This window comes from Paracoccus sp. (in: a-proteobacteria) (assembly GCF_030538655.1).
Taxonomy (GTDB): domain Bacteria; phylum Pseudomonadota; class Alphaproteobacteria; order Rhodobacterales; family Rhodobacteraceae; genus Paracoccus.
The window spans coordinates 1-55,684 of the sequence record NZ_JAUNTO010000013.1; the positions used below are offsets into that span (position 1 = coordinate 1).

The following is a 55,684-nucleotide window of genomic DNA, read 5'->3' on the forward strand; positions in this document are numbered from 1 at the left end:
TGCTGGAAAAGGAACGGCGCGGCGAATATCTGGGCAAGACCATTCAGGTCATCCCGCATGTGACCAATGAAATCAAAGACTTTCTTGCCGTGGGCGAGGATGAGGTCGATTTCATGCTGTGCGAAATCGGCGGCACCGTCGGCGATATCGAGGGCCTGCCGTTTTTCGAGGCGATCCGTCAGTTCGCACAGGACCGCCCGCGCGGGCAGTGCATCTTTATGCACTTGACTTTGCTGCCTTATCTGGCCGCGTCCGGCGAATTGAAAACCAAACCCACGCAGCACAGCGTCAAGGAATTGCGTACCATCGGCCTGTTCCCCGATGTGCTGGTCTGCCGCAGCGAACAGCCGATCCCCGAAAAGGAACGCGCCAAGATCGCGCTGTTTTGTAACGTGCGCCCGGATGCGGTCATCCCGGCTTATGACCTGTCCTCGATCTACGAGGCGCCCCTGGCCTATCACCGCGCCGGGCTGGATCAGGCGGTGCTGGACGCATTCGGCATCAGCCCCGCCCCGCGCCCCGATCTGACGCGGTGGGAAGATGTGATGGACCGTCTGACCAATGCCGAAGGCGAGGTGCGCATTGCCGTGGTGGGTAAATACACCCAGCTTGAGGATGCATATAAATCCATTTCCGAGGCGATGACCCATGGCGGTATGGCCAATCGGGTCCGGGTGCGCGCCGAATGGGTCGCGGCCGAGGACATCGAGGCCGAAAATGGCAAGCATCTGCTGGATGGCTATCACGGGATCATCGTGCCCGGTGGCTTTGGCGAACGCGGCACCGAAGGCATGATCGAGGCGGCGCGATATGCCCGTGAAAAGAAGGTGCCCTATCTGGGCATCTGTCTGGGGATGCAGATGGCGGTGATCGAGGCCGCGCGCAATCTGGCCGACATGCCCGACGCCGGTTCCGAGGAATTCGACCACGAGGCAGGGAAAACCCGTTTTACGCCCGTGGTTTACCACCTGAAAGAATGGGTGCAGGGCAATTACACCGTGCAGCGCAAGGTTGGCGATGACAAGGGCGGCACCATGCGTCTTGGTGCCTATACCGCCGTGCTGACGCCCGGTTCGCGGATCAGTCAGGTCTATGACGGCGCGCTGGAAATCGAGGATCGCCACCGCCACCGATACGAGGTGGACGCAACCTATCGCGATCAGCTTGAATCAGCGGGGCTGGTGTTTTCGGGGATGTCGCCCGATGGCAAGCTGCCCGAGGTGATCGAATATCCCGACCATCCGTGGTTCATCGGCGTTCAGTCGCACCCGGAACTCAAGTCCAAGCCCTTTGATCCGGCACCTTTGTTTGCCGATTTCATCCGCGCGGCCAAGGAAGGCGCGCGGCTGGTCTAAGGGGGCTGTGATGCCGCAGTTTACCCGCAGGATGGTCCTGTCGCCGCAGGGGCAGCCCTATCAGATGGCCGGGGCACGGTCGTTTGCGCTGGCCCCGGATGCCGAGGTGATCGAAACTGCTTTGGGCGAACACCATTCGCTGCATCATATTGATCTGGACCGGGCGCGGGTGTGCTGGGTGGATGCGGGCCGCAAGATTTCCGACCGCGAAGGCGCGTTCTTTTATCAGGAACAGCGCCGCAATGCGCAATCGGTGCTGTTCGCGCCTTTCGACGATGCGGTGCAACTGGATGCGCCGCTGGCTCGGCGGCCGGTTCTGTTCTTTTCCATCGGGCGCTGCGGCTCGACCCTGATTTCCAAGATCGCGCATACCTGCGGCCTGACCACCTGGTCCGAACCCGACAGCTTTACCAACCTGACCCGCGCCCGTGATCTGCGCCTCAGCCAGCCGCAGACGGTGGCGCGGCTGACGCATCTGGCGCTGTCCGATCTGGACCGGCTAAGCGAGGGCACCGCATTTGGCATCAAGTTCCGCGCCGAGGTGACGGGCAGCATGGCCAGCATCATCGACGTTGCCGAAGATGCGATCAGCTTTTTCGTGGTGCGCGATGCGGTGGAATGGGCGCGCTCCAGCCGCCGGGTATTCGGAGTGGACGAACAGAAATCCGCCCGTCGTCTGGCAAGGATGGTGCAGGCGGCGCGGCAGGCGATTGCCGCAGGGCGCGATGTGCGGATTCTGGATTACCGGCTGATGGTATCGCAGCCCGAGATGGTGGCGGCGATGATCTGCGATGCGACGGGTTTGCCTTATCCTGATGCGGCGCGCCTGCAACAGACCATGCAGACCGATTCTCAGCAGGGCACGACGATCAACCGCGAGGCCAGCCGCTTTGATCTGACCGAGGGTTTCGACGACCGTTTTCGCAAGGAACTGGCCGCCATTGCCCCGGCCATGGACCCGCACGACAGCGCAAGCTGGTTCGGCTAAGCATTCGGCGCTTTCCAACCTGCCGGCCCTGCTGCGCCCTTGGGCGACTGCGGCCGCCCCTTTGCAATCAGGGCGACTGTTTGCGCTAATATTTTGATCTGACAGTAATTTTTTTCGCCTGTCGCGCGGCGCGGCAGCGGATTTGCCATATTCCTGACATATGGGGTGGTTAACGACCGTGCCGTTATCAGCGGTTTTCGCCGCTGCCCCAGACTGACGGAAAAAACATGAAGATGATCCTTGGCCTTGCGGCCACCTCGACCCTTACGATTCTGGCGACAGACGCCTCTGCTGCGACGTGTGCTTCTTTACCGATGTTGATGCTGTGCGATAACAGCGCAAGCGCGCCGGTTGTGTCCGCCAACCGTGGCACGCTGATCGACGTGACGGGCGGTATCGCCAGTAACGACCGTGGCACGGCGGCGGTTGCCGTCGATTACGATACGGTAACGATCCTGAACAAAGGCAGTATTGCCCAGACCGATGCGCGCAACAACGGCTATGCCATTGCTGTGCGCGGTGCCGATACCCGCATTTTTAACGCCGACGGCGCGACGATCCATGGCGGCGACCGCGCGATCGAGGTGCTGGCCGGTCCGGGTGGGCTGACGCTGACCAACGCGGGCACGATTACGTCGCGCCGTCAGGCCGTCCGCTCGCTGGAAGGGTTCCAGAACGCGACGGTCATCAACACCGGCACCATTGCTGCCGAGACCGGGCGTGCGCTGCAACTGCGCGGCAATGGCGCGACCGTGTTCAACTATGGCACGCTGACCGGCGGCGAGGAGGTGATCGAGGGGCGCGGTGATTTCTATCTGGAAAACTATGGCCAGATCTTCATCAACAATCCCGCCATCGTGGACGAGGACGGCGTGCAGTTCGCGTCGGGCCGGGTTGTGAACCACGGGCTGATCCGGGGCAGCGATGACGGCATTGACGTGGACGAAGGTCATATTATCAACGCGGCGGGCGGTCGCATCATCTCGACCGGGCCGCTGGATCTGCGCGATGCGGCCGGGATCGACGTAGATGAAGTCTTTGATGATGGCGTGAACCCGATCCGCCCCGCAGGCGACCTGCTGATCGAAAACGCCGGTTTGATCGAGGGGCCGCGCGCGATTACCACCTCTCTGGGCAGCACGTCCAGCATCACCATTCTGAATACCGGCAAATTGCATGGCCGCAGTGGCGTTGCCGTCGATTTCGCGCCGACGCAGGGTGACAGCCTGATCCAGATTTCGGGCGACAGCCGGATCATCGGCAATGTGCTGTTCGGCGCGGGCGATGATGTGTTTGCCTTTGGCGCATTGGGCCATTCGGCGTTGCTGAGCGGGCTGATCGACGGCGGGGCGGGCGACAACATGGTTGATTTCGGCACTTATACGCTGGCCGATCTGACCGGCTTTGTGGTGACGGGCGATCTGATCGACACGGTTCTGAACATTGGTGGCACCAGCCTGACCGCGCGGTTCCGCAACTTTGGCCTTTGGAGCATCGGCGGCCACACATGGACCGCCGCCGATTTGTCGGCGCAGATCGCGCCGGTGCCGCTGCCCGCCGGGTTGCCACTGGCCCTGGCGGCCTTTGGCGGGCTGGCGCTGCTGCGCCGCCGACAGGCCGCGCGGATCTGATAACAAAAGGGGGCGCGTCTGCTGTGCCCCCTACACTTTTTCCCGGTATCGGGGCAGATTGACCGTATCCCGCGACGGAGCCTGTGATGCGCCTTGCCCTGATCCTGTCCCTGCTGGCCGCACCTGCCATGGCGGATGCCCCCCTGTTCATTCTGGACCGCACGCAGATGGCATTCGATCTTGGCCCCGGCCATCCGGCGAACAGCCCGGCGCGGGCATCGAATTCGCCGAATGCGGCATGGAACTCGGCGGCCAATTCGGCCAACAGCAGTGCGGCCTATGAAAACCGGCCCGATAATCCGGCGAACCAGAACCGGCTGATCTTTACTGCCGATGGAAATGTGCTGGGCTATTACGCCGTGAATGCGGGCGGGGTGCTGAATCTGTTCGATCTGCGCGGGCGGCGGATCGCCTATCGCCCGGCGCGCGGCACCCGCAGCCTGTTCACCACCGGCGGCGAATGGTGCGGCACCGTGGATGGCACGATGGGGGGCGGCTTTGCCCTGGGCGTGACACGGCAATGCGCGGCGCGGTTCGGCCCATAGGCTGTCCCTTGCGCAACTGTCACAATGCCGGTCTATGACGAGGAAAATTTTCGGGAGGATGGGATGACCGACGCACCCAGAGACTGGCTTGACGCCGAGCTTCAGGATACGCTGGACGAAGATTACGAGATCGAACTGGAAGACGCCGTTCTATCGGCGGAAATCAAGAAGATCTATCGGGATACACACCCTAATGAGCTGGACCGAAAGATCTATTTCAACGAATTGCTGCGGCTTCAGTCTGAACTGATCAAGTTGCAGGACTGGGTTGCCCACCACAAGGAAAAAGTCGTCGTCATTTTCGAGGGCCGCGATTCCGCAGGTAAGGGCGGTGCCATCAAGCGGATCTCGCAGCGTCTGAACCCGCGCGTCTGCCGCGTCGTCGCGCTGCCTGCGCCGTCGGACCGGGAAAAGACCCAGTGGTATTTTCAGCGTTACGTGCCGCATCTGCCTGCGGGCGGGGAAATCGTGCTGTTCGACCGCAGTTGGTATAACCGCGCCGGTGTCGAGCGGGTGATGGGTTTTGCCAGCGAAGATCAGGTGCAGCAGTTTTTTGACGATGTGCCGGAATTCGAACGGATGCTGGTTCGCTCGGGTATTCGGGTGGTGAAATACTGGTTCTCGATCACCGACGAGGAACAGCAGATGCGGTTCCTGATCCGCATCCACGATCCGCTGAAGCAGTGGAAACTGTCGCCGATGGACCTGCAATCCCGCGTCCGCTGGGAAGCCTATACCAAGGCGAAAGAGGAAATGCTGGAACGCACCAACATTCCCGAAGCGCCGTGGTATGTCGTGCCTGGCAATGACAAGAAACGCGCTCGCCTGAACGTGATGAGCCATCTGCTGAGCCTGATCCCCTATACCGAGGTTCAGCACGAAGAGGTGCATTTGCCTGACCGCGTGTTCAACGTCGATTACGAACGCGAAATTCTGCCGCCTGACCTGTATGTGCCCCAAAAGTATTGATGCCTCAGGCGGAGATATTTGCGGACCAAAGATGCTGGATTTCGTGATCTGTGACGTGTTCACCGATCAGCCGTTTTCCGGGAATCCTTTGGCGATTGTCATGGGTGCGGGCGGGTTGAGCGTGACGCAGATGCAGATCATCGCGCGGCAGTTCAATTTGTCCGAGACGATTTTCGTCATGGCGCCGTGTGATCCGGTGAATACGGCGCGGGTGCGGATTTTCTTTCCGACAGCCGAGATTCCCTTTGCCGGGCATCCGACTATCGGCTGCGCCCTGCATCTGGCCGGGGGTGCCGACGGGCGGATCGTTCTGGAGGAGGGGGCGGGTCTGGTGCCTGTCACCATCAGCGGCGGCGTGGCGGAATTTGTGGCACCCCGGCTGCCGGTGGCGCATGGGGTGATCCCCGATGCCGGGCTGATCGCGGCGGCGCTGGATCTGTCGCCGGGGGATCTGGGCTTTGGCGGCCATCGGGTTGGCTGCTGGCAGGGTGGTCCGGCGTTTCTGTTTGTGCCGCTGGCCAGCCTTGACACAGTTGCACAGGCCCGACCGATTGAACCGCATTGGTCGCGGTTGATGGCAGTGGCGGATGTGGACAGCGCCTATCTGTATGCCCCGGATGGCGATGGGTTCCGTGCCCGAATGTTTTCGCCAGGGGCCGGGATTCCTGAAGACCCTGCAACCGGGTCCGCTTCGGCTCTGTTGGCGGCGCAGTTTCTGGCGGCGGGGGATCTGGTCGAGGGGGAAACCCGTATCCCGCTGCGGCAAGGGGTCGAGATGGGGCGGCCTTCGGGCATCAGCTTGACGGTGGTGGTTCGGGGTGGTTCGCTGGCGGAAATCCGTATTGCGGGCCGTGCCGTTCCCATCGCGCAGGGCCGTATTCGTATCCCGGAGGATGTATGACCAAAGCCTATTGGGTCGGGCTGGTGACGGTTGATGATCCGGCGGCCTATGAAGCCTATCGCCAGGCCAATGCCGCCGCGTTCGACAAATACGGCGCGCGGTTTCTGGTGCGCGGTGGTGCCGCCGAGGTGGTCGAGGGCGTGGCCCGTCCGCGCGTGGTGGTGATCGAATTTCCCGATCTTCAGGCCGCGCGTGATTGCTGGCACAGCCCGGAGTATCAGGCGGCGCGGGCGCTGCGTTTGCCGGTCAGCGATGCCGATCTGGTGATCGTCGAAGGGTGGGTTGGATGATAATATGCCCTTTGCCGCCGCGCGGTGTCGGATTATATCGGGTGAATGTTTCGTAATCTCCTTTCCCGTCTGTTTTCCGATGAACCGCTGCCGCGTCCGCTTGCCTCTGAGGATGCCGAGGTCGCGGTGGCTGCGCTGCTGGTTCGTGTGGCGCGGGCTGACGATCATTATACCGCAGCCGAACGCGAGCGGATTGACCGCGTGCTGGCCCGGCGCAGGGGGCTGAATCCCGAGGAGGCCACCGCCCGGCGCCTTGCCGCCGAGATGATCGAGGCCGAGGCCCCGGATACCGTGCGCTTTACCCGACTGGTCAAGGAACGCATTGCGCTGGATGATCGGATCGGCGTTATCGCCGCCATGTGGGAGGTGGCCTATGCCGATAACCAGCGTAGCGCGGGAGAAGAAAGCCTGATCCGTCTGGTGGCTGGTCTGCTGGGCGTGACAGACCGTGAATCAGCGGTTGCGCGGCAGCAGGTGATGGCGCGGATAGGGGTGCCCGAGGGATAATCCGTTCATCGTCGGTCAAGCGGGGTCAGCCATCGCATCCTGTGGCGTATTTTTCACAAACAGTGAACACCGGGCGTTGCGGCGGTTTATCCCAGTTCGGCCAGAAAGATATATCCGGCGCCATAGATGGTTTTGATAAGGCGCGGGTTTTTCGGGTCTTCGCCCAGCTTGGCCCGCAGCCGCGAGATACGCACATCCATCGCCCGGTCAAAGCTGTCGCCTGCCGTGCCGCCCAGTGATTCCAGCATTTGTGCGCGGGTAATCAGGCGGCGCGGGCTGTCGAGGAACAGGCGCAGCAGTTCGGCTTCGGCATGGCTGATCGGGGATTCGCCGCCGTCCGGGGCGGTCAGCATGTAGCGGTCGAAATCGGCGGTCCAGCCGGCGAATTGTTGAATCTGGCCGCTGCGGCCAGCGGTCTGGGACGGGCGGCGCAGGCGGGCGCGGATGCGCGCGACGACCTCGGCGGTTTCGAATGGCTTGATGATGTAATCATCGGCGCCCAGTTCCAGCCCTGTCACCCGGTCCTGCACCTGTGCGCGGCCTGATATGATAATGATTACCGCGCCGGATTCGGCAGCCAGCCGGTGCACCAGCGCCAGCCCGTCGCGATCGGGCAGGCCAAGGTCGATCAGGCAGGCGTCAGGGGTGATGCGGCGCAAAGCAGCCTCGAATTCCGTGGCGCGAGAAAAGGCAGCGGTGCGAAACCCGGCCTCTTCAAGCGCGTTGGCCAGCAGGCGGCGGATTTCCGGTTCGTCGTCCAGAATGGCGATCAGCGGGACATCAGACATCGGGCATGGTTCCAGAGATTGCCTTGGCCAGCGCGGCGGCCAGCCGGGCGGCGTCGAAAGGTTTGGTCAGCACCGGGCAATTGGCCGCCAGCCGGGCAGGGTCAGAGGGCGGCAGCGAGGTCATCAGCACGCAAGGCAGCGGGCCGCCGGTCAGATCAAGGCCAGAGCCGTCGCCCAGTTGCAGGTCTGACAGGATCAGCGTCAGCCCCGGCAGATCGGCGATGGCCCGCGCCTCGGCCAGCGAGGCGGCCTCGATCACGGCATGGCCAAGACTGGTCAGCATATCGCGGACACTGGTGCGGATCGTATTATCGTCCTCGGCCAGCAGCACCATTTGCGGGGTGGCGCGACGCAACGGCAGGCGGATGCTGATGCATGCGCCGCTGTCGGTATTTCTCAGCCGCAGGGTGCCGCCGGCCAGTTTGGTCTGGTCATAGACCATCGACAGGCCAAGACCGGAACCCTGCCCCTGTTTGGTAGAAAAGAACGGCTCGGTTCCGCGTCGCAGGGCTTCGGGGGAAAAGCCGGGGCCGGTATCGGTGACGGTCAGCAGCAGCCAGTCGTCGCCCTCGCGGCGCGATTCCAGCGTGATGCGACCCGGCCCGGCCATCGCGGCATTGGCGTTCAGGATCAGGTTCAGCAGCGAATCCTGCAAGAATCCGGGGTCAAGGATCAGCCGTCCTTCGGGCAACGCGCAATCCACTGTCAGATCGGTGCCATCGTGCAGCGATGGCCGCGCGAGTGCTGCCGTTTCCGCCAGCAGCGCCGGCAGATCAACGGGCTGCGGCGACAGGTGCCGTGGCCCGGAAATTCGCGCCAACCGTTCCAGCAGAGCGACTCCGCGACGGGCTGCGGCCAGCGTGCCCTGAACATCGGCGGCGGACCCCGGCGGCAGATCGGCCCCGGCCAGCCGCCCCTGAAGGCCCAGGATGATTGTCAGCAGATTGCCGAAATCATGCGCCAGCCCGGATGTCAGCCGCGCGGCCAGTTGCCGTTTTGAGGCATGGCTTAACGCCTCGCGCGCCTGAACCTCGGCGGTGACATCTGTGGACAGGATATAGACGCCATGCCCGGCGCGGTCGGGCGTCAGGGCGATACGGATGCGGCGGCCCGAACCGGGATGCGTCATCTCGAACACCTGCGGATCACCGGCAAGGGCGTTTTCCATCGGTGGAACCAGCGTTCTGGCCGCGTCGGGACCATGCGCCTCTTGCAGTGTCAGACCGACAATTTCGGCGCTGGTGCCGGGAAAGACCAGAGGCAGGCGCCGGTTGGAAAAGGTATAGCGGAACTGGTCGTCCATATGTGCGATATGGGCCGGGATCATTTCGATCACCTGCCGGGTATGCGCCTCGGTCTGGGTCAGGATCGCCTGCGCCTCTTGCAAGGCGGCGTTGGTGGCGGCCAGTTCGCGGTTGGCGGCGGCCAGTTGTTCGGCATGGGCCAGCACCTGTTCCGACAGTTCCTCGGACCGCGCGCGCAGCAGGGCCTCTTGCCGTTTGGTGGCGGTGATGTCGGTATAGACGGCGATCCAGCCGCCCTGCGCCAGCGGCGCGCCTTCGACCGCGATCCAGCGGCCGTTGGGGCGCTGACGTTCCAGATAATGCGCCTGAAAGGTCCGCGCCTGTTCGACCCGCATGGCCACTGCGGCATCGGGATCGTCCTGCGGACCGTATTCACCGCGTTCAACCATAAAGCGGATCGTGTCTTCGAAGGTGGTGCCGGGCTGGATCAGCGATTCGGGCAGTTCGAACATGTCCTGAAACGGACGGTTCGCCACCGCCAGCCGCAGATCGGCGTCAAAAATCGTCAACGCCTGCCCGATCAAATTCAGCGCCGAGCGGGTCAGATCGTTCAATTGCGCCGTGGTTTCCATCCTGCCCCCTCTTGGCGGTCAGCGTTAGCATCGCCCCCCGCGATGGGAAAGCTGTAACATTTTGTTGGATTCGGGAAAAACTGCGGCAAAGATTGCCGCCGACAACAAACCGCGCACCCCGGAGGAGAGGCCGGGTGCGCAGGCAGCACCGGCGGACAGTCCGGGCAGGGGGAGGGAACATGACCACACCAGCCGCGCCCACGGGCGATTTGCAATCTATTCCGGCGCTGCTGGCGCGCAATGCTGTGCAAATCGGCAGCCGTCCCGCCTATCGGGAAAAGGAATTCGGCATCTGGCAAAGCTGGACCTGGGCCGAGGCCGCCGAAGAAATCCGCGCATTGGCGCTGGGCTTTTTGGCGCTGGGTCTGAACCGGGGCGATCATGTGGCCATCGTCGGGCGCAATCGGCCGATGCATTATTGGTCGATGGTGGCGGCGCAGATGTGCGGTGCGGTGCCGGTGCCGCTGTATCAGGACGCGGTGGCCGACGAGATGGCCTATGTTCTGGGGCACTGCAACGCGCGCTTTGTCGTCTGCGGCGATCAGGAGCAGGTGGACAAGATCATCGAGGCCGAACAAAAGGCCCATACCGTCGATCAGGTCGTCTATGCCGACAAGCGCGGGATGCGCAAATACGACCACACCCGTCTGAATGCTTTGGCCGATGTGCAGGCCGAAGGCCGCGCCGCCGCGCAGCGTCTTGGCCCGGAACTGGATGCCCGCATTGCGGAGCTGACCTATGACCATACCTGCGTCATGCTGTATACCTCGGGGACGACGGGCAAGCCCAAGGGCGTGGTGCTGTCGAACCGCAACGTGATCGAAACGGCCAGGAATTCGGCTTCGTTCGATCATCTGGGCGTTGATGAGGACGTTCTGGCCTATCTGCCGATGGCGTGGGTCGGCGATTTCGTGTTTTCCATCGCGCAATCGACCTGCGTCGGCTTTACCGTGAACTGCCCCGAGGGGGCGCATACGATGATGACCGACCTGCGCGAAATCGGCCCGACCTATTTCTTTGCTCCGCCGCGTATCTTTGAAACCATGCTGACCAATGTGATGATCCGCATGGAGGACGCTGGCGATCTGAAGCGCGGTATCTTCAATTACTTCATGGATTTCGCCAAGGTTCGCGGCGAAGAGTTCGGGATGCCCAAATACCGCAAGCAGCAATCGAAACCGACGCTGCGGCGGCGGCTGCGGTGGGGCTGGCGCTATGCGATGGGCATCGGCTTTGCCTTTGAAACTATCGTGGAAAATGCCATCCGGCTGTCGCTGGTCAAGCTGCGCCATGGCAAGAATGCGCGCGACCATTTCAAGGCGCGTGGCCCGCTGCTGAACCTGTATCCGCAGCCTTTGCGCGATTATTTCACCTATCGCACCGGCGAAGTGCTGGTCTATTCGCCGCTGAAAAACTCGCTGGGGCTGTCGCGTATTCGCGTGGCCTATACTGCGGGCGAGGCGATCGGGCCGGAGATTTTCGAATTCTATCGCAGTTTGGGGATCAACCTGAAACAGCTTTACGGCCAGACCGAAGCGACGGTGTTCATCACCCAGCAGCCCGACGGTCAGGTGCGCGCTGATACGGTTGGCGTGCCCTCGCCTGGGGTCGAGGTCAAAATCGCTGCAAATGGCGAGGTATTCTATCGCGGCCCCGGCACCTTTGTCGAGTATCTGAACAACCCTGACAGCACCGCCTCGACCAAGGATGCCGAAGGCTGGGTCGCCACCGGCGACGCCGGTTTCTTTGAACCGGGCAGCGGCCATCTGCGCATCATCGACCGTGCCAAGGATGTGGGCAAGATGGCGGATGGCAGCATGTTCGCGCCCAAATATGTGGAAAACAAGCTTAAGTTCTATCCCAACATCCTTGAAGCGGTGGTGGTCGGGAACGGGCGCGATCACTGCACCGCCATCATCAACATCGACCTGACCGCCGTCGGCAACTGGGCCGAGCGTAATAACGTGGCTTATGCCAGCTATCAGGAACTGGCCGCGAACCCGCGCGTCTATGAAACCATCCGCAAGCATATCGAAGAGGTGAACGTTTCGGTCGCCAAGGATGCGATGTTGTCGGGGTGCCAGATCCACCGTTTCCTTGTGCTACACAAGGAACTGGATGCGGACGATGGCGAAATGACCCGCACCCGCAAGGTCAAGCGCGGCGTGATTTCCGAAAAATTCGCCGATCTGATCGACGCGATGTATGGCGGCAAGGACAGCATCTATACCGAAACCGAAGTCACCTACGAAGACGGTCGCAAGGGCAAGCTCAAGGCCACGGTGCGGATCGAGGATGCCAAGGTTTTCCCGACCGCCAGCCATCAGGTCGCTGCGGAATGATCGCCCGCATCGCAAACCGCCCCGCCCAGAAAGGTGACGCATGACCCAGATGACCGCAGCCGCCGCCCCAGAGGGCTATACCACCGCGGATGGCCGTCAGATCGGCCCGGTGCTGATGGAGATGAAGAACATCACCCTTCGCTTTGGTGGTGTGAAGGCCATCACCGACATCAGCTTTGACATCCGCGAAGGCGAAATCCGCGCCATCATCGGTCCGAACGGGGCCGGGAAATCCTCGATGATGAACGTCATGTCCGGGTTTTACGTGCCGCAGGAAGGCGAGGTCTGGTTTCGCGGCAGCCGCCGCCCGCCGATGAAACCCTACGAGGTGGCGCGGCAGGGCATTGCCCGGACGTTCCAGAACATCGCGCTGTTTGATGGCATGTCGGTGCTGGACAACATCATGACCGGGCGCCTGAACCAGATGAACGCCAACATATTCCAGCAGGCCCTGTGGTGGGGCGCGGCCGAGCGCGAGGAAATCGCCCATCGCGAAAAGGTGGAAAAGGTCATCGACTTTCTGGAAATCCAGAACATCCGCAAAACCCCGGTCGGGCGCTTGCCCTATGGTCTGAAAAAGCGGGTCGAGCTGGCCCGCGCGCTGGCCGCCGAACCCAAGCTGCTGATGCTGGACGAACCGATGGCCGGCATGAACGTCGAGGAAAAAGAGGACATGTCCCGCTTTATCCTGGATGTGAACGACGAATTCGGCACCACGATTGCGCTGATCGAACATGATATGGGCGTGGTCATGGATCTGTCCGACCGCGTGGTCGTGATGGATTACGGCAAAAAGATCGGCGACGGCACCCCCGACGAGGTGCGCAACAACCCCGAGGTCATCAGCGCCTATCTGGGGGTGTCTCATGACTAAGACAGAATTCGCCGCAACCGGACGGGAGGCCGTGTGACATGGGTTTCTTTATTGCCACCGAGGTCTTTATCAACGGTCTGATGACCGGCGTGATGTATGCGCTTGTCGCGCTTGGCTTTGTGCTGATCTACAAGGCATCGGGCGTATTCAACTATGCGCAGGGTGTGCTGGCGCTGTTTGCCGCGATGACTCTGGTCGGCATTCAACAGGGGCAGGTGCCCTTTGCACATCTTATCAACGCGACCTTTGGCACCAACCTGCATCATTTTGGCTGGACCATCCCGTCGCTGCTGGCGATCCTGCTGACGGCGGGCGTCATGGTGGTGCTGGCCATTCTGATCGAAAAGCTGGTGTTGCGCCATCTGGTCGGGCAGGAACCGATCATCCTGTTCATGGCGACCATCGGTCTTGCCTATTTCCTGGAAGGTCTGGGCGACGTGATGTGGGGTGCCGACATCAAATCGCTGGATGTGGGCCTGCCGCAGGGCGTGTCGGAAAGCTTTGAGGAAATGACCGACGCGATGTTCGGCTATGGCCTGTTCATCGACAAGCTGGACATCTGGGCCGCCATCATTGCGGCGGCGCTGGTCGCGGCGCTGGTCGTGTTCAGCCAATACACCAAACAAGGCCGCGCCATGCGCGCCGTGGCCGACGACCATCAGGCGGCGCTGTCGGTTGGCATCAATCTGCAATTCATCTGGATCATGGTCTGGTCGATTGCCGGTTTCGTCGCGCTGGTCGCGGGGATCATGTGGGGCACGAAATCGGGGGTGCAGTTCAGCCTGTCGCTGATCGCGCTCAAGGCGCTGCCGGTGCTGATGCTGGGCGGCTTTACCTCGATCCCCGGTGCGATTGTCGGGGGGCTGATTATCGGCGTGGGCGAAAAGCTGTTCGAGCTGTGGGTCGGCCCACTGGTCGGCGGCGCAACCGAAAACTGGTTCGCCTATGTGCTGGCGCTGCTGTTCCTGGTGTTCCGTCCGCAGGGCCTGTTCGGCGAAAAAATCATCGAGAGGGTGTAAGGATGCAAGGTTGCAGCGCCTCCGGCGGGGAGAATGGGACAAGCAAGAAGCCAGCTTCCTGTTTGCCTGAATACGCAGTCCACCGCGCAAATCCGAATGCCATGTTTCACCATCAAGAGGGGGTCAACTGATGCTTTACCGTGAGGCCGGTGATTTCAAGACCAGCTACCGTGATGACGGGCAGACCTTCCCGATCGGCTTCGACCGCTGGCGCTATTACTTCGTGCTGTTCGTCGCCTTTCTGGTGATCCCGCTGTGGATCGACGATTACTGGGCGAACGCCGTGTTTGTGCCCTTTCTGATCTATGCCATCGCGGCCATCGGGCTGAACATCCTTACCGGCTATGCCGGGCAGGTCAGCCTGGGGACCGGCGGGTTCATGGCGGTGGGGGCCTATGCGGTTTACAAGCTGATGACCGCCTTTCCCGACATCAATATCGTGATCCACATCGTTCTGGCGGGCGGGATCACGGCGGCGGTTGGTGTGCTGTTCGGCCTGCCTTCGCTGCGGATCAAGGGGTTCTATCTGGCCGTGGCCACGCTGGCGGCGCAGTTCTTTCTGGTCTGGCTGTTCAACAAGGTGCCGTGGTTCTACAACTACTCGGCCTCGGGGCAGATCAACGCGCCGACCCGCACCGTTCTGGGCTGGGATGTGACCGGCCCGGCCACAAGCGCCCCGGCGAAATACCTGATCTGTCTGGTCTTTGCCTTTGTGCTGGCATGGATGGCGCGCAACCTGACGCGCGGCATGATGGGCCGCAAGTGGATGGCGATCCGCGACATGGACATCGCCGCCGAAATCATCGGGGTGAACCCGCTGACGGCGAAACTGACCGCTTTTGCTGTCTCGTCCTTCTTTGTCGGCATCGCGGGCGCGCTGTTCTTTGCCGTCTATCTGGGCGCGGCCGAAGTGGGCGAGGCGTTCGGGATCAACAAGTCGTTCCTGATCCTGTTCATGATTATCATCGGTGGGCTGGGGTCTATCTTTGGCGCGTTTGCAGGGGCAGCCTTTCTTGTGCTGCTGCCGGTGCTGCTGAAAAACGTGTTGGTTGGCGGCATGGGCTGGCCGACCGATCTGGCGGCACATATCGAACTGATGATCGTGGGCGCGCTGATCGTCGTGTTCCTGATCGCCGAGCCGCACGGGCTGAACCGCCTGTGGGAGCTGGCCAAGGAAAAGCTGCGGCTGTGGCCGTTCCCGCACTGACGTTCCAATACCAGAACCGGGCAATCCGGCAGACTTAACCCTTTTGGGAGGAAACCCGAATGAAACTGACTTTCCCCGCAATCGTTGCTGCTGCCGTGATGGCTGCCGCCCCCGCGATGGCCGATCTGGTGGTGCCGAACCTGTCGTATCGCACCGGCCCTTATGGTGCGAACGGCACTCAATATGCCGATGGCTTCAATGATTATTTTACCCTGCTGAACGAACGCGACGGCGGCATTGGCGGTGAACGTGTGCGGGTGCCCGAATGCGAAACCGCCTATAACACCGAGAAAGGTGTTGAATGCTATGAGGCGACCAAGGGGCAGGGCGCGCTGGTGTATAACCCGCTGTCCACCGGCATCACCTATCAGCTGATCCCCAAGGTGACGGTTGACCATATCCCGCTGTATACGCCGGGCTATGGCCGCACCTCGGCCAAGGACGGCACGGTGTTCGAATGGGTGTTCAATGCGCCCGCCAACTATTGGGACGGCGCTTCAATCGCGGTCAAACATCTGCTGGACGTGAACGACGGTAGCCTTGATGGCAAGTCGATTGCGCTGGTCTATCACAACTCGGCCTATGGCAAGGAACCGATCCGCACGCTGGAGGAGTTGTCGAAAAAGCATGGCTTCAAGCTGACACTCATCCCCGTTGATGCGCCCGGCCAGGAACAGAAAAGCCAGTGGCTGCAAATCCGGCGCGAACGTCCTGACCATGTGATCCTGTATGGCTGGGGCGTGATGAACCAGGCTGCAATTCAGGAAGCCGCGAATATCCGCTTTCCGATGGAAAACATGATCGGGATCTGGTGGTCGGGTTCGGAACTGGATGTGCGTCCGGTCGGGGCGGGGGCCAATGGTTATAAATCCATGACCTTCCACGGCGTCGGCACCGATTACCCGATGTATGATGATATGAAGCAATACGTCATCGACCCCGGCAAGGCTTCGCAGGGCGGGGCGCATGTCGGTTCGGTGCTGTATTCGCGCGGCATGTATGCGGCGCTGGTCATATCCGAGGCGATCCGGAAGGCGCAGGAACTGGCCGGCACGTCGGCGGTGAACGCCGAACAGGTCCGTCAGGGCTTTGAGGCGCTGGATATCACGCCCGAACGTCTGGTCGAACTGGGGCTGCCCGATTTTGGCCCGGAACTGGCGATCACCTGCGACAACCACGGCGGCAGCGGCATGGCCCGTGTGCAGCAGTGGGACGCCGCCGCAGGCCAGTGGAACCTGATTACCGAGTTTACCTCGCCTGACCACGAGGTGCTGGACCCACTGATCGCCGAGGACAGCGCCGCCTATGCGCGGGAAAGCAATATCACGCCGCGTAGCTGCAACTGATCCGACAGCCCCGGCGGTATCACGCCGCCGGGGCCACCCTGACCGCCATCTGACCGGGGGATTGCCCATGCTGGACACCGCGCCGAACCAGACCTCGACCATCGCCAGCGGCGAAAAGCTGCTTGAGGTGAACAATATCGAGGTGATCTATAACCACGTCATTCTGGTGCTGAAGGGCGTCAGCCTGTCGGTGCCCAAAGGAGGCATCACCGCATTGCTGGGCGGCAATGGCGCGGGCAAGACAACCACGCTGAAGGCGATTTCCAACCTGCTGCATTCCGAACGCGGCGAGGTGACCAAGGGCAGCATCGTCTATCGCGGCGAACGCGTGCAGGACATGGACCCGGCCAGTCTGGTCAAGAAAGGCGTCATCCAGGTGATGGAGGGGCGCCACTGTTTTGAACACCTGACGGTCGAGGAAAACTTGCTGACCGGCGCCTATACCCGCACCGATGGTGGGGCCGCGATCAAGCGCGATCTGGAAATGGTTTATGAATATTTCCCCCGCTTGCGCGAACGGCGGCGGTCTCAGGCCGGTTATACCTCGGGCGGGGAACAACAGATGGTCGCGATGGGCCGCGCCCTGATGAGCCGCCCGGAAACCATCCTGTTGGACGAACCCTCGATGGGTCTGGCCCCGCAGCTGGTCGAGCAGATATTTGAGATCGTCAAGGCCGTGAATGAGGGCGAGGGCGTGACCTTCCTTTTGGCCGAGCAGAACACCAACGTTGCGCTGCGCTATGCTCATTACGGCTATATTCTGGAAAGCGGCCGCGTGGTGATGGACGGCGCGGCAGATGCTCTGCGCGAAAACCCGGATGTGAAAGAATTCTATCTGGGCATGTCGGACGAGGGGCGCAAATCCTTTCGCGATGTCCGCAGCTATCGCCGCCGCAAGCGTTGGCTGGCGTGATTGCCTGAACCGGAAAACGCATTGCAGGGGAACAGCATGACAAGCCATCACGACGATCTGGAAACCCGTAGCGCGGATGAACGAGGGGCAGCCCTTGCGCGTGATCTGCCCGCCGTGCTGACCCGCGCCAAGATGGCCCCGGCTTTGGCCCGACTGTTGCGTGACGTGGACCCGGATCAGATCACCACCCGCGCGGCATTGGCCAGCCTGCCCGTGATCCGCAAGGCGGAACTGTCTGATGCACAAAAGAAATCGCCGCCCTTTGGGGGATTTGCCACGCGTAAGGCGGCAGAGTTCGATCACATTTTCCAGTCGCCCGGCCCGATCTATGAACCGGGTCGCCGTGAAGGTGACTGGTGGCGGCTTGGCCGGTTTCTGCATGCTGCCGGTGTCGGGCGCGGCGACATCGTTCACAACTGTTTTGGCTATCACCTGACCCCGGCGGGGATGATGTTCGAATCGGGGGCGCGGGCAGTTGACGCTGCTGTTTTTCCGGCCGGAACCGGGCAGACCGAATTGCAGGTGCGGGCTGCTGTTGACATAGGCACCACAGTGTATGCCGGCACACCGGATTATCTGAAGATTATTTTAGATAAAGCCGATGAAATGGGTGAAAAACTGTCTTTCGCTCGCGCAACGGTATCGGGCGGCGCGCTGTTCCCGTCGCTACGTCAATCCTATGCGGATCGGGGAATCATCACCCGGCAATGTTATGCTACCGCCGATCTGGGGCTGCTGGCCTATGAATCCGATGCGATTGACGGAATGATCGTGGATGAAGGGGTGATTGTCGAAATCGTCCGCCCCGGCACCGGCGATCCCGTCCCCGAAGGCGAAGTCGGCGAGGTTGTGGTCACGACGATGAACCCCGATTACCCGCTGATCCGATTCGCGACGGGCGATCTGTCGGCGGTTTTGCCGGGGCAAAGCGCTTGCGGTCGCACCAATATGCGAATCAAGGGCTGGATGGGCCGGGCCGATCAGACGACCAAGATCAAGGGCATGTTCGTGCGCCCCGAGCAGGTCGCCGCGCTGATTGCCCGGCACCCCGAAATCACCCGCGCCCGCGTCATCGCTACCCGCGAGGGCGAGATGGACAGCATGACAGTGCGTATCGAAGCGCCTGATTCTGTGGGTGAATTTTATACGGCTTCGGTTGTGGATGTGCTGAAGCTGAAAGGCCGGGTCGAGGTTGTTCCCCCCGGTAGCCTGCCCAATGACGGGCTGGTGATCGAGGATCAGCGCAAATACGACTGACACAGAATAGGGCGCATTTGAGACGTTAACTTGTTTTGAAGGGCCTCCTGATAAATTTTCTACCCTTGAGTAACTGAAACTTGGGGGTGGCATCATGGCCGCTGATAAAGGCAGGGGATCTGCCCCGATCATTATCAAACGTGTGCAAGGCGGCGAGGCGGGCCATCATGGCGGCGCGTGGAAGGTGGCCTATGCGGATTTTGTGACCGCGATGATGGCGTTTTTTCTGTTGATGTGGCTGCTGAATGCAACCACAGAAAAACAGCGTCGCGGTCTGGCCGATTATTTCGATCCGACGATCATGCAAACCCAGACCGGGGCAGGTGATTCGGCCGAGGATGGTCAGGGTCAGGCCGAGAAAATGACCGGCGATGCCGCTCAGTTTCAGGAAATGGTCAAACAGATTCAGGATGCGCTGACCGGGTCCGGGGCCGAATCAATGCAGCACACCAATGCACTGCGCCACGTCGTCACACGGCTGACGGACGAAGGGCTGGTCATCGAACTGTCTGATCTGACCGATGAGCCACTGTTCGTCGAGGATACGGCGCAGCCGAATCAGGTCACGCGGGAACTGGCAGATATTCTCGCGCGTGTGCTGGGCAGGGTGCGCAATGATCTGGCGATTTCCGGCCATGTGCGTGCCTATCCGGCGATGATGTCGCAATCTCCGGTCTGGCCATTGTCCGATGCCCGCGCCCACACTGTGCGCAACCTGATGGAGCAGGCGAATCTGGATGGTCAGCGTATTCAGCGCGTGACCGGCTGGGCTGATCGCAAGAACCGTTCGGCCAACCCGATGGACCCGGCCAACAACCGGATTGAGGTGATTTTACTCAGATAGGTGCCAAAACCTGCCGCGCGTTAGGCGAATTTTAAGCCGTCTCGTCCATGCTCCGGTTCAAAGGCTCCAACGTAAGGATAGCAGCTTCATGACGATGTCTTCAGCCCTCAGCGCAGGTGTTTCGGGTCTTTCGGCCAATGCCATGCGTCTGGCGACGATTTCCGACAATATCGCCAATTCCTCGACTTATGGCTACAAGCGGGTCGAAACTGAATTTGATGCCATGGTCTTGGTGAAAGGCACTTCGACCGGGGTTTATGCTGCGGGGGGGGTGCGGGCCACCTCGCATCGGATCATCGAACAAAATGGCTCATTGATCGGCACGTCCAATCCGCTGGATATTGCAATCTCTGGTCGGGGTATGCTGCCTGTCACGACTGCTGTTGCGTTGGACAATAAAATGGCCGATCTGCCCATGCTGATGACCCGCACTGGTAGCTTCCGTCCTGATGCGAATGGCATTCTCAGAACCGAATCAGGGCTGGTTCTGATGGGCTGGCCAGCCAACAGCGATGGTTCGATTCCGCTGAAACCGCGCGACACAATTACCGGTTTGCAGCCGATCAAGATCGACAAGAATCAGACAGCCAGCGATCCGACTCGCAACATCTTTCTTAACATGAATTTGCCTGCGTCAGAAACGCGGGATACCGCCTCGGGCGAACCGATCAATATGAGTATTGAATATTTTGGCAATCTTGGCACGTCGGAAACACTGACACTCAGCTTTACCCCGACGATTCCTGATGACCCTGGTCTGTCCAATACCTGGCTGGTCGAGATTCGTGATTCTGCGGGTAACCCGCCCGAAGACGTGATCGAGACGCTTCAGATTGTCTTTGACGATGCTGCTGGCACTGCCGGAACGATTAAAGAGGTGAGGGACAATAACGGGAATGCGCACGGTAATTACGACCCAGACACCGGCAGGCTGAATTTTGACGTGGCGGGCGGTCCTATGTCGCTGGAAATCGGCAAAATTAACGGAGTAAACGGGATGCGGCAGCTGTCAAGCAGCTTTGCCACAACCAATGTGACCAAGGATGGCTCGCCGGTGGGGAACCTCGCTTCGGTGGAAATCGATCCAAACGGCCTGATACGCGCAACCTATGATACCGGCTTCATCAAAGTTCTTTATCAGGTTCCGCTGGCTGATGTGGCAAACCCAAACGGCTTGATTGCCCTTGATGACCAGACCTTCAAGATCTCGCCGACTTCCGGTTCGTTCTTCCTATGGGATGCGGGTGATGGCCCGACCGGCGAAGTTGTCGGTTATGCTCGCGAGGAATCAACCACCGATGTTGCCGATGAACTGACCAGTCTGATCGTGACGCAACGGGCCTATTCGTCGAATGCCAAGGTGATTCAGACGGTGGATGAGATGCTTCAGGAAACCACCAACATCAAGCGTTGATGACCTGCTCCGGGCGTCCGCTGAAAGGAAGAAAGCATGAACCTTACAAGAGCCTTATCCAACGCGGTGACCGGCCTTCAGGCCAGCGGTCGCGGCACCGAAACAGTGTCGTCGAACCTCGCCAATATCATGACGCCGGGCTATGCCCGGCGCGAGATGGCGGTGTCGTCTCAGTCGTGGTCCGGGGGTGTCGGCGGCGTTCATGTGAATGGTATCAACCGGATCGTTAACGATACTTTGGTTGCTGAAAACCGTTCTGCCAGCGGTGCCAAACAAGGGACGATGATTCAGTCCCAATTCCTGACATCAATGGAGAAACTGGTTGGAACTCCGGGCGAGACGGGTTCCCTTTCATCTGCTCTAAGCGGCTTTCAGACCGCACTGACATCTGCGGCTTCTCGCCCGGATGATGATGTTCGTCTGACACAGGTCGTGTCTGCTGCGACGACATTGGCACGACAACTGAACGCCATTGGTGATGGCATTCAGGCTGCCCGCGCTGCTGCGGATCAACAGATTGCTGCCGATGTCGCTAATTTGAACGCCGATTTGGAGCGGGTGGCCGAACTGAACCGCCGTATTTCCACAGTAGGGAGCAGCGGTGCCGAAACTCTGTCAATGGAGGATGAGCGTCAGACCATCATTGACCGCATTTCGGCCATTATTCCGGTTCAACAGGTCGAGCGTCCCGGAAATAAACTGGCTCTTTTCGCAACGGGTGGAGCTATCCTTCTGGATGGAAGCAAACCTGCGCATTTTGAGTTTACGGCAGCCGGTCAAATCTCGGCCGATATGACGGTGGATGGCGGGCAGCTTGGAGTGCTGTCGGTGGACGGCCACCAGATTTCTTCAGCCAGAATGACAATGCTGGGCGGCGGCACACTGATTGCTTCTTTCTCGGTGCGAGACGAATTAGCGCCGCAATTGCAGCGTGAAATCGACGCAATCGCGCTGGATTTGCATGATCGGCTGGCCAGCAAGGTTGTTGATCCTACGCTTGACAATAATCCCGGATTTTTTACGGATAACGGCGAGGCTGCGTCTCTGGCTTCGATTGGTGGCCTGTCGTCACGTATCCGCATCAATCCTGCAATCAACCCTGCTAATGGTGGGGAGGTGTGGAAGGTTCGTGACGGTCTTGGTGCCACCGCGCCGGGTAGTGTGGGTGATGGCCGTCTGCTGGATCGGATCAGTACCGCGCTGACGGAACCGAAAACAATGTCGGATGCCGCGACTTTTGCAGGGCAAGGCGGTCTGGATGATTTCTCAGGCCAGTTTTCGTCCCGCTTGGGAACACGCCGTATCGCGGCGGATGCAGAACTGGCAGTCAGAAATGCGCGATCAACCACACTGTCCATGCGGTTGATGGCTGATGGCGTGGATAGTGACGCTGAAATGCGTCGGCTTCTACAATATGAACATGCCTATTCTGCCAATGCCAAAGTCATCCAGACCATCGATGATATGCTGAAAACCCTGCTGAGTATCTGATATGAGCATCAATTCTATCGGCGATAATGCCCGCGCCTATGCATTGCAAAACGCAACAAACCGGTTGAAGTCAACGATTGACGTTCTTTCATCAGAATTGAACAGTGGGAAAGTGGCCGATATTACCCAGCGCGTGCGTAGCAACCTTCAACCTCTTCATCACATCGAAAGCCGAGCTGATATATTGCAGCAGTTCAAGCTGAACTCTGCTGAAATCACTGCGCAGGTTGATATTATGCAAGCCGTATTGGGTGATGTGCATTCTAAAGTGGAAAAGTTAGGGGTGTCGCTGATGGCAGTGGTGGTTGCGGACTCGCCCCAGGTTGTTTCCACTCATTCTCACGAAGCCTCGCAGGCATTCCAGTCGGCTATTGCCCAACTTAATACGAGTGTTGCGGGGGTTCATATCTTCAGTGGTATCGAAACGGATCATGCGCCTCTGGTGTCGGCCGACCGTATTCTTGCCGAGATTGAGGTGGTTGTTTCTGGTGCCACCTCTGCTGCAGAGGTGAATGCACTTTTGGATGACTGGTTCTCAGCCCCGGCTGGGGAGGATGGTTTTCTGGACTTTGCCTATTCCGGGTCGCAAGGCGCCTCGCGGCAAGTTCGGGTGTCAGAATATGATAAAGCCGTAGTTGATATTGACGCAAGCCACCCGGCGCTGCGTGATACACTTAAGTTCATGGCGCTGGGGGCGCTTGTCAATCGTGGCGTTCTTTCCGAATCGCCATCGGATCAGCGGGAAATACTCCGCCTCTCTGGTGCTGGACTGCTGAACAACGGTGCTGATGTCGTTGGGCTGCGCAGTAAATTGGGGCTGACCCAGCAACAAATAGAAACGACGTATACACAAAATGCCAGTGCATTGGCCACATACGAAATTGCGCGCAATGATATAATTTCTGCTGACCCATTTGCGACCTCTACTGCTTTGATGGAGGCTCAGACTCAATTGGAAACCCTTTACACGCTGACCTCGCGCCTGTCGAACCTCAAGCTTGTGGATTACCTGCGGTGAAAAAACTGATTGCGCTTCTTGCTGTTGTCTTGCTTCCTGCTTTTGCTTCGGCCGCTCCGGTTCGGATCAAGGATCTTGCGAACTTTGATGGCGTTCGCGGCAATGATTTAGTTGGTTATGGCCTTGTTGTGGGGCTTGATGGAACTGGCGACAGTTTTCGAAATGCCCCATTTGCCGAAGATATACTGGCTGGCCTGTTAGAGAGGCTTGGGGTAAATGTCTCTGATGATGCTTTGCGTTCCAAAAATGTTGCTGCTGTTATTGTGACGGCGGATTTGCCGCCTTTTGCCCGCGCTGGCAGTCGTGTGGATGTGAATGTTGCCACGATTGGCGATGCAAAAAGTCTGCTGGGTGGAACGCTGGTGATGACGCCCCTTAAGGCGGCGGATGGAAATATCTATGCTGTCGCGCAGGGGTCGATTATTTCGGGTGGCGTTGCTGCTTCGGGGCAGGCTGCCCGTGTCGTTGAAGGAGTGCCGACTGCTGGTACAATTCCGGTTGGCGCGCGGGTGGAGCGAGAGGTGGATTTCAATTTCTCAGAAATTCAGGATATTCGAATTGCGTTACGGAATGCAGATTTTACGACGGCGGTTCTGATCGAGGATGCGATCAACAAAGATTTTGGAAACCGTATTGCGCGCACTGATGATAGCGGCACAGTCTCTGTTGACTTCCAACGGCTTGGCGCAGTCAATCCCGCGCGTGTTCTTGCGCGAATTGAAAATCTCACCGTTGAGCCACAGGATAAAGCTAAGGTTGTCATTGACCACAGGTCGGGAACCATTGTTATGGGGAATAATGTGCGTATCTCGCGCGTGGCCGTGTCGCAGGGTAATTTGACGCTCAAAGTGGCAGAAACGCCAGTCGTATCGCAACCGAACCCGTTTGCTGCCGGCCAGACCGTAGTGGTCCCGCGGACGAATGTCGAACTTACCAATGAACCCGGAATTGGCTTTGCTGAAGTGTCTGGCGAAACCTCCCTTTCCGAAGTGGTTGCAGGGCTGAATGCACTTGGCGTTCGTCCGCGAGAAATGATTGATATTCTCAAGTCAATCCATGGTGCTGGTGCGTTACATGCTGAATTGTTGGTTCAATAAGGGCGAAGATACTATTGCCCCTCAATTTGCCGCCGCCCCAGAAGACGTAGAACAATATTGCGTCCTGCACGCAGCACCGGATAGGCCAGCCATGCGCGCCTTGGTGTGGCAAAAAACCAGGGCAGAACCTTCCATGGTCCGCGGGGTGGCGATAGGGCCAACAGCAGTGCCATAGCATCGGCCCCGAACAATACTCTGCCATTGTGACGCACGGCCATCCCTTGGTTCAGGTCCAGTCCGGCGCCGATTTCGGTAACGCGCGGATCGGTGCCGCGTGCGTCGATCAGCGCCACTTCGCCAAGGCGGCGCAATGCCACAACACGGGTGAAATCGGTGCAAAAAGGGCACTCACCATCATAGACAATCTCGATCAATGCAGTTTTTTGGGTCATGACCGGAATAACGTGTCACGACCGCCGTAATTCCACCAGCACAAAGAATGGAGGACATAATGAAGCGCCTGTCACAACCTGTGTCGATCCAGTCACTGGCTGCGTTCAGGTTTTTCTTTGGCGCTTTGTTGGTCTGGGATTGCTGGCGGTTCATCCATCATGACCGGATCAGCCGCTACTGGGTCGAACCCGAAATCCTGTTCCCCTATCCCGGATTCGGCTGGCTCAAGCCTTTGCCTGAACCCTATATCCACTGGTTGTGGCTTGCCATGGGCGCGGCGGCGTTGTGCGTGATGGTGGGGTTGTTTTATCGCGTTGCAATCGTCATTTTGGTGGCGGTGTTCGCCTATTTCTTCTTGCTCGACCGGGCCGAATACCTGAATCACTTCTACCTTGTGATCTTGTTCGGCATCCTGCTGATCTTCATGCCCGCATCTCGCGGCTATTCTCTGGACGCCATGCTCCGGCCTCGACAGCGGGGCGAGACAGTCGCCTATGCCGCGCCGTTTATGCTTAAGGCGCAGATGGAAATCATGCTGGTCTATGCCGGGTTGGTCAAGCTGACGCCCGACTGGCTGGCCGGGCAACCGCTGGAAATCTGGCTGCGAGAGGTTGCTGATCCCGGCCCGTTCGGTTTCCTGTTTCAGTATGATGTCTTCTTTCCAATCATCAGCTGGATGGTGATCGCCCTGCATGTTTTGGGGGCACCATTGCTGCTGTGGGAGCGAACCCGATTGGCCGTGTTTCTGATCTATTGCGTTTTCCACATCTCGAACAGTTTTTACTTTAATATCGGTATTTTTCCTTGGATGACCATCGCGGCATCGACCATCTTCTTTGCCTCGGACTGGCCGCAACGCCTGGCGCGCTGGCTGCTGGCGTGGTTTCAGCCGCTGCCGCCGATGCCTGTGCTCGGGCCGCAACCGGCTCGCCCGCTGCCTGCCGCGCTGTTGATCGCGATGGGGGCATGGCTGACGGTGCAGGTTGCTTTGCCGGTGCGCGGGGTTCTTTTCCCTGACAGTGAAATTCGCTGGTCGGGTGAAGGTCATCGCTTCAGTTGGCGGATGCGTATTTATGACCGCGAGGCATTTGGCACGTTCTTTGTTACGGCCCCCGGTGCTGGCGGGGCCGAGCAGGTCTGGGTGGTTGACCCTACCGACCACCTCAGCCCGCGGCAGGCAGACAAGATGCTGGTGCGGGCCGACCTGATCCACGCTTTTGCGCTGGCACTGAAGGACAAGTGGGCCAAGGCCGGTCATGGCGACGTCGCGGTTTTTGCCGATGTGCAGAAATCCCTGAACGGCCGCCCGTTTCAGACCTTCATCGACCCGACCGTTGATCTGACTCAAGTGCGCCCCCACCCCTTGCGCAGTAACGAATGGGTGCGTCCGCTGGAAATCGCGACATGGGGGGCCAGCAACGGTCATGGCGGCTGACCGGTCATGTCTTTTGGTTGCAAATATCCCACGGGATGGAGCGAATCAGAAAAAGGTCCAGTGGACCGTTCACTGCGGAACCGAGGTGTGCCCCGGCTTTGAGCAGCGCATCAACGTCGCGCTAAACCTGCCAGCGCAGGAAATTCGCAATGATCTGCAAGCCGACGCCTTGTGATTTCTCGGGGTGGAACTGCGTGCCCACGATATTGTCACGCCCGACCACTGCCGTCACGGCCCCGCCGTAATCCGCCGTTGCCAGTAAATGTGCCGGATCGGCTACCCGAAACTGCCAGCTATGCACGAAATAGGCGTGATCGCCGGTCGCGATGCCATCCAGAACCGGATGCGGGTGTAGCACGGCCAGATCGTTCCAGCCCATATGCGGCACCTTCAGGTCCGGCGCGTCAATGGCGACGATCTCCCCTCCGATCCAGCCAAGGCCGCGGGTCTCGCGGTATTCATGCCCGACATCGGCCAGCATCTGCATTCCCACGCAGATCCCCAAAAACGGCACGCCGCCACGGATCACCCGTTCATGCAGCGCCTCGACCATGCCGGGCACGGCATCCAGCGCGGCGCGACAGGCCGGAAAGGCACCGTCGCCCGGCAGAATGATACGGTCGGCGCGGCGCACCACATCGGGATCAGAGGTGACAATCACCTCGGCCCCGGCGTCGCGCCCCATCAATTGCACCGCTTTTTCGGCCGAATGCAGGTTGCCGCTGTCATAATCGACCAGCGCCACCCGCATCACAGCGCCCCCTTGGTCGAGGGCAGGGCGTCGTTGCGCGGGTCAGGCTCGACCGCTTCGCGCAGGGCGCGGGCGACGGCCTTGAAGGCGGCCTCGGCGATGTGGTGCGAATTGAACCCGTGCAGCCGGTCCACATGCAGGGTGATCCCGCCATGCGTGGACAGCGCCTGAAAAAACTCGCGCACCAGTTCGACGTCAAAGCTGCCGATCTTGTGCGTCGGGAAATCCACATTCCACACCAGATAGGGCCGCCCCGACAGGTCCAGCGCCGCCCGAACCAGCGTGTCATCCATCGCCAGATGAAACGCGCCATAGCGGCGGATACCCTTTTTGTCGCCCAAAGCCCGCGCCAAAGCCTGACCGAGCGCGATGCCGGTATCCTCGACGGTGTGGTGGTCGTCGATGTGCAGATCGCCGTCCGCCCGCACAGTCAGGTCGATCAGCGAATGCCGCGACAGCTGATCCAGCATATGGTCAAAAAAACCGATGCCCGTCTGATTGTCATAAACCCCGGTGCCGTCGAGGTTTACCGTAACCTCGATCCGGGTCTCGGCGGTGCTGCGGGAAATGGTCGCTGTGCGCATCCGTTCATCCTTTATCTCTGCCCGTTCTTTAGCCCGGCAGACCCCGCGCGCCAAGATCAAGCGCGGATTCGTCGCATCTGTCTTGGCTCTGGTCGGTTCTGGTGGACAATGCCGGGGTGGCCGCCCTCATATTTCTGTGATACGCCCCGGCGCTTCTGTGGCCAAGGCCGCCGTCCGACCGACCGATCACAGCAACTGCGCGAAAGGAAAGAGGATGCCAGATCCAAAAAAGCCCCGTTCGGCCCGTAAGGGCCACCCCGGAGACAGCAGGTATGAACGGCCGATCCTCGGCGGCCACCCCGAGTTGCTTCCCGAGGATGATGGGGTCGAACCGATTCCCCAACCGGAAGGCCCGACCGAGATTATCGACACCGATTACACCATCGGTCAGGACAATATCGAAAAACGCGATGCCGCGATTCCCTTTGATATTCATAATCCGGTCTTTGGCGTTTCGGCACTGGCCATCGTTGTTTTTACCATTCTGACGCTGATGTTTCCCGCGCAGGCCGAGCCGCTGTTTGCTGGAATACGGAACTGGCTGACTGGCAATCTGGATTGGTTCTTTCTGCTTTCCGGCAATATTTTCGTTATTGTCTGCCTGTATCTGGTGCTGTCGCCCCTGGGCAGTATCCGCCTTGGGGGGCCAGAGGCGACGCCCGATTTTTCGCTGGGCGCGTGGTTCTCGATGCTGTTCGCCGCCGGCATGGGCATCGGCCTGATGTTCTATGGCGTCTCTGAACCGATGAGTCATTTCGAAGCAGCCTTTGCCGGGCCATCCTATGAAAACGGCGTGCGCACGGATTGGGCGCCGCTGGGTGGGGCGGAAGGTGATGAAATGGGCGCGCGGCGTCTGGGTATGGCCGCGACCATCTATCACTGGGCGCTGCACCCTTGGGCGATCTATGCCGTTGTTGCGCTGGCGCTTGGTATTTTTAGCTATAACAAGGGCTTGCCGCTGACGATGCGCAGTGTGTTCTACCCGATCTTTGGCGACCGCATCTGGGGGTGGCCGGGGCATGTCATCGACATTCTGGCGGTCTTTGCCACGATCTTCGGTCTGGCCACCTCATTGGGCTTTGGGGCCGAACAGGCCACGGCAGGACTGAATTTCCTGTTCGGCTGGTCGGATTCAACCACCGCCAAGGTGATCCTGATCGTTGTCATCACACTGATCGCGACGATCTCGGTCATCACCGGGGTGGAAAAAGGCGTCAAACTGCTGTCCGAATTCAACATGGCGCTGGCGGTGCTGCTGTTGTGCTTTGTGATTTTCGCCGGTCAGACCATGACGATCCTCACCGGGTTCTTTGGCAATCTGGGGGCCTATGCGCGCGAGATTATCCCGCTGTCCAACCCGTTCGGTCGTGATGACAACAACTTCCGTGAAGGCTGGACGGCCTTTTACTGGGCATGGTGGATCAGTTGGTCACCGTTCGTGGGCATGTTTATCGCGCGGGTGTCGCGCGGTCGCACGGTGCGGCAATTGCTGGTCGCGGTGCTGATCGTGCCGTCGCTGGTCTGCGTGCTGTGGATGACGGCCATGGGCGGCACCGCCATCACGCAGACGCTGGCCGGATTTACCGGCATCAGCGAGGCCAGGCTTGAACTCAAGCTGTTCCAGATGCTGTCGCAATTGCCGATGACGCAGATCACCAGTCTGGTCGGCATCATTCTGGTGCTGGTGTTCTTCATCACCTCGTCCGATTCCGGCTCGCTGGTGATCGACACCATTGCCGCAGGCGGCAAGATCAACTCGCCCATTCCCCAGCGGGTGTTCTGGTGTTCGCTGGAAGGTCTGGTTGCCATCGCGCTGATGGTCGGTGGCGGGCTGGGGGCCTTGCAGGCGATGGCTGTGTCCACCGGGCTGCCCTTTACCATCGTGCTGCTGGGCGCTGTCTGGGCGATCATCAAGGGCCTTCATGGCGAGCGGCGTGAACTTGCCTGAGACCTGCCGGGCGGGCGCAGATATTGCGCCTGTCCTTGCCAGCACGGGGTTTGAGTGTCAAAACCCGTTCTGACACGACAAAGGACAAGCGGATGAGCGACATAGCCACAGCCGAACGCCGTCTCAGTGCGGCGCTGGACCGGATCGACTATCTGCTGGAAACTGGCCGCCTGCGACAAATCCCCGCCGCGCCCGCCTCTGATTCCGATCTGGCTGCCCGGCTGGATGCGGCACTGGCGGAAAATGAACGGCTGTCGCAGGAACTGGCCGTAGCGCAGAACCATGCGCCCGCAGCCGATACGGCCAACCGTCTGCAGGAGGCCATCGAAGAAATCGCCCGCCTTGCCCTTGCCAACGAAGAATTAAGCAACGCCAACCGCGCCTTGATCGAGGCGCAGCCGGGCGAAAACAGCGATCAGGCCAGCATTGCCGCGCTTGAGGCCGAAATTCAGGCCCTGCGCGCCGCGCGCGAGGCCGAGATCGCACAACTGGGCGACATCATGGCCGAACTGGAACGCCTGATGGGCGTCAAAAACGGCGAAAGGGGCTGATTATGGCAGAGGTCACATTCACCATCGGTCAGCGCGATTACACCCTGTCGGCGCAGGACGGCGAAGAAAAACTGCTGCGCCGCGCCGCTGCGATGCTGGATACCGAGGCGCAGCAGATCTTGTCGCAGGCGGGCCGGATGCCCGAACCGCGCCTGCTGCTGCTGGCCGGTCTGATGCTGGCCGACCGCACCGCACAATTCGAGGATCGCGCTGACAAGGCTGAACGGGAACTGAACCGGCTCAAAGCGCACCCGGAGCGGGTCGAAATCCCCGTTATCCCCGCCGATCTGCACGAGGCGATGAACGAACTCGCCGCCCGCGCCGAAGCCCTGGCTGACCGCATCGAAGACGACGCCTCCTGAACCGCAGGCGTCTTTCGTTCATAAATATCCCCGCCGGAGGCTCCGGCAGGGGCGTCTAAGCCATCGCCCGCAATTGAGAAAGCGCACCGTTCAACCGGGCCAGATCATCTTCCAGCGCGGCCAGTTTGGCGCGGGTTTCCTCGATCACCTCGGCATCGGCATTCTCGACGAATTTCGGGTTCGACAAACGCCCGCGCAATCCGCCTGCGTCTTTCTCTGCCCTGGCCGCCGCTTTTTCCAGTCGCGCGGTTTCCACATCCACGTCGATCAGATCGCCAATCGGCAGCGCGAACGAAGCCCCCGGCGCGGCTACCGCGATCATCCCCTTGCCAGCCGCGCCGTCAGCGGGCGGATTAACCCGCGCCAGCCGTTCGATCAGCGCAGCGTTCCCGGCCAGTGCGGCGCGGGCGGCATCGTCGGCCTGCGTCACGATCAGGTCCAGTTTCGCCCCTGCGGGAACGCCCATCTGCGCACGCGCAGACCGCACGCTTTCGATCAGCGAAATCACCCAGTTCATCTGCCGGTCGGCATTGGCGTCGATCAGTTCCGCGCCATATTCCGGCCAGTCGCCATGCACCAGCATCCCCGCGCGATCCCCGGTCAGCGACCACAGCTCTTCGGTCACAAACGGCATGATCGGGTGCAGCAGGGTAAAGCACTGATCCAGCACCCAGCCCATCGTGGCGCGGGTTTCATCGGCATATTCGCCATCGAACAAGGGCTTGGCGAACTCGACATACCAGTCGCAGACCTTGCCCCAGACAAAGGCATAAAGCCCGGTCGCCGCATCATTGAAGCGATAGCCTGCCAGCGCCTCGTCCGTCGCCATGCGAATCCGCGCGACCTCGCCGATGATCCAGCGGTTCACCGTATGCGCAGGCTCGGGCCGCGCACCGCCGCCGCGCACGCCGTTCATCTCGGCAAAGCGGGTGGCGTTCCAGATCTTGGTGACAAAGTTGCGGTTCGCCTCGACATGTTTCGGCCCCAGTTTGGGGTCGCGGCCCATCGCGGCCATGCTGGTCAGGGTAAAGCGCAGCGCATCGGCGCCGAAATCGTCGATCAAGGTCAAGGGGTCGATGACGTTGCCCTTGGACTTGGACATCTTCGCGCCCTTTTCGTCGCGCACCAGCCCGTGGACATAGACCGTGCGGAACGGCACATCGCCCGCAACCTCTAGCTGCATCATCATCATGCGGGCGACCCAGAAGAAGATGATGTCAAAGCCGGTGACCAGCACATCGGTCGGGTAATATCGCTGTAATTCCGGGGTGTTTTCCGGCCAGCCAAGCGTGCCAAGCGGCCACAGCCCCGAGGAAAACCACGTGTCCAGCACGTCGGGGTCGCGCCAGACCGGATAGATCAGATGCGTGGGGTCTTGGCTCAGGTTATAATCGGCCAGCGCGTGGGCCAGCGTTTCGATGGCCGCGTCACGGTCTGCGACCTCAACCACGCGGCTGACTTCCAAGGGCTGCGGCAGGCCGGCGATGGCATCGCGGAACGGCTCGATCACGTCATTGAAATGCGGTGCGGCGCGATGGATTTCGCCCGCGTGAACCATGCCTTCGGCCAGCAGGCGGAACAGCTCGACCTCATCTAAAGCACCGTCGCCTTCGTCATCGGTAAAGCCGTCCAGCCCCAGATCCAGCCCATACCACACCGGGATCTGATGCCCCCACCACAGCTGGCGGGAAATCGTCCAAGGCTCGATATTTTCCAGCCAGTTGAAATAGACCTTTTTGTGCTGTTCCGGCAAAATCTCGGTGCGGCCGTCGCGGACGGCCTCCAGCGCGGGGCCGACGATGCGGGCGGTATCCACGAACCACTGATCGGTCAGCATCGGTTCGATCACCACGCCGGAACGGTCGCCAAAGGGCTGCATGATCGCTTTGGCATCGACCAGCGGGCGGCGCTCAAGGTGTTCGGCGCCGGTTTCCTTGTCGATGCTCTTGTGCAGGAAGGTGACGGCCAGCCCTTCGCGGGTGATCTCGTCCACCACCACGGCGCGCGCGTCGAAACGATCCAGCCCGCGCAGTTCTTCCGGAACAAGGTTCACGTTCGACACATCGCCCACATCCTCGCCGCGCGCCGCGCGGGTGGCGATCTCGGCGCTTTCCGCATAGCTCAGCCCATCGGCGCGCATCGCGCCCTTGGTGTCCATCAGCGCATAGAGCGGAATCCCGTTCCGCATCGCCACGCCGTAGTCGTTGAAATCATGCGCGCCGGTGATTTTCACCGCGCCGGACCCGAAATCGGGATCGGGATATTCGTCGGTGATGATCGGGATCAGCCGGCGGTGTTCCTTCGGCCCAACCGGGATTTCCACCAGCTTGCCCACAATCGGCGCGTAACGCGCATCATCCGGGTGAACCGCCACCGCGCCGTCGCCCAGCATGGTTTCGGGCCGCGTCGTGGCGATGCTGATGTAATCGCGCGTCTCGCGCAGGGTCACATTGCCGTCTGCGTCGCGTTCCACATATTCATAGGTTTCGCCACCCGCCAGCGGGTATTTGAAATGCCACATATGGCCGGGCGTTTCGCGGTTTTCGACCTCAAGATCGGAAATCGCGGTTTCAAAATGCGGGTCCCAGTTCACCAGCCGCTTGCCGCGATAGATGATGCCTTTGTTGTAAAGGTCCACGAAAACCCGGATTACCGCGTCGTGGAAATTGCCCTGTTCCCCATCAGGCGCGCCCGGCGCGCCCGACATGGTAAAGGCATTGCGGGACCAGTCGCAGGACGCCCCCAGCCGTTTCAGCTGATTGATGATCGTGCCGCCGGATTCCTGCTTCCACGCCCAGACTTTTTGCAAAAACGCTTCGCGCCCGATGTCGCGGCGGCCCGGCTGACCGGCTTGGGCCATCTGCCGTTCCACCACCATCTGCGTCGCAATTCCCGCATGGTCCTGACCCGGTTGCCACAGCGTGTCAAAGCCGCGCATCCGGTGCCAGCGCACCAGAATATCTTGCAGCGTGTTGTTCAGCGCGTGGCCGATGTGCAGGCTGCCGGTGACGTTCGGCGGCGGGATCATCACGGTAAAGGTCTCGGCCCGCCGCGCGTTAGCCCCGGCGGCAAAGGCCCCGCTGCGTTCCCATTCGGCGGCGATCCGCTGTTCCGCCGTCCCGGCGTTAAAGCTTTTGTCCATGCTCATCGGTCATCCCCTTGCTTGGCCTTTGGATTAACGGCTGGCGCGGGGAAGGCCAAGGGTGATCCGTCATCGCCGGTGGCGGCTGACCCGGTAATGCCCGTGCCAGATCAGGCCAAAGCGCCGCGCGGCCTGCGAAACGCCCGCCCGTTCAAAGGCCCAGATCCATTGCGCAACGCCCCGCTTGCTGTTTGCCCAAATGCGCAGCTTTGGATGCAAGGCTGCCCCAATCAGCGAGGCCCGACCACGGCAAACCATGCGCCCTGCGGGTCTTGTGTGATGGCGATCCAGGCGCCGCCGGGCACTTCGGTCGGGCCATGATGAATGCTGCCGCCTGCCGATTTGATCCGTTCGATGGCGGATTCGGTGCTGTCCACGCCGAAATAGGGCAGCCAGTGCGACACCGGCGCATCCCCCAGCCCCATAATCGCGCCGATGTCGGCCCCGTTGCGGCGGATAAGCTGATAGGTGCCCATCTCGCCCATGTCCATCGCATCGCCCTTGGTCCAGCCGAAATGGCGGGCATAAAAGGCCAGACCAGCCTCGGGGTCGCTGGTCATCAACTCGTTCCAGTTCCCGTGGCCGGGTTTCGACTGATCGAAGGGGGCGTTGGCTTGGGCCTGGGCGATTTCGGCTGCGGTCATCTGCGACATGTCCGCCTGTAAAATGCCAAAGCGCGCGCCCTGCGGATCGGCGATGAGGGCATAAAGGCCGGTTCCGGGCACCTCGGTCGGGCCGGACAGGATCTTTGCCCCGTCCTGATGCATGGCCGCGCAGCTTGCGGCGCAGTCATCGACGGCGAAACAGATCAGCCAGTGCGGCGGCTGATCGCCAGCTGTCGCTGTCAGGCCCGCGACCATCGCATCGCCCATCCCGGCCAGCGTATAATCAAAGCCGGGCATTCCGGCATCGGCGGTTTGCCAGCCCAGAACCGTCGCATAGAAACGGCCGGCCTCGGGTGGGTTGCTGGTATTCAGCTCATACCAGCAGGGATTGCCTTGATCGCTCATGCTTGGTCCTTTCAGGTATTTTGGTTGTCAGACAGAGGCGAGCAGCCGCCCGAGATCATACCGTCATTTTCTGCCGATTGTGGTGGGCCACAGTAATTCCCCAAATATGAGTGTGACCGTTGTAGTATTAAAAAGCAACTGATAGTTATAAAACATGACTGAAATGGCAAAGCTCCGCTATGATGAAGGCTGTCTGGCCGCCCATGCGTTGAACCTGATCGGGGATCGCTGGGCGTTGCTGGTGGTGCGCGAACTGATGTTCGCGCCCAAGCGATTTCAGATGATCCGCGCGGGCCTGCCGGGTGTGTCGGCGGCGATCCTGACCGGGCGGCTGCGGCAACTGGCCGGGGCAGGGGTGGTGACGCATGACGCCGCCTTGGGTCTGTATGGGCTGAGCGATGCGGGTCGGGCGCTGATGCCGGTGCTGCAAAGCCTGTGCCATTGGGGCGTGACGCAGCCGGGACATGACCACACGCGCTTTATCAGCCCCTCTGCGCTGATGATTTCCATGACGGCGATGCTGGATGCGCGTGCCGCAGCGGGGCGGCATTTCGATGCGGGCTTTGATCTGGGGGCAGAGCGGTTCCTGTGGCGGCTGAGCGATGGCCGCGCGCAGGTTCAGGCTGTGGCGTTGCCCAAGGGTGATTTTACCCTGTCCGGCGATGGCAATACGCTGGCGGTGGCGATTTACGGGCCGGTGCCGCTGCGCGATCTGGTCGCGGCAGGGGGGATCGGGGTTGAGGGGAATGTCACTGCGGCGCAGCGGTTCGTTTCGCTGTTTTCGCTGCGCGCGCCCGAACAGGGTATTTAGACAGGCAGGAAACCCGCTGGCTCAGGTCGCCCGGTCCAGCTTGGTTGACAGATGGATCAGGCTTTCAGACGAGCGAACCCCCTCGATCCCGCCGATCCGGTCCAGCACGTCATCCAGTTCCGCAGTCGAGGCACAGGCCAGTTGCAGCAGCAGATCAACCCGCCCGCTGGTCGAATGGATGCCCTCTACCTGAGCGATCACGCGCAGCCGGGTCAGCACGGCGGGCAGGGTGCGCGGTTCGATCGCGATCAGGACGGTGGTGCGGATGTGACCGGCGCGCGCGGCTTCGCCAAGGCGCAGGGTATAGCCGGCGATGGTGCCATTGGATTCCAGCCGTTCCAGCCGGGCCTGAACCGTGGACCGCGCCACGCGCAGCTTGCGCGCCAGCACCGCGACGGAAATGCGGGCGTCCTGCGACAGATGTGTCAGGATGCGGCGGTCAAGATCGTCCATGATGGCTCCATTTTGACGGAATTTCTGGCGGAATGACAAGGTTTTCAGATAAAATCACGCTTTTCAATGATGAAATCAAACGTCATATGGCGCATCTTTCTGGCTTTGGAACATGGGAAGGGCCAAGCATGGGACAGAACAAGACCGTCTGGGATAACCCCGCTGACCTGATCCGGCACATGCAGCCGGAAAATCCGGTCATGGCCTTTGCGCCGACCTTGCTGCAAGACAAGGCGCGGCAGTTCCTTGCCGGTTTTCCGGGGCTTGTGACCTATGCTGTCAAATCCAACCCCGAGGAAGTGGTGATCCAGAATCTGGTCGCCGCCGGGCTGCGCGGCTTTGATGTGGCATCACCTGCGGAAATCGACCTGATCGGGCGGTTGGCGCCGGGCGCGGCGCGGCATTACCACAACCCGGTGCGTTCGGCTGCGGAAATCGCTCATGCGGTTCAGGCGGGCATTCTGGCATGGTCGGTGGACAGCCGGTCGGAACTGGACAAGCTGTTCGCGCAGGTGCCGGTTGCGGTGGATGGGGCGGGTGTGGAAATCTCGCCCCGCTTCAAGCTGCCGGTGCTGGGGGCCGCCTATGATTTCGGTTCGAAGTTCGGGGCGACGCCGGATCTGGCGGCCGAACTGCTGCGCGCGGTGGCGGATCGCGGCTATACGCCGTCGCTGACCTTCCACCCCGGCACACAATGCGTCGATCCCGGCGCGTGGGAAAGCTATATCCGCGTGGCGGGTGAAATCTGCGATACGGCGGGGGTGCGGGCCGTGCGGCTGAACGTCGGTGGCGGTTTCCCGTCCTATCGCGTGCATGGGGTCGAACCGGACCTTGAGGCGATCTTTGACCGCATCGGCTCTGTTACCGCCGAGGTGTTTGGTCCTGACGCTCCGCAACTGGTGTGCGAGCCGGGCCGCGCCCTGTGTGGCGATGCCTTTTCTCTGATTGCCCGCGTCAAGGCGGTGCGCGACGGCACCAGCGTGTTTCTGAACGATGGCGTTTACGGCGGGCTGACCGAACTGCCCATCGTCGGCAATCTGGACCGGATCGAGGTGCTGACCCCCGACGGCACCCCGCGCGGGGCCGAGGCGCATGGCCGGGTGATTTTCGGCCCGACCTGCGATTCGGTGGACCGCCTGCCCGGCGAGTTGAGCCTGCCGAACGATATTGCCGAAGGGGATTACGTCATTTTTCACGGTGCGGGTGCCTATTCGACGGTGACGAACACGCGTTTCAACGGCTTTGGCCTGATGACCCACGCTACCGTGATGTCACTGGGCTAACCCTTTCGTAACCAGGCTGTGCTAGCGTGGGCGGATGGACAGAATCCGCCTGCCGCTGACACATGTGGTGCTGATGGACGGCACCTTCGCCTCGCTGGTCGAGGGGCGGCGTTCGTCTATCGGCCAGATTCATCAGTTGTTGCGCGGGGCTTGTGGGGCGGTGCCGGGTGGGCGGCTGCGGCTGCACTATACGGCGGGGCAACAATGGAACCGCTGGCGGACGTTCAGCGATATTGCCATGGGCCGCGGGCTGGAGGCGTGGATTTCGTCCGCCTATGGTTGGCTGGCCTCGGGCTATCTGCCGGGGGACCGCGTATTTCTGCTGGGCTATTCGCGCGGTGCCTTTGCCGCGCGGTCCTTGGCCGGGATGATCGGACGTGTCGGCCTGCTGCGGTCCGATGCCGCGACCGAGCGTAATATCCGGCTGGCCTGGCGTTATTACCGGCATGGCGACGTGACAGAGGCTGCGGCGCTGTTTCGCAGGCGGCGCTGCCACCTTGCCGCGCCGATCCGTATGGTGGGTTGCTTTGACACAGTGATGGCGCTTGGCCTGCGCCTGCCCTTGCTGTGGATGCTGACGGAGCCGCAGTTCCGCTTTCACGATGCGCATCTGGGGGGCGAGGTCGATTACGGCTATCAGGCGCTGGCGCTGGATGAAACGCGGGCGGTCTTTGCGCCGCAGTTATGGGATGATGCCAGCGGGGCCGGGCATATTGAACAGATGTGGTTCAAGGGCTGCCACGCCGATATTGGCGGGCAACTGTCGGGGCTGGAATTCGCGCGCCCACTGGCCAACATCCCGCTGGTCTGGATGCTGGAAAGGGCCGGGGCTGCGGGCCTGCCGCTGCCTGACGGCTGGCGCGCGCATTTTCCCTGCGATGCCACCGCGCCCAGTATCGGATCATGGCGCAACTGGGGTAAATTCTTTCTGGCCCGCGCCCCGCGACTGGCCGGTCAACACCCGACCGAGGCGCTGCACCCCAGCGTGCCGCGCCCCTATCCCGGCCCGGCGCTGCTGACCGGGCATCTGGCGGGATACGCGGCGGACAGGGTGCGGCGGCGTGGATGGCAGGGGGCGGGCAGGGCCGTGACGGGCAAATAGCGGCGCGGTGTTACGCCACGGCTTCCAATTCGCGCACCGGGACGACGCCAAGCGCGGCGCAGACGTCGCGGGTCAGGTCGGGGCGGTTCAGAGTGTAGAAATGCAGCCGGTCCACGCCGCCACGGATCAGATCGTCGCACAGTTCGGCGCAGATCGCGGTGGCCAGCAGGCGTTCGCGGTCGCCACCATCGCGCACGGCGGCGGTAAAGGCGTCCTCGGCCCATTGCGGGATCGAGGTGCCGCAGCTTTGCGCGAACCGTTTGGCCCCCGCCCAACCTTGGATCGGCAAGATGCCGGGGATGATCGGTGCGTCAATGCCGGCCTTTTCGCAGGCATCACGAAAGCGGAAAAAGGTTTCGGCCTCGAAAAAGAACTGGGTGATGGCGCTGGTGGCCCCGGCGTCGATCTTGCGTTTCAGCCAGGCCACATCGGCGGCGGTATCGGCCGAATCCGGGTGTGGCTCGGGATAGGCGCCGACGCGGATGGTCATGTCGCCGCGCGCCGCGATGGCCTGAATCAGTTCGACCGAATTGGCAAAGCCGTCGGGATGCGGGGTAAACCGCGCCGCACCCTTGGGCGCATCGCCGCGCAGGGCGACGATTTCGCGGATGCCAGCGTCGGCATAATCCTGAACGATACCAAGGGTTTCGTCGCGCGTCGCCTCGACACAGGTCAGATGTGCGGCGACGTTCAGGCCATAGTGGCGGTTGATCGTCGTCACTGCCTCATGCGTCAGCTTGCGCGTGGTGCCGCCCGCGCCATAGGTCACGGAGACAAAATCCGGCGACAGCGACGCCAAGGCCCGCGCGGTTTCCCACAGGCGAAAACTGGCATCCAGGGTCTTGGGCGGGAAGAATTCAAAGCTGATGCGGGGCGTGGTCATGGCGCGATTCCTTTTCGTTATCGCCCTTGTGCCACGCGGTGCTGCGTGAGACAAATTCATGTTTCTCAACAAAGTTATGAGGCTGGCTCAAGATGCATCTGGAACTGCGCCATCTGCGCACCGTGCGCGCGATCCATGAACAGGGCGGTCTAGCCCGCGCCGCCGAGGTGTTGCACATCACCCAAAGCGCGCTAAGCCATCAGATCAAAGGGTTAGAGGATCAGGCCGGGGTCGAACTCTTCGTGCGCCGCGCCAAGCCGATGCGTCTGTCGGCGGCGGGGTTGCGTCTGCTGCGGCTGGCCGAAACCGTGTTGCCGCTGATCGAGGCCGCCGAGGCCGAGTTCAAGGGCGTCGAGATGGGCCGCGTCGGGCGGCTGCATATCGCCATGGAATGCCACGCCTGTTTCGACTGGCTGTTGCCGGTGCTGGATATGTTCCGCCGCGCATGGCCCGACGTTGATGTGGACATCCGCCAGCGGCTGGCCTTTGCCGCGCTGCCCGCGCTGTTGCGTGAAGATGTCGATCTGGTGATTTCCTCGGACCCCGAGGATATGCCCGGCGTCAGCTTTCAGCCGCTGTTCGATTACGCGCCGACGCTGATGGTGCCCGCCGGGCATCCGCTGGTGGCCAAGGGTTGGGCCGACCCCGGTGATCTGGCCTCTGAGACGCTGATTACCTATCCGATGGACCGGGCGCGGCTGGATGTGTTCAGCCAGTTCCTGACCCCCGCCGGGGTCGAGCCGCGTGTCGTGCGGCAGGTCGAACAGACGGCGGTAGCGGTGATGCTGATCGCTTCGGGCCGTGGGGTTGCCGTGATGCCCGACTGGGTGCTGCGGCGCGAGATGGTCAACCCGGAAATCGCGTTGCTGCCGCTGGGGCAGGGCGGGATGCTGCGCCGACTTTACGCTGCGGTGCGCGAGGATGATATGGGTCAGCCCTATATCGCGCATTTCCTGCGGCTGGCGCGAACCGAACCCTTGCGGATGCTGCGCGGGTAAGGGATTGGATTTTGGCCCGCGTCGCCGTAAGACGCTGCCAAAGCACAGGAGCCGCCGATGCAAAGCGCCAATCTGAACGTGATGATAAAAGCCGCGCGCAAGGCGGGGCGCAGTCTGGTCAAGGACTTCCGTGAGGTGGAAAACCTTCAGGTCAGCGTCAAGGGCGCGGGCGATTTCGTCAGCCGCGCCGACCGCGAGGCGGAACGGATCATCAAGGAAGACCTGCGCGGTGCGCGCCCGAACTATGGCTGGATCGGCGAGGAAACCGGGCAGGAGGTGGGCGAAGACCCGACCCGGCGCTGGATCGTCGATCCGCTGGATGGCACCACGAATTTCCTGCACGGTCAGCCGCATTGGTGCGTGTCGATCGCGCTGGAGCACAAGGGCGAGATCGTCGCCGGGGTGATTTTTGACCCAGCCAAGGACGAGCTGTTCGTGGCGGAAAAAGGCGGCGGCGCGTGGATGAACGATCAGCGCCTGCGCGTGTCGGGCCGAAAACAATTGGGCGAGGCGGTGATCGCGACCGGCGTTCCCATCGGCGCGCGCTCGGGCCTGTTGGGGCAGGGGCTACGCGATATGGCCCGCATCGGGCCGCAGTCGGCGGGTGTGCGCTGTCTGGGGGCTGGTGCGCTGGATCTGGCCTGGCTGGCCGCCGGTCGCGTCGATGCCTATTGGGAGCGCGGCTTCAAGGCATGGGACGTGGCGGCCGGTATCGTTCTGGTGCGCGAGGCGGGCGGCTTTGTCGATGGCATCACGCCGGGCGAAAATCCGGTGGAATCGGGTGACATGATCGCCGCCGCGCCGGGGCTGTTTGACAGCGTGGCCAAGATCATCCGCGATCAGGGCTGATCCACCGCAGCCAGACCCTCTTATGCGGCGGGGAAAAGGTCCATCGGACCTTTTTCTGATCCGTCTCGCCCGTGGGATATTTTCGGACCAAAGATACAAAGGCCCTGTGCGTCAGGCGGTGGCAGCCTGACGCGTTGCGGGTTCATCGGCGGTTGACTGGCTGCGGGGGGCCTGCGGTTGGCCCTGCGCCAGTTCGTCAAGCGAGCGCCCGCCGATTTGACCCAGCATCGGCACCGCGACCGTGCCCGGCATGGCGGGATCGTTAGCGGCCTCTTGCGGCTCGGCCTCGAAAATGCCGTGTGTTGTCTTGTCCCAGTAAAAGGGGGCCACGACCACTTCGTAGATGGCCTTCCAGCCTGCGAAACAGGCCAGCGGGTTGTAGAAGTGCATGGTCGGCACCCAGGGCATCAGGTGGCGGTGCTTTTGTTTGCGCACCGCATAAAGGCCGATGGCCATGTTCAGCAATTCGGCGGTGATGAACAGGGCGAACAGGCTGAGAGCGGCCAGCGGTGCCCATTCCGGCGGAAAGGCGGGGATCACCGGATGCGGCAGGCCAAGGCTGAGCAGCCAAAAGCTCCACAGCACCGGGGCCAGCAGATGTTGCGAGACCGAGCCGAAAAACTGCACCTGCATTCCCACGAATGCCTTGGTGCCGATCTGCCGCCACAGCCCCACCGGGTCACGCATGGCGACGCCCCATGTCATCGCATAGCCCTTGATCCAGCGTGACCGCTGTTTCACCCATGGCACGGCGCGGCAGTTGGCCTCTTCGTCGGTGGTGGTGTCCAGCACCTCGGCGCGCCAGCCATAGCGGGCCAGACGCACGCCCATATCGGCGTCTTCGGTGACGTTCCACGCATCCCATGCGCCCAATTGTTCCAGCACGTCGCGGCGGAAGAACTGTGTGGTGCCGCCCAGAGGCACAACCAGACCCATCCGCGCCATGCCGGGCAGCAGCACCCGGAACAGCGTAGCGTATTCGATGGTAAAACAACGCGCCATCCAGTTGGTGCGCGGGTTATAGTAATCCAGCGCGCCTTGCAGACAGGCAACATCCGGTGCGGCAAAGTGAAAGCCACGCGCGATCTTGTGCAGTTGATCCGGGTCGGGGCGATCCTCGGCATCCCAGACGCCCACGATGCTGCCGCGGCAAAAGTTCAGCGCATAGTTCAGCGCCCGTGGTTTGGTGCGGATCGGGCCGTCGGGCACCTTGACCACGCGCATCCAGCGCGGCAGCGTCACCCCCTTGAGCGCGTCGCAGGTCACGTCGTCGGTGGCCTCGACCACCAGCAGGATGTCGGTCAGTTCGCGCGGATAGGTCAGCCGCGACAGGCGCGCGACCAGACTGTCGGCAATATCGCTTTCGCGAAACAGCGGCACCATGACCGAGATCACCGGCAGCGGGCCGTCAAATTCGCGCGGGGTGCGCAGTGTCGCCGCAAGCGCGATCTGTTCCGCCCGTGCCGCGGCATCGGCGCGCAATGTGCTGCGAAACGCCAGAATTTTCAGCACGGTGGCGCAGATCAGCATAAGCACCGCCCAGGCGGTCAGGGCGGCGATCACTGCCACGGGTGACAGCAGCAGCCCGGCCAGCAGCGCGGCGCCAAGGCCCATGGCGATGCGCCCGGTGCGCGATTCGTTGCGTGTGCGGCAGCTTTCAGCGGCGGGCACGCGCGTTTCTGCCTGACGGATCAGTTGCGTGCGGCGGGTGGCCAGAATCGCCTCTTGCGCCTGAGTGGGCGCGCACAGCAGCATTCGCACGATGCCGAAACTGTCGGGCAGATGCGGCAGCAGGGCGTCGAAATCCTGCGGGCGGGCGGTTGCGATCCATGTGACCCCGGCCACACGCCGCCAGGGCACGATCCCTTGTGCCAGACAGAAATCCGCCCCGACGGCGTCGATCAGGCGCGGGTCGGGCGGCGTTTCTAGCAGATCAATGACCGAAGTCCGCCACTGCCGCGACAGTGCCCGCGTCAGGGCCGGTTCCGTCACCCAGCCATGGGCCAGCAGAATCTGCCCCAGCGGCACATCCTCGCGTTTGCGCAGCACCGTCGCCTTGAGCAGATTGCCCGTGGACACTGCCCCGTCTTCCAGCAGCAGTTTGCCCAGTGGCTGTTGATTGCGCGGGGCCAGAGTCGTGGTCACAACCGGTTCAGGCGCAACCACCGGCGGTGCCGGTGTCATGACCGGGGTGCGGCGCAGTGCGAGAATATGACCGGCGCGTTTTGCGCCTGTGCTCTGGCTCATGGGGCGATTCCTTTTCTTGCCCCATGGCTGCACAGTCCGGGTTAATAACCCGTTAAGTGCGATAGATTATTTGCGCCGCTCCTGCATGGCATCCGCGAAACGGCGGAACAGATAGAGACTATCCTGCGGGCCGGGCGCGGCTTCGGGGTGATATTGCACCGAAAACACCGGGCGGCCCTGAACCCGCAGACCGCAGTTCGATCCGTCGAACAGGCTGACATGGGTTTCCAGCACGCCATCGGGAAGGGTCTGCGAATCAACCGCGAAGCCGTGGTTCATCGAGGTGATCTCGACTTTGCCGGTTTCCACGTCACGTACCGGATGGTTGGCGCCGTGGTGGCCGTGGCCCATCTTGACCGTCCTGGCACCAAGCGCCAGCGCCAGCATCTGATGGCCCAGACAGATGCCAAAGATCGGCAGGTCGCGCTCTAGCAGGGTCTGGATCATCGGCACGGCATATGCGCCCGTCGCCGCCGGGTCGCCGGGGCCATTGGACAGGAATACGCCTTCCGGGTTATGGGCCAGCACCTCGTCGGCGGTGGCGGTGGCGGGCAGGACTGTGACATCGGCACCAGAGGCCACCAGTGATCGCAGGATGTTCCGCTTGGCCCCGTAATCCAGTGCTACCACCTTGAACGGGTGTTCCGGGGCGGGCGTGTCAAAGCCCTTGCCCCATTCCCATGTGCCTTCGGTCCAGCGATAGCTTTGTATGCAAGAGACTTCTTTCGCCAGATCCAGACCGACCAGCCCCTGCCAGTCGCGCGCCTTGGCGACCATGGCGGCGATGTCGAAATTGCCGTCGGGATCATGCGCCAGCACCACATGCGGTGCACCTTGCTGCCGGATCGCGCGGGTCAGCCGCCGCGTATCGACCCCGCCGATCCCGATGCGGCCGCGTGCGGCCATCCATGCCGACAGCTCGTTCGTGGCGCGCCAGTTCGACGGCTCGGTCGGGTTCCAGCGGACCACGATACCGGCGGCGACGGGATCAGCGGCCTCGTCATCCTGAGGCGTGACGCCGGTGTTGCCGATATGCGGAAAGGTAAAGGTCACGACCTGGCTGGCATAGGATGGATCGGTCATGATTTCCTGATAGCCGGTCATCGCGGTGTTAAAGACCAGCTCGGCGACCACCTGTCCGGTGGCACCAAAGCCTTGCCCATAAAACACGGTGCCGTCGGCAAGCGCGAGGCAGGCGGTTGGTTTTGTGGCCATGGCGGCACCTCTGTCTGAAATCATCGGGTGAATAGGGGGGGCGCAGCGCGGGGTCAAGGCTTGCGGGTTGAAAACCGGCCCGCCGGGACATAAATGGCCGGTTTTCGGAACTGGCCCTGCGGCCATCAGAAAGGACAGACCATGGATTTGCGGACCCGGCTGCTGGCCGACACCAAAGAGGCAATGAAGCTGCGCGATACGGCTCGCCTGTCCACGCTGCGTCTGATCGGCGCGGCACTGAAGGATCGCGAGATCGCGGCCCGCGGCGAGGCGGGTGAGACCGCAGAACTGGGCGATGCCGATCTGATCGCGATCCTGTCCAAGATGGTCAAACAACGGCAGGAATCGGCGCGCGCCTATGAGGAAGGCGGGCGGCTGGAGCTGGCGGAAAAGGAACTGGCCGAAATCGTGGTGATTCAGGATTACCTGCCCCGGCAGTTGACCGGCGACGAGGCCGAGGCGGCCATCGCCGCCGTCATCGCCGATCTGGGTGCTGGGTCGATCCGCGACATGGGCCGCGTGATGGCCGAATTGCGTGCCCGTTACGCCGGGCAGATGGATTTCGGTGCCGTTGGCCCGCTGGTCAAGACGCGGCTGATGGGCTGAACCCAACCGCCTTGCGGCGCGTTATGCGGGCAGAAGGTGACTTATGTCCGCAAAATCCAAAGCTCAGCAACGCGCCGCCGGTGCCGCCCTGTCCGCCAAGCGTGGTGACACCAAGGTGGGCGACCTGCAAGGCGCCTCGCGCGAGATGTATGACAGTATGACCGAGGCAGAGCTGGAAAAACTGGCCTCGACCCCGCTGGATGGCCTGCCCGATCACGTCGAGGATGACTGACCCCTTGCCGGATCGTGTTTCTCACCGCATGATCCGGCCATGAACGCGATGACCGTCCTTCTCATGCTGCTTGCCCTGCCTTCTGGCGGATCGGCGGGGGCTGTCTGACGTTGTTTCCCACCGAGCCCGCCGCATCTGCCGGCGAGTTTGCCGGCGCGCGGCTTTGCCAAAGGACCGGATAATGAGCGACGATCCCCCCTTTACCCTGCGTGCCTTTGAACCCGAGGACGTGCCCGGCCTCACAGAAATGCTGAACATGCCCGGCGTCATTCACGGCACCTTGCAGCGCCCGTTTCAGTCGGTCGCGACACGGCGCAAGATCAATGACGGCTTTTCGGCGCTGGTGCAGATCATGGCCGAATCGGACGGCAAGCTGGTCGGGCATGGCTCGCTGATGGGCAACCCGAACCCGCGCCGCGCCCACGCCGCCAGCCTCGGGATGAGCGTCCGCGATGATTTCAGGCGGCGCGGCGTCGGGGATGCGCTGCTGACGGCATTGAGGGCACAGGCCCGCGATTGGCTTGGCATCCGGCGGCTGGAGCTTGAGGTTTTCGCCGACAACGCCCCCGCCATCGCGCTCTACGAGAAACACGGCTTCCAGACCGAAGGCCGGATGCGCGCCCATGCTCTGCGCGGGGGCGAATTGATCGACACGTTGGTTATGGCGCGGCTGTTCTGACCCGCTGATTGTCTTTCGTTTCCAAATATCCCGGGGGAATCCGGCCCCGGGCCGGATGGGGGCTGGCCCCCTATCGCAACGCCGCCAACCGCCGCAACAGATCGCCGTGCAGCGCCCGCCGTTCATCCGGCGTCAGAAACGCGCCCAGCTCCAATTCACGCTGACCATCGGTCAGGATCAGATAATCCTCGACCGGACCTGCCCGCAGCACCGGACGCACCCAATAGCTGTTGGCCTGCCAGTGACGATCCGCCCGGCCCGGATCACGGCGAGTCAGACTGACCTGATCGCGGGTCAGTGTCAGGACTTCCTGCGTCCGACCCGTGCGATAGCTGCGCCCGATGGCGAACCACAGCCCCCACAGCGCAAGCCCGGTAAAAGGCAGCAACCCCCACAGGATCGACGTCCCGACCACAGCGATCAGCGGCAGGCACAGGGCCACCGCCGTCACCCCGATCACCCAGACAAACCCTCGCACCGACAGCGAGCGATAGGGCCAGGCGGTAAGTTGCGCTCCGCCGGGGCTGTCCTGCCATTCATAGGGCATGGGAGTGCAGCGAAGGGTGGATGTCCAAGGGCTGACAGAAACGCAGATAATATCCGTCCGGGTCGGCCACGATGAACTGCCGCTGGCCAAGCTCTGTATCGCCCGCACGATACCATTTCTCTTCCGGTTCCAGGATCAAAGGCCAGCCCCGCGCGGTCAGCGCATCCAAAAGCGGCTGGATGTCATCCAGCGTGATCTCAAGGTTCATGCCACGCCCCAAAGGGCGGTCTCCCGGCGTCAGCGTCGCGTCAAAATTTCGCCCGACGGACAGCGCGTCGATCATCAACTCGGCACCGCCAAGGCGCAGATAGGCAAAGCGGTCCTCGGGACGGTCATAGACCACCTGCCAGCCCAGAATGTCACAGTAGAACCGCCGCGAGGCGCCGAAATCCGTGACGGTCAGTTCGGGGACCAGTGATGGCATCAATGCCCTCTTATGAAAAAGCCCCGCATCTCTGCGGGGCTTTGATTAACGTCCACCCGGATCAATGGGCGTGGCTGCGATCCCAATCCTCGCGCTTGGGCAGCTGCTCGAACGTGTGCTCGGGCGGGGGCGAGGGCAGGGTCCATTCCAGCGTGTCGGCATGTTCATTCCAGTAGTTTTTCTGGGTCACACGCTGGCCTGCGAACAGCGTGTAAAAGACGATGCCGATAAAGAACAGGAACGACGCGAACGAGATATAGGCCCCGATCGACGAGATATTGTTCCAGTAGGCGTATTCGATCGGATAATCGATATAGCGACGTGGCATCCCCTGACGGCCCAGGAAATGCTGCGGGAAGAAGATCAGATTCGATCCGATGAACATCATCCAGAAGTGCAGCTTGCCCGCCCATTCAGGATACTGACGGCCCGACATCTTGCCGATCCAGAAATAGACCCCGGCAAAGATCGCATAGACCGCACCCAGCGACATCACATAGTGGAAATGCGCCACGACATAGTAGGTGTCATGGTAAACGCGGTCCAGCGGGGCCTGCGACAGCACCACCCCGGTCACGCCGCCGACGGTGAACAGGAACAGAAAGCCGAACGACCACAGCATCGGGGTTTTGAACTCGACCGAGCCGCCCCACATGGTGGCGATCCAGCTGAACACCTTGATGCCGGTGGGCACGGCGATGGTCATGGTGGCCAGCATGAAATAGGCCTGCTGCGTCACCGACATACCGACAGTATACATATGGTGCGCCCAGACGACAAAGCCCAGCGCGCCGATAGCTGCCATGGCCAGCACCATCGGCAGATAGCCGAAGATCGGCTTTTTCGAAAAGGTTGCGATGACGTGGCTGATGATGCCAAATCCCGGCAGGATAATCATATACACTTCCGGGTGGCCAAAGAACCACAGGATGTGCTGATACAGGATCGGGTCACCACCGCCGGCCGGGTTAAAGAAGTTGGTGTCGAAGTTGCGATCCATCAGCAACATGGTGATCGCGCCCGCCAGAACCGGCAGCGACAGCAGGATCATCCAGGCGGTGATGAACACCGACCAGGCAAACAGCGGCACCTTGAACAGGGTCATCCCCGGTGCGCGCATGTTCAGGAAGGTGGTGATGATGTTGATTGCCCCCAGAATCGACGATGCCCCCGACACGTGGACGGCAAAGATGGCCAGATCCATCGAATAGCCGCCCTCTATGGTGGACAGCGGCGGATACAGCACCCAGCCCACGCCCGAACCCATCTGCTGGTTGCCGCCCGGCGCCAGCAAGGACGCGACACCAAGGCACACGCCCGCCACATACATCCAGTAGGACAGGTTGTTCAGCCGCGGAAACGCCATGTCGGGTGCGCCGATATGCAGCGGCATGAAATAGTTGCCGAACCCCCCGAACAGCGCCGGGATGACGACAAAAAACATCATCAGAACGCCGTGATAGGTAATCAGCACGTTCCACAGATGGCCGTTCGGGGTGCAATCCTCGGCCGAGGGGAACAGGCGCGCTCCCTCAAGGCACATATATTGCACGCCGGGATGCTGAAGCTCCATCCGCATGTAAACGGTGAAAGCGACCGAGATCAGCCCGACGATGCCCGCCGTGAACAGATACAGAATCCCGATGTCCTTATGGTTCGTGGACATGAACCAGCGGGTAAAGAATCCCCGCGTGTCGTGATGGTCATCGTGGCCATGAGCGGCTGCGTCTGCCATGCGCGATCTCCCTCGATTCCTTTGGGCTGACCTTTGCGGACAACCCCCTATCACATAGCTGTAACCCAGCCTTGCCAAGCAGACAATGCGTCACATGCCGGATCAGACATGGGTCGCAGTCCCCCTCTGTCGCCACAGTGCCGCAGGTCGCTAAACCGCTCTCATCTTCTGTCCTGAAATATCCCGGAGGTGCGGGGGCTGGCCCCCGCTGCGGCGCGGATCGTCAGGGCAAACCGCATGTTCGCGCCCGCCCGCGCAATGAAAACCCCCGCAGGCGCAAGGCATGCGGGGGAGCAAATGCCGTGGCGGCGGGGTCAGTGCGCGCCGTGCTGCGCCAGAAAGGCCACGACGTCGGCCTGACCACGGGCCAGCTTGAAGGTCATTTTGGTTTTCAGGCTGGGATCGCCGACTTTCTCTTCGGTGTATTTGTTCGGGTCGGTAATATAGCCGATCAGGTCTTCCTGCGTCCAGACTTCGCCAGCCTCACCTAACTTGATCAGCGCGTCGGAATATTTGAACCCTTCCTCGGACCCGGCCTTGCGCCCGACGATACCATAGAGGTTCGGCCCGGTCGTGCCGCCCTTTACAATGTCGGTGCCCGCGTCGTCGCGGATCATGTGGCAGGCGCGGCATTTCTTGAATTCGTTCTCGCCCTTGGCAGGGTCGCCCGCCTCTTGCGCGAAAACGGGGGCGGTCATCGTCAACATGGCGAGAGAGGCGAAGATCGTGGCTTTCATGGCTTTGTCCTAACGAACTGCGATTCGGGGATTTGTGCCCCCCAGACGCAGATTGTTAGCACCACGCCGGGACGCCGCAACACTCAAATCCGGCCATGCAGATGCCGTCAGCGGCTTGTCGCGGGAATATGATGGCACCTATCCGGGAAAGTGCCGGGCAAAGGTGGCGCGCAGGGCCACGTCCAGATCATCCATCCCCACCGGCAGGCCCAGATCGACAAGACTGGTCACGCCATGCCCGGAAATGCCGCAGGGCACGATGCCGGCGTAATGGCCAAGGTCGGGTTCGACATTGATCGAGATGCCGTGAAAGCTGATCCATTTGCGCAGCTTGATGCCGATGGCGGCGATCTTGTCATCGCGGGGCGAGCCATCGGGCAGGGCGGGCTTGTCAGGGCGCGCGACCCAGACGCCCACCCGGCCATCGCGGATTTCGCCCCGGATGCCGAATTCCGCCAGCGCGTCGATGACCCAGTTTTCCAGCCCGGTGACAAAGGCGCGAATGTCGCGCCCGCGCCGGTTCAGGTCCAGCATCACATAGGCGATCCGCTGCCCCGGCCCATGATAGGTATATTGCCCGCCGCGCCCGGTTTCATGCACCGGAAAGCGGCGGTCCAGCAGATCACCGGCTCTGGCGCTGGTCCCGGCGGTATACAGTGGCGGGTGCTCGACCAGCCAGATGGCCTCGTCCGCGGTGTCCGCCGCAATGGCCGCCACCCGCGCTTCCATGAACGCCACCGCCTGATGATAATCGGTCAGGCCCGTTGATGTGATCCATTCCACCATGGGCGCGGATTGGCCCAGCCTCGCCGCCGCGTCAATCCCCGCGCGGATGCACGAATCCTCTTTTCATCCGCGTGCGGCTGTTTTATGACCCCGCCCACTGCCCGAAGATGCGGTCGTGGCGGAATTGGTAGACGCGCAGCGTTGAGGTCGCTGTTCCTTAACCGGAGTGGAAGTTCGAGTCTTCTCGACCGCACCATTTAGTTTCGTTAAGCCCCTGCTATCGTGGGGGCTTTTCAGTTTTCAGGCTTACTATTCCACCCGTCATTCCACCGAAGGCCACGGGCTTTCCGTCTCATTTCGGCATACCAGCATACACCCGATGGCTGATCTTGAGGGCTTCGCGCTGCGCCCGCACGGCTTCGCGCACGCCGATGAAATCGCCTTCGCTTGTCTCGATTGAGGCGATGGCCATTTTCAGGAACCGGATCACCTGTTCGCAATCCTCCTCCATCATGATCCGGCCTGCGGCCCGAGGGTCGTGTATCATGGTCATGTTCTGCCTGCCTTCTTCGCATCGAGGATGGCGCGCAAGATCGCGGCGGCGATGGCTGCGCTTGGGATCGGGGCCTGCGTGGCGGGGAAGATGGTCATGCTGCCAGCACCCCCTTCGCCTTGCGCAGAGCGGCGCGCAGGTAGCCGCGGGCTTCCTCGGCCTGCCAGTGCTGCGGCTGAGGCCGCACCACATCCGCACGATCATGGCCGTGGATGAGGTCTGGATGGAACACACCATTCAGGCGATGAAACAGCCCCCCGAGGGCGTGAAGACCCTGCCGCAGATGTCAGCCCAGCCGCTGACCGCGAAGCTGCTGGACGTGATGATGGGATAGGGCAGGATGCGTCTACTTGTCCTTTGGTTTGGTTCGCGCAGCCTTTGATGTGGCTATCCGTTCATCGGCAGCGAGTTTTCGGGCAGTTTTTCGCAGCGCATCGAAGCGCTCATACTCGCGGACTGCGTGTGCGTCTGCATTGCGCCGCTGCACGGTTCCGCCGTCTCTTAGCACAGTCCGACCTAAGCCGAGCAGTTGATTGTCCATCAGCCGCTTCGCATCATCCATGACAACAAGTCGTCCCAAATCCAACTGATCCTCAAAGACGGTAAGAAGGATATCTGTCAGCCGGTTTAACTCTCTAATCTCGGTTTCTGAGAGGTAGTTCTTAGAGATCGTTACGTCTGCCTTGCGGATGTTGTCGTTCGGCCATGACACAAGGCCCATGTTAGCCGCGCGATGATCTGCTCGACTGCGAACTACCTCTGAGGGTGTTTGAGACACCACTGCATAGACCATCTTGGCCTGCATATACCGGAAGAACCGCTGCCCTGTCTCTTGTTTGCCGTCATAGTCTTGGCAGAGCGAACAGATACGCTGAAGTTCGGCGTAGAGGTTGGCTTCATCCGAACGGATATCGCGGATGATTTCGCGCAGTTCACGGATGCGATCAAGGTTCCCTGCTTGCTTGAGCCGAGGGGCATCAACGACAAAACCCTTTTTCGCATACTGAACAAGCACGCCAGTGGCCCAGCGCCTGAATATGGTCGCTTGTGCCGAAGACACCCTATAGCCAACCGAGATCACCATATCCAAGCTGTAGAGAGTCGCCGGTCGGCCATTGGTTGTTTGCATTTTTTGCAAAGAACTTGATTCGTCCAGTTCTCCGTCCTCTAGCACGTTTCCTATGTGCCTTGAAATTGTTGACACATCGCGCCCAAAGAGTTCACCGATCTGAGCTTGACTCATCCAGAGGGTTTCTCCCTCGAATCTGATGTCAAGGCGCAAACCCTTATCTGTCGAGTAGACAAGAAAGCGGTCGCCTGTCCGCTCATCCTCAACCAGATGAACGGGTGTGTTCTCGTCGTCATCGTTCATGACAGGATCCTATTCTTAAATTTCAAAACTGCTTCCGCAGCCGGACCCCAGCCCCGCCGCCATTCTCTTCAATGAACTCGACCCCAGCGGCTTCGAGGGCCGCACGGATCGCGGCGATGGCCTGATCCGAAACGACCCGGCGTTCTTTCTCGAAATCAACCACGGTGGACAGTCCTAAGCCTGCCGCCGCAGCGAGGTCAGGCTGTTTCATATTCAGCATCGCGCGAGCGCCACGGCATTGCGTTGGGGTCATTTACAACATTTTCTGTTGACGGCATGGCTAGCCGTGCTTATCAATATTAACTGTTGATACCCTAACCGCAAGGACATGACAATGCGAACGAACCCGATTCACGGGGCTGGCCCCGGCTTGCCTATCGCCATCATCGAGGAAATCCACGACTGCATCGCGCTGGCGCTGGACGCCACCGAAGGCCAGGGGCACCTGCATCAGCCGGCAATAGGCGTCGATTGCCTGCCAGCTGATCGGGTCCGGCCCGTGCGGCCCGCAGGTGCGGGCACGGTTCAGGGCGAGGAACGCCTCCACCACCGGATCGCTGCCTTCGGGAAACCGGGCGGGCTTGTGTTCCAGTATGGCCTTGAATGTGGCGCAGATGGCTTTCTCGTGTTTCATCTCATCCTCTGGGGTAGCGCGTGGCATGGCCCACTTTCTGGGTGAAGGTGCGGTCATACTGCCGCAGGCCCTCGCGCGTGATCTCGATGCTCTGACCCTTGGCCTGCTCAAGGATCTGCGCCTCGAGGCCCGCTGACAGGGCGATCTTGATCGTGCTGGTCCCGCCGCCGGCTGCCGCAGGTGCGGGGATGCCGACCGGGCCGCCCTGGGCATAGCCCCGGCTGGCCGCGCTGTGCATGGCCTCGAGGTTCCGCACCCCGATCCGCTTCACCGCGTCCGCGCTGAACACATATTCGCCCCGGTGGACGATGCCCGCCGGTTCCAGTATGCCGCCCGTGCCGGTAAAGCCGCCATCCGAGAAGCCGATGGCTGTGGCCAGCCCGCCCATACCCGGCAAAGCCATCATGCCTTTGACGAATTGCATCTTCGCGGCTTCCATCAGCAGCCGGGCAACGGCTTCCCGGGCGCTGTTCGCGCCTTCCAGCATTGCCCCGAAGATGCCTTCCAGTGCCTGTTTGCCGCGCTCGGATTGTTCCTGCACCTTGCGCATCCGCTCGGCGGCTTCCTCGGCCTTGGCGCCAGCGGTGACATAGGCTTCGGCCAGTTTATCGACCTCAGCGATCAGTTCCGGCGTCAGGGCCTTCCCGGCCTTTGTGGCCGCATGCAGCAGTTCGGCGCGCTTGCGGGCGTATTCGATGGCATCGCCGTATTCCTTGCCGCTGGCCGCCACCGCGATCAGGGACGCCGCCTCTGCCTCAAGGGCGCGGGTGCGGTCACGGATTGCCTCGACTTCGCGCTGGAACTCATCTGGCCGGGCCGATGCAGAACGACCGCCGCCGCCCTTGCTGCCACCTCTGCCGCCCCGGCCACCGCCGCCACGGGCCGCCTTGCCAGCCTCGCGCCGGGCATCCTCTGCGGCAAGGGCTGCCGCCGCTGCGGCTTCTGCCTCGGTCGCGGTGAGGTTCACCCCGGCATCGCTGCTGCGTTTCAGGACCGCCTCGACCTCGCGTTGCAGCCGTAGCTGTTCGCTGGTGGCGCTGTTGCGGGCGGCCTCTGCCTCGTTGAACTTGGTAACTGCCTCGCGCTGCGCGGTCAGGCTGTCCATGCTGGCCGTCTCTGCCGCGTGACGCGCCCGCAAGGCCGCGCCCTGCTGCTGATCAGCACCTTGCCCGACCGATCCGGCAATGGCCGCGTGCATCTCCCGCGCGAGGCTGGTGACGGAGGCGATCACCCCGCCGAGGCGCTGCAACTGGCTGATGACGCCGCCGAACTGCACCCGATCCCCGGCCTCAAGTTGATCGAAGGCCGCCGTCGCGGCTTGCTCGATCTCGCCCAGCTTCTGGGAAAAGTCTTCGCCGCTGATCTCGCCGCGCTGGAACGCGGCCGTCAAATCGTCCATCTCTCTGACCGCCTCGCGCAGCGCGTCGGCGGCCTCGTCATAGCCCCAGCTGTCCAGCCGCCCGATCACGTCCAGCATCGCCATGCCGGCGGCGCGGGCCTCATCGCCCAGCCTGACATATTCGCCCTGCAACTGGTGCAGCGCCTCGGCGTTCTGTTCGACCGCATCCCGGTTCTTCGCCAGCGCGTCATAGACCTCATCGCCGAGGATCGCCCGGCCTTCCGCCTCGTCATGGAAAACCTGATCCAGCCGCTCGCGGAAGTCGGCCAGTTCCGCGCCCGCCGCCAGCAGGCCCACGATCAGCTTCTTGCTGAACGCCGCCGCCGAGGCCGACAGCTGCGCAAACTTGCGGTCGATCTCTTCGGCCTTGCGGATCAGTTCCTCGTCCATCACCACGCCGGCATCATGGGCAGCCTGGATCATGTCATCGATGCCGTCAGCCCCACCTTTCAGGGCATTGACCATCCGGCGCCCCACGTCGCCGAAAGCGGCCTGCGCGATGGCCAGCTTTTCCTGTTCGGTCCCGGCGCTGCGGACTGCTTCGGCGATCTCGCGCAGCATCTCCATCTGGGTCTTCATCTCGCCATTGGCGTGGCGGACGCTGATCCGGTATCGCTCGAGCGTGGTTTGCAGCGGCCCGCCGCCATGCACGGCCTCGCCCACGCGGCGGGTGAAGCGGGTCAGGGAGGCGTTGAATTCCTCGGCGCTGAACCCGGCCAACTGAAAGCCATGTTGTAACCCCTGCAGTGCCTCAAGCTGCCAGATGGCATCGCCCAGAATATGCGGGCGCTCAGCGTCCAGCAGTTTGATGGTGTCTTCTTCCATTGTTCATTCCTCATGCCTTGCGGGCACGGGAGGTTCGCGCTAGACTCTGACGGTCTCGACACCGCAAATGAATAGCGCCGCCGCCCGAAGCCCACGGGTGGCGGTTTTCATTAGGCGGTGACGCCCTTCATGGCCCATGCGTCGGCTTCCGCCAGCAGGATCAGCGTGCAATGTCCGCGCTTGTGGCGGGTCAGTTCGCCGTTGGCGAAGGCGCGGTTGATGGTGCTGACACTCACGGAATACCGGCGCGCGGCGTCGTTAATCCGAATGAAAAGCGGCTGAATGGGGTCGGTAATATTGGCCATTTTGTTCCTCTGGGCCTTGGGCCAAGAGAACCGACAGCGGACGGCCGCGCCAAACATGACAAAGGTCAGGCTTGCATGTTAACAAACTGTCAACAATAATATCGTAGCGTCCGCGCACTGTCGGCTCCACTTGGGGTTGGTAGGGGGGAAGGCCGGTGCGCTCAGTTCTCAGGCTTACACGCGCCGGCCTTCCGGCTTTTATGTCATGTTCCGCCCTGCCG

At 61.6% G+C, this 55,684-nt stretch carries 55 protein-coding genes and 1 tRNA gene; 34 read left to right on the top strand and 22 right to left on the bottom strand.

Annotation, left to right across the window (positions count from 1 at the left end):
• The 8 genes from Q4G22_RS09960 to Q4G22_RS09995 form a co-directional block, all read left to right on the top strand.
• Positions 1-1,355: CTP synthase (locus Q4G22_RS09960; protein WP_303385756.1), on the top strand; the 1,355-nt coding region annotated here is incomplete at its 5' end.
• Between the two features lie 10 nt (positions 1,356-1,365).
• The gene (locus Q4G22_RS09965; protein WP_303385757.1) at positions 1,366-2,343 is read left to right on the top strand and encodes a hypothetical protein; all 978 of its coding nucleotides are present in this window, start codon (positions 1,366-1,368) and stop codon (positions 2,341-2,343) included.
• 227 nt (positions 2,344-2,570) lie between these two features.
• Positions 2,571-3,974: a VPLPA-CTERM sorting domain-containing protein gene (locus Q4G22_RS09970; protein ID WP_303385758.1), complete on the top strand. Its 1,404-nt coding sequence runs from the start codon at positions 2,571-2,573 to the stop codon at positions 3,972-3,974.
• Between the two features lie 86 nt (positions 3,975-4,060).
• A complete protein-coding gene (locus Q4G22_RS09975; RefSeq protein WP_303385759.1) occupies positions 4,061-4,519 on the top strand; it encodes a hypothetical protein in 459 nt (152 codons plus the stop codon).
• A gap of 63 nt (positions 4,520-4,582) precedes the next feature.
• A complete protein-coding gene (gene ppk2, locus Q4G22_RS09980; RefSeq protein ID WP_303385760.1) occupies positions 4,583-5,488 on the top strand; it encodes a polyphosphate kinase 2 in 906 nt (301 codons plus the stop codon).
• A gap of 31 nt (positions 5,489-5,519) precedes the next feature.
• The gene (locus Q4G22_RS09985) at positions 5,520-6,389 is read left to right on the top strand and encodes a PhzF family phenazine biosynthesis protein (protein WP_303385761.1); all 870 of its coding nucleotides are present in this window, start codon (positions 5,520-5,522) and stop codon (positions 6,387-6,389) included.
• Positions 6,386-6,679, top strand: coding sequence for a DUF1330 domain-containing protein (locus Q4G22_RS09990; RefSeq protein ID WP_303385762.1), 294 nt, complete (start codon positions 6,386-6,388; stop codon positions 6,677-6,679). Before Q4G22_RS09985 ends, Q4G22_RS09990 begins: the two co-directional genes overlap by 4 nt.
• Before the next feature lie 45 nt (positions 6,680-6,724).
• A complete protein-coding gene (locus Q4G22_RS09995; RefSeq protein WP_303385763.1) occupies positions 6,725-7,186 on the top strand; it encodes a TerB family tellurite resistance protein in 462 nt (153 codons plus the stop codon).
• Positions 7,187-7,272: 86 nt separating this feature from the next.
• Here Q4G22_RS09995 and Q4G22_RS10000 read toward each other — a convergent pair whose 3' ends face one another.
• Together Q4G22_RS10000 and Q4G22_RS10005 are read right to left on the bottom strand one after the other, a co-directional pair.
• A complete protein-coding gene (locus Q4G22_RS10000; protein WP_303385764.1) occupies positions 7,273-7,974 on the bottom strand; it encodes a response regulator transcription factor in 702 nt (233 codons plus the stop codon).
• The gene (locus tag Q4G22_RS10005; protein WP_303385765.1) at positions 7,967-9,850 is read right to left on the bottom strand and encodes a PAS-domain containing protein; all 1,884 of its coding nucleotides are present in this window, start codon (positions 9,848-9,850) and stop codon (positions 7,967-7,969) included. Before Q4G22_RS10005 ends, Q4G22_RS10000 begins: the two co-directional genes overlap by 8 nt.
• A gap of 179 nt (positions 9,851-10,029) precedes the next feature.
• On the opposite strand from Q4G22_RS10005, the gene Q4G22_RS10010 reads away from it, so the two are divergent.
• The 12 genes from Q4G22_RS10010 to Q4G22_RS10065 all read left to right on the top strand — a co-directional run bounded on the left by Q4G22_RS10010 (position 10,030) and on the right by Q4G22_RS10065 (position 24,672).
• A complete protein-coding gene (locus Q4G22_RS10010) occupies positions 10,030-12,192 on the top strand; it encodes an AMP-binding protein (protein ID WP_303385766.1) in 2,163 nt (720 codons plus the stop codon).
• Between the two features lie 49 nt (positions 12,193-12,241).
• Complete coding sequence (locus Q4G22_RS10015) at positions 12,242-13,066, top strand: ABC transporter ATP-binding protein (RefSeq protein ID WP_303385837.1); 825 nt, start codon at positions 12,242-12,244, stop codon at positions 13,064-13,066.
• Positions 13,067-13,104: 38 nt separating this feature from the next.
• Entirely contained in the window at positions 13,105-14,085 is a 981-nt protein-coding gene (locus Q4G22_RS10020; protein WP_303385767.1) for a branched-chain amino acid ABC transporter permease, read from the top strand.
• 130 nt (positions 14,086-14,215) lie between these two features.
• Complete coding sequence (locus tag Q4G22_RS10025; protein ID WP_303385768.1) at positions 14,216-15,292, top strand: branched-chain amino acid ABC transporter permease; 1,077 nt, start codon at positions 14,216-14,218, stop codon at positions 15,290-15,292.
• A 59-nt stretch (positions 15,293-15,351) separates the two neighbouring features.
• Complete coding sequence (locus Q4G22_RS10030) at positions 15,352-16,638, top strand: ABC transporter substrate-binding protein (RefSeq protein WP_303385769.1); 1,287 nt, start codon at positions 15,352-15,354, stop codon at positions 16,636-16,638.
• Positions 16,639-16,705: 67 nt separating this feature from the next.
• Complete coding sequence (locus Q4G22_RS10035) at positions 16,706-17,551, top strand: ABC transporter ATP-binding protein (RefSeq protein ID WP_303385770.1); 846 nt, start codon at positions 16,706-16,708, stop codon at positions 17,549-17,551.
• Positions 17,552-17,587: 36 nt separating this feature from the next.
• The gene (locus tag Q4G22_RS10040) at positions 17,588-18,808 is read left to right on the top strand and encodes a phenylacetate--CoA ligase family protein (protein WP_303385771.1); all 1,221 of its coding nucleotides are present in this window, start codon (positions 17,588-17,590) and stop codon (positions 18,806-18,808) included.
• 94 nt (positions 18,809-18,902) lie between these two features.
• On the top strand, positions 18,903-19,652 hold the full coding sequence (locus tag Q4G22_RS10045) for a flagellar motor protein MotB (protein ID WP_303385772.1): 750 nt from the start codon (positions 18,903-18,905) through the stop codon (positions 19,650-19,652).
• An 88-nt stretch (positions 19,653-19,740) separates the two neighbouring features.
• A complete protein-coding gene (locus Q4G22_RS10050) occupies positions 19,741-21,066 on the top strand; it encodes a flagellar hook protein FlgE (RefSeq protein ID WP_303385773.1) in 1,326 nt (441 codons plus the stop codon).
• Between the two features lie 36 nt (positions 21,067-21,102).
• Positions 21,103-22,557, top strand: coding sequence for a flagellar hook-associated protein FlgK (gene flgK / locus Q4G22_RS10055; RefSeq protein WP_303385774.1), 1,455 nt, complete (start codon positions 21,103-21,105; stop codon positions 22,555-22,557).
• A 1-nt stretch (position 22,558) separates the two neighbouring features.
• On the top strand, positions 22,559-23,575 hold the full coding sequence (locus Q4G22_RS10060; RefSeq protein ID WP_303385775.1) for a flagellin: 1,017 nt from the start codon (positions 22,559-22,561) through the stop codon (positions 23,573-23,575).
• A 5-nt stretch (positions 23,576-23,580) separates the two neighbouring features.
• Positions 23,581-24,672: a flagellar basal body P-ring protein FlgI gene (locus Q4G22_RS10065; RefSeq protein ID WP_303385838.1), complete on the top strand. Its 1,092-nt coding sequence runs from the start codon at positions 23,581-23,583 to the stop codon at positions 24,670-24,672.
• A gap of 11 nt (positions 24,673-24,683) precedes the next feature.
• Here Q4G22_RS10065 and Q4G22_RS10070 read toward each other — a convergent pair whose 3' ends face one another.
• On the bottom strand, positions 24,684-25,064 hold the full coding sequence (locus tag Q4G22_RS10070) for a DCC1-like thiol-disulfide oxidoreductase family protein (protein WP_303385776.1): 381 nt from the start codon (positions 25,062-25,064) through the stop codon (positions 24,684-24,686).
• Positions 25,065-25,123: 59 nt separating this feature from the next.
• Here Q4G22_RS10070 and Q4G22_RS10075 point away from each other — a divergent pair, with 59 nt between their 5' ends.
• Positions 25,124-26,500, top strand: a complete 1,377-nt coding sequence (locus Q4G22_RS10075) for an HTTM domain-containing protein (protein WP_303385777.1) — start codon at positions 25,124-25,126, stop codon at positions 26,498-26,500.
• Between the two features lie 121 nt (positions 26,501-26,621).
• On the opposite strand, the gene hisH is transcribed toward Q4G22_RS10075, so the two are convergent.
• The gene (gene hisH, locus Q4G22_RS10080; RefSeq protein ID WP_303385778.1) at positions 26,622-27,251 is read right to left on the bottom strand and encodes an imidazole glycerol phosphate synthase subunit HisH; all 630 of its coding nucleotides are present in this window, start codon (positions 27,249-27,251) and stop codon (positions 26,622-26,624) included.
• Positions 27,251-27,835, bottom strand: a complete 585-nt coding sequence (gene hisB, locus Q4G22_RS10085; RefSeq protein WP_303385779.1) for an imidazoleglycerol-phosphate dehydratase HisB — start codon at positions 27,833-27,835, stop codon at positions 27,251-27,253. Before hisB ends, hisH begins: the two co-directional genes overlap by 1 nt.
• A 214-nt stretch (positions 27,836-28,049) precedes the next feature.
• On the opposite strand from hisB, the gene Q4G22_RS10090 reads away from it, so the two are divergent.
• The 3 genes from Q4G22_RS10090 (at position 28,050) to Q4G22_RS10100 (ending at position 30,696) form a co-directional block, all read left to right on the top strand.
• The gene (locus Q4G22_RS10090) at positions 28,050-29,783 is read left to right on the top strand and encodes a BCCT family transporter (RefSeq protein ID WP_303385780.1); all 1,734 of its coding nucleotides are present in this window, start codon (positions 28,050-28,052) and stop codon (positions 29,781-29,783) included.
• 92 nt (positions 29,784-29,875) lie between these two features.
• Positions 29,876-30,334 carry a hypothetical protein gene (locus Q4G22_RS10095; protein ID WP_303385781.1) on the top strand — a complete coding sequence of 153 codons (459 nt, stop codon included), beginning with the start codon at positions 29,876-29,878 and terminating at the stop codon, positions 30,332-30,334.
• Between the two features lie 2 nt (positions 30,335-30,336).
• Positions 30,337-30,696: a cell division protein ZapA gene (locus tag Q4G22_RS10100; RefSeq protein WP_303385782.1), complete on the top strand. Its 360-nt coding sequence runs from the start codon at positions 30,337-30,339 to the stop codon at positions 30,694-30,696.
• 55 nt (positions 30,697-30,751) lie between these two features.
• Here Q4G22_RS10100 and Q4G22_RS10105 read toward each other — a convergent pair whose 3' ends face one another.
• Both Q4G22_RS10105 and Q4G22_RS10110 read right to left on the bottom strand, forming a co-directional pair.
• The gene (locus Q4G22_RS10105) at positions 30,752-33,844 is read right to left on the bottom strand and encodes a valine--tRNA ligase (RefSeq protein WP_303385783.1); all 3,093 of its coding nucleotides are present in this window, start codon (positions 33,842-33,844) and stop codon (positions 30,752-30,754) included.
• Positions 33,845-34,068: 224 nt separating this feature from the next.
• Complete coding sequence (locus Q4G22_RS10110) at positions 34,069-34,848, bottom strand: VOC family protein (protein WP_303385784.1); 780 nt, start codon at positions 34,846-34,848, stop codon at positions 34,069-34,071.
• A gap of 154 nt (positions 34,849-35,002) precedes the next feature.
• On the opposite strand from Q4G22_RS10110, the gene Q4G22_RS10115 reads away from it, so the two are divergent.
• Positions 35,003-35,659 carry a helix-turn-helix domain-containing protein gene (locus Q4G22_RS10115; protein WP_303385785.1) on the top strand — a complete coding sequence of 219 codons (657 nt, stop codon included), beginning with the start codon at positions 35,003-35,005 and terminating at the stop codon, positions 35,657-35,659.
• Between the two features lie 21 nt (positions 35,660-35,680).
• On the opposite strand, the gene Q4G22_RS10120 is transcribed toward Q4G22_RS10115, so the two are convergent.
• Positions 35,681-36,112, bottom strand: coding sequence for an Lrp/AsnC family transcriptional regulator (locus Q4G22_RS10120; protein ID WP_303385786.1), 432 nt, complete (start codon positions 36,110-36,112; stop codon positions 35,681-35,683).
• Positions 36,113-36,240: 128 nt separating this feature from the next.
• Between Q4G22_RS10120 and Q4G22_RS10125 the strand changes: the two genes are divergently transcribed.
• Positions 36,241-37,395, top strand: coding sequence for a type III PLP-dependent enzyme (locus Q4G22_RS10125; RefSeq protein WP_303385787.1), 1,155 nt, complete (start codon positions 36,241-36,243; stop codon positions 37,393-37,395).
• Between the two features lie 34 nt (positions 37,396-37,429).
• Positions 37,430-38,497, top strand: coding sequence for a DUF2235 domain-containing protein (locus tag Q4G22_RS10130; RefSeq protein WP_303385788.1), 1,068 nt, complete (start codon positions 37,430-37,432; stop codon positions 38,495-38,497).
• Between the two features lie 10 nt (positions 38,498-38,507).
• Here the strand turns inward: Q4G22_RS10130 and metF are convergent, their stop codons facing one another.
• The gene (gene metF, locus Q4G22_RS10135) at positions 38,508-39,380 is read right to left on the bottom strand and encodes a methylenetetrahydrofolate reductase [NAD(P)H] (protein ID WP_303385789.1); all 873 of its coding nucleotides are present in this window, start codon (positions 39,378-39,380) and stop codon (positions 38,508-38,510) included.
• 92 nt (positions 39,381-39,472) lie between these two features.
• Between metF and Q4G22_RS10140 the strand changes: the two genes are divergently transcribed.
• A complete protein-coding gene (locus Q4G22_RS10140) occupies positions 39,473-40,378 on the top strand; it encodes a LysR family transcriptional regulator (RefSeq protein WP_303385790.1) in 906 nt (301 codons plus the stop codon).
• A gap of 57 nt (positions 40,379-40,435) precedes the next feature.
• Positions 40,436-41,227, top strand: a complete 792-nt coding sequence (locus Q4G22_RS10145) for an inositol monophosphatase family protein (protein WP_303385791.1) — start codon at positions 40,436-40,438, stop codon at positions 41,225-41,227.
• A gap of 111 nt (positions 41,228-41,338) precedes the next feature.
• Here the strand turns inward: Q4G22_RS10145 and Q4G22_RS10150 are convergent, their stop codons facing one another.
• Both Q4G22_RS10150 and carA read right to left on the bottom strand, forming a co-directional pair.
• A complete protein-coding gene (locus tag Q4G22_RS10150) occupies positions 41,339-43,474 on the bottom strand; it encodes a glycosyltransferase family 2 protein (RefSeq protein WP_303385792.1) in 2,136 nt (711 codons plus the stop codon).
• 66 nt (positions 43,475-43,540) lie between these two features.
• On the bottom strand, positions 43,541-44,689 hold the full coding sequence (gene carA / locus Q4G22_RS10155; protein ID WP_303385793.1) for a glutamine-hydrolyzing carbamoyl-phosphate synthase small subunit: 1,149 nt from the start codon (positions 44,687-44,689) through the stop codon (positions 43,541-43,543).
• 141 nt (positions 44,690-44,830) lie between these two features.
• Here carA and Q4G22_RS10160 point away from each other — a divergent pair, with 141 nt between their 5' ends.
• The 3 genes from Q4G22_RS10160 to Q4G22_RS10170 all read left to right on the top strand — a co-directional run bounded on the left by Q4G22_RS10160 (position 44,831) and on the right by Q4G22_RS10170 (position 46,206).
• Entirely contained in the window at positions 44,831-45,295 is a 465-nt protein-coding gene (locus Q4G22_RS10160) for a GatB/YqeY domain-containing protein (protein ID WP_303385794.1), read from the top strand.
• A gap of 43 nt (positions 45,296-45,338) precedes the next feature.
• Positions 45,339-45,527 carry a DUF3008 family protein gene (locus tag Q4G22_RS10165; RefSeq protein WP_303385795.1) on the top strand — a complete coding sequence of 63 codons (189 nt, stop codon included), beginning with the start codon at positions 45,339-45,341 and terminating at the stop codon, positions 45,525-45,527.
• Positions 45,528-45,708: 181 nt separating this feature from the next.
• A complete protein-coding gene (locus Q4G22_RS10170) occupies positions 45,709-46,206 on the top strand; it encodes a GNAT family N-acetyltransferase (RefSeq protein WP_303385796.1) in 498 nt (165 codons plus the stop codon).
• Positions 46,207-46,276: 70 nt separating this feature from the next.
• Here the strand turns inward: Q4G22_RS10170 and Q4G22_RS10175 are convergent, their stop codons facing one another.
• The 5 genes from Q4G22_RS10175 to lipB form a co-directional block, all read right to left on the bottom strand.
• On the bottom strand, positions 46,277-46,753 hold the full coding sequence (locus Q4G22_RS10175; protein ID WP_303385797.1) for a DUF2244 domain-containing protein: 477 nt from the start codon (positions 46,751-46,753) through the stop codon (positions 46,277-46,279).
• Positions 46,743-47,177 (bottom strand): VOC family protein, encoded by a 435-nt coding sequence (locus Q4G22_RS10180; protein ID WP_303385798.1) that lies wholly within the window; start codon positions 47,175-47,177, stop codon positions 46,743-46,745. The genes Q4G22_RS10175 and Q4G22_RS10180 overlap by 11 nt, the downstream gene beginning before the upstream one ends.
• Positions 47,178-47,238: 61 nt before the next feature.
• Entirely contained in the window at positions 47,239-48,912 is a 1,674-nt protein-coding gene (locus Q4G22_RS10185; protein WP_303385799.1) for a cytochrome c oxidase subunit 1, read from the bottom strand.
• 314 nt (positions 48,913-49,226) lie between these two features.
• A complete protein-coding gene (locus tag Q4G22_RS10190; protein WP_303385800.1) occupies positions 49,227-49,649 on the bottom strand; it encodes a cytochrome c family protein in 423 nt (140 codons plus the stop codon).
• A gap of 138 nt (positions 49,650-49,787) precedes the next feature.
• Entirely contained in the window at positions 49,788-50,435 is a 648-nt protein-coding gene (gene lipB / locus Q4G22_RS10195) for a lipoyl(octanoyl) transferase LipB (protein ID WP_303385801.1), read from the bottom strand.
• Positions 50,436-50,544: 109 nt separating this feature from the next.
• On the opposite strand from lipB, the gene Q4G22_RS10200 reads away from it, so the two are divergent.
• Positions 50,545-50,631, top strand: a tRNA-Leu gene (locus Q4G22_RS10200).
• A gap of 96 nt (positions 50,632-50,727) precedes the next feature.
• On the opposite strand, the gene Q4G22_RS10205 is transcribed toward Q4G22_RS10200, so the two are convergent.
• On the bottom strand, positions 50,728-50,928 hold the full coding sequence (locus Q4G22_RS10205) for a hypothetical protein (protein ID WP_303385802.1): 201 nt from the start codon (positions 50,926-50,928) through the stop codon (positions 50,728-50,730).
• Between the two features lie 166 nt (positions 50,929-51,094).
• Here Q4G22_RS10205 and Q4G22_RS10210 point away from each other — a divergent pair, with 166 nt between their 5' ends.
• Positions 51,095-51,262: a hypothetical protein gene (locus tag Q4G22_RS10210; RefSeq protein WP_303385803.1), complete on the top strand. Its 168-nt coding sequence runs from the start codon at positions 51,095-51,097 to the stop codon at positions 51,260-51,262.
• A 12-nt stretch (positions 51,263-51,274) separates the two neighbouring features.
• Here Q4G22_RS10210 and rhuM read toward each other — a convergent pair whose 3' ends face one another.
• The 5 genes from rhuM to Q4G22_RS10235 all read right to left on the bottom strand — a co-directional run bounded on the left by rhuM (position 51,275) and on the right by Q4G22_RS10235 (position 55,463).
• Complete coding sequence (gene rhuM, locus Q4G22_RS10215) at positions 51,275-52,300, bottom strand: RhuM family protein (RefSeq protein ID WP_303385804.1); 1,026 nt, start codon at positions 52,298-52,300, stop codon at positions 51,275-51,277.
• 22 nt (positions 52,301-52,322) lie between these two features.
• Positions 52,323-52,520, bottom strand: coding sequence for a transcriptional regulator (locus tag Q4G22_RS10220; RefSeq protein ID WP_303385805.1), 198 nt, complete (start codon positions 52,518-52,520; stop codon positions 52,323-52,325).
• Positions 52,521-52,580: 60 nt separating this feature from the next.
• A complete protein-coding gene (locus Q4G22_RS10225) occupies positions 52,581-52,934 on the bottom strand; it encodes a hypothetical protein (RefSeq protein ID WP_303385806.1) in 354 nt (117 codons plus the stop codon).
• 1 nt (position 52,935) lies between these two features.
• A complete protein-coding gene (locus Q4G22_RS10230; protein ID WP_303385807.1) occupies positions 52,936-55,158 on the bottom strand; it encodes a hypothetical protein in 2,223 nt (740 codons plus the stop codon).
• A gap of 110 nt (positions 55,159-55,268) precedes the next feature.
• Positions 55,269-55,463 carry a hypothetical protein gene (locus tag Q4G22_RS10235; protein WP_303385808.1) on the bottom strand — a complete coding sequence of 65 codons (195 nt, stop codon included), beginning with the start codon at positions 55,461-55,463 and terminating at the stop codon, positions 55,269-55,271.
• Between the last annotated feature and the right edge of the window lie 221 nt (positions 55,464-55,684).

What these genes read in the sequence shown, in the direction of transcription:
- Q4G22_RS10010 (WP_303385766.1), top strand. Translation starts at nt 10,030, where the DNA reads ATGACCACACCAGCCGCGCCCACGGGCGATTTGCAATCTATTCCGGCG.
- Q4G22_RS10225 (WP_303385806.1), bottom strand. Translation starts at nt 52,934, where the DNA reads ATGAAACACGAGAAAGCCATCTGCGCCACATTCAAGGCCATACTGGAA.
- Q4G22_RS10030 (WP_303385769.1), top strand. Translation starts at nt 15,352, where the DNA reads ATGAAACTGACTTTCCCCGCAATCGTTGCTGCTGCCGTGATGGCTGCC.
- Q4G22_RS10150 (WP_303385792.1), bottom strand. Translation starts at nt 43,474, where the DNA reads ATGAGCCAGAGCACAGGCGCAAAACGCGCCGGTCATATTCTCGCACTG.
- lipB (WP_303385801.1), bottom strand. Translation starts at nt 50,435, where the DNA reads ATGGTGGAATGGATCACATCAACGGGCCTGACCGATTATCATCAGGCG.
- hisH (WP_303385778.1), bottom strand. Translation starts at nt 27,251, where the DNA reads ATGCGGGTGGCGCTGGTCGATTATGACAGCGGCAACCTGCATTCGGCC.
- Q4G22_RS10035 (WP_303385770.1), top strand. Translation starts at nt 16,706, where the DNA reads ATGCTGGACACCGCGCCGAACCAGACCTCGACCATCGCCAGCGGCGAA.
- Q4G22_RS10000 (WP_303385764.1), bottom strand. Translation starts at nt 7,974, where the DNA reads ATGTCTGATGTCCCGCTGATCGCCATTCTGGACGACGAACCGGAAATC.
- Q4G22_RS09975 (WP_303385759.1), top strand. Translation starts at nt 4,061, where the DNA reads ATGCGCCTTGCCCTGATCCTGTCCCTGCTGGCCGCACCTGCCATGGCG.
- Q4G22_RS10120 (WP_303385786.1), bottom strand. Translation starts at nt 36,112, where the DNA reads ATGGACGATCTTGACCGCCGCATCCTGACACATCTGTCGCAGGACGCC.
- Q4G22_RS10205 (WP_303385802.1), bottom strand. Translation starts at nt 50,928, where the DNA reads ATGACCATGATACACGACCCTCGGGCCGCAGGCCGGATCATGATGGAG.
- Q4G22_RS10140 (WP_303385790.1), top strand. Translation starts at nt 39,473, where the DNA reads ATGCATCTGGAACTGCGCCATCTGCGCACCGTGCGCGCGATCCATGAA.
- Q4G22_RS09970 (WP_303385758.1), top strand. Translation starts at nt 2,571, where the DNA reads ATGAAGATGATCCTTGGCCTTGCGGCCACCTCGACCCTTACGATTCTG.
- Q4G22_RS09985 (WP_303385761.1), top strand. Translation starts at nt 5,520, where the DNA reads ATGCTGGATTTCGTGATCTGTGACGTGTTCACCGATCAGCCGTTTTCC.
- Q4G22_RS10165 (WP_303385795.1), top strand. Translation starts at nt 45,339, where the DNA reads ATGTCCGCAAAATCCAAAGCTCAGCAACGCGCCGCCGGTGCCGCCCTG.
- Q4G22_RS10220 (WP_303385805.1), bottom strand. Translation starts at nt 52,520, where the DNA reads ATGCTGAATATGAAACAGCCTGACCTCGCTGCGGCGGCAGGCTTAGGA.
- Q4G22_RS10180 (WP_303385798.1), bottom strand. Translation starts at nt 47,177, where the DNA reads ATGCCATCACTGGTCCCCGAACTGACCGTCACGGATTTCGGCGCCTCG.
- Q4G22_RS10060 (WP_303385775.1), top strand. Translation starts at nt 22,559, where the DNA reads ATGAGCATCAATTCTATCGGCGATAATGCCCGCGCCTATGCATTGCAA.
- Q4G22_RS10050 (WP_303385773.1), top strand. Translation starts at nt 19,741, where the DNA reads ATGACGATGTCTTCAGCCCTCAGCGCAGGTGTTTCGGGTCTTTCGGCC.
- rhuM (WP_303385804.1), bottom strand. Translation starts at nt 52,300, where the DNA reads ATGAACGATGACGACGAGAACACACCCGTTCATCTGGTTGAGGATGAG.
- Q4G22_RS10110 (WP_303385784.1), bottom strand. Translation starts at nt 34,848, where the DNA reads ATGAGCGATCAAGGCAATCCCTGCTGGTATGAGCTGAATACCAGCAAC.
- Q4G22_RS10025 (WP_303385768.1), top strand. Translation starts at nt 14,216, where the DNA reads ATGCTTTACCGTGAGGCCGGTGATTTCAAGACCAGCTACCGTGATGAC.
- Q4G22_RS10125 (WP_303385787.1), top strand. Translation starts at nt 36,241, where the DNA reads ATGGGACAGAACAAGACCGTCTGGGATAACCCCGCTGACCTGATCCGG.
- Q4G22_RS10145 (WP_303385791.1), top strand. Translation starts at nt 40,436, where the DNA reads ATGCAAAGCGCCAATCTGAACGTGATGATAAAAGCCGCGCGCAAGGCG.
- Q4G22_RS10170 (WP_303385796.1), top strand. Translation starts at nt 45,709, where the DNA reads ATGAGCGACGATCCCCCCTTTACCCTGCGTGCCTTTGAACCCGAGGAC.
- Q4G22_RS10185 (WP_303385799.1), bottom strand. Translation starts at nt 48,912, where the DNA reads ATGGCAGACGCAGCCGCTCATGGCCACGATGACCATCACGACACGCGG.
- ppk2 (WP_303385760.1), top strand. Translation starts at nt 4,583, where the DNA reads ATGACCGACGCACCCAGAGACTGGCTTGACGCCGAGCTTCAGGATACG.
- Q4G22_RS10095 (WP_303385781.1), top strand. Translation starts at nt 29,876, where the DNA reads ATGAGCGACATAGCCACAGCCGAACGCCGTCTCAGTGCGGCGCTGGAC.
- Q4G22_RS10115 (WP_303385785.1), top strand. Translation starts at nt 35,003, where the DNA reads ATGACTGAAATGGCAAAGCTCCGCTATGATGAAGGCTGTCTGGCCGCC.
- Q4G22_RS10005 (WP_303385765.1), bottom strand. Translation starts at nt 9,850, where the DNA reads ATGGAAACCACGGCGCAATTGAACGATCTGACCCGCTCGGCGCTGAAT.
- Q4G22_RS10070 (WP_303385776.1), bottom strand. Translation starts at nt 25,064, where the DNA reads ATGACCCAAAAAACTGCATTGATCGAGATTGTCTATGATGGTGAGTGC.
- Q4G22_RS10100 (WP_303385782.1), top strand. Translation starts at nt 30,337, where the DNA reads ATGGCAGAGGTCACATTCACCATCGGTCAGCGCGATTACACCCTGTCG.
- Q4G22_RS10130 (WP_303385788.1), top strand. Translation starts at nt 37,430, where the DNA reads ATGGACAGAATCCGCCTGCCGCTGACACATGTGGTGCTGATGGACGGC.
- Q4G22_RS10075 (WP_303385777.1), top strand. Translation starts at nt 25,124, where the DNA reads ATGAAGCGCCTGTCACAACCTGTGTCGATCCAGTCACTGGCTGCGTTC.
- Q4G22_RS10235 (WP_303385808.1), bottom strand. Translation starts at nt 55,463, where the DNA reads ATGGCCAATATTACCGACCCCATTCAGCCGCTTTTCATTCGGATTAAC.
- Q4G22_RS10190 (WP_303385800.1), bottom strand. Translation starts at nt 49,649, where the DNA reads ATGAAAGCCACGATCTTCGCCTCTCTCGCCATGTTGACGATGACCGCC.
- Q4G22_RS10040 (WP_303385771.1), top strand. Translation starts at nt 17,588, where the DNA reads ATGACAAGCCATCACGACGATCTGGAAACCCGTAGCGCGGATGAACGA.
- Q4G22_RS10105 (WP_303385783.1), bottom strand. Translation starts at nt 33,844, where the DNA reads ATGAGCATGGACAAAAGCTTTAACGCCGGGACGGCGGAACAGCGGATC.
- Q4G22_RS10045 (WP_303385772.1), top strand. Translation starts at nt 18,903, where the DNA reads ATGGCCGCTGATAAAGGCAGGGGATCTGCCCCGATCATTATCAAACGT.
- hisB (WP_303385779.1), bottom strand. Translation starts at nt 27,835, where the DNA reads ATGCGCACAGCGACCATTTCCCGCAGCACCGCCGAGACCCGGATCGAG.
- Q4G22_RS10015 (WP_303385837.1), top strand. Translation starts at nt 12,242, where the DNA reads ATGACCGCAGCCGCCGCCCCAGAGGGCTATACCACCGCGGATGGCCGT.
- Q4G22_RS10020 (WP_303385767.1), top strand. Translation starts at nt 13,105, where the DNA reads ATGGGTTTCTTTATTGCCACCGAGGTCTTTATCAACGGTCTGATGACC.
- metF (WP_303385789.1), bottom strand. Translation starts at nt 39,380, where the DNA reads ATGACCACGCCCCGCATCAGCTTTGAATTCTTCCCGCCCAAGACCCTG.
- carA (WP_303385793.1), bottom strand. Translation starts at nt 44,689, where the DNA reads ATGGCCACAAAACCAACCGCCTGCCTCGCGCTTGCCGACGGCACCGTG.
- Q4G22_RS09990 (WP_303385762.1), top strand. Translation starts at nt 6,386, where the DNA reads ATGACCAAAGCCTATTGGGTCGGGCTGGTGACGGTTGATGATCCGGCG.
- Q4G22_RS10230 (WP_303385807.1), bottom strand. Translation starts at nt 55,158, where the DNA reads ATGGAAGAAGACACCATCAAACTGCTGGACGCTGAGCGCCCGCATATT.
- flgK (WP_303385774.1), top strand. Translation starts at nt 21,103, where the DNA reads ATGAACCTTACAAGAGCCTTATCCAACGCGGTGACCGGCCTTCAGGCC.
- Q4G22_RS10160 (WP_303385794.1), top strand. Translation starts at nt 44,831, where the DNA reads ATGGATTTGCGGACCCGGCTGCTGGCCGACACCAAAGAGGCAATGAAG.
- Q4G22_RS09965 (WP_303385757.1), top strand. Translation starts at nt 1,366, where the DNA reads ATGCCGCAGTTTACCCGCAGGATGGTCCTGTCGCCGCAGGGGCAGCCC.
- Q4G22_RS10090 (WP_303385780.1), top strand. Translation starts at nt 28,050, where the DNA reads ATGCCAGATCCAAAAAAGCCCCGTTCGGCCCGTAAGGGCCACCCCGGA.
- Q4G22_RS10175 (WP_303385797.1), bottom strand. Translation starts at nt 46,753, where the DNA reads ATGCCCTATGAATGGCAGGACAGCCCCGGCGGAGCGCAACTTACCGCC.
- Q4G22_RS09995 (WP_303385763.1), top strand. Translation starts at nt 6,725, where the DNA reads ATGTTTCGTAATCTCCTTTCCCGTCTGTTTTCCGATGAACCGCTGCCG.